Origin of the sequence: Pseudonocardia parietis (assembly GCF_017876315.1) — a bacterium.
Classification (GTDB): Bacteria; Actinomycetota; Actinomycetes; order Mycobacteriales; family Pseudonocardiaceae; genus Pseudonocardia; species Pseudonocardia parietis.
Window position 1 is genome coordinate 2,105,303 of the sequence record NZ_JAGINU010000001.1, and the last position, 56,773, is coordinate 2,162,075.

At 72.1% G+C, this 56,773-nt stretch carries 51 protein-coding genes and 3 tRNA genes (2 of these 54 cut by a window edge); 33 read left to right on the top strand and 21 right to left on the bottom strand.

Features of this window, described 5'->3' with window-relative positions; translation table 11 throughout:
- The 4 genes from ilvN to JOF36_RS09940 form a co-directional block, all read left to right on the top strand.
- A protein-coding gene (ilvN, locus tag JOF36_RS09925) for an acetolactate synthase small subunit (RefSeq protein WP_210026340.1) crosses the window boundary here: on the top strand, window positions 1-193 show its 3' end. It extends 317 nt beyond the left edge of the window; only the last 193 of its 510 coding nucleotides appear in the window; its start codon lies beyond the left edge, outside the window; the stop codon is at window positions 191-193.
- Window positions 194-246: 53 nt separating this feature from the next.
- Window positions 247-1,251, top strand: coding sequence for a ketol-acid reductoisomerase (gene ilvC / locus JOF36_RS09930; RefSeq protein WP_210026342.1), 1,005 nt, complete (start codon window positions 247-249; stop codon window positions 1,249-1,251).
- 306 nt (window positions 1,252-1,557) lie between these two features.
- Window positions 1,558-3,168 carry a phosphoglycerate dehydrogenase gene (gene serA / locus JOF36_RS09935; protein ID WP_210026343.1) on the top strand — a complete coding sequence of 537 codons (1,611 nt, stop codon included), beginning with the start codon at window positions 1,558-1,560 and terminating at the stop codon, window positions 3,166-3,168.
- Between the two features lie 153 nt (window positions 3,169-3,321).
- On the top strand, window positions 3,322-3,612 hold the full coding sequence (locus JOF36_RS09940) for a hypothetical protein (RefSeq protein WP_210026344.1): 291 nt from the start codon (window positions 3,322-3,324) through the stop codon (window positions 3,610-3,612).
- 4 nt (window positions 3,613-3,616) lie between these two features.
- Here JOF36_RS09940 and JOF36_RS09945 read toward each other — a convergent pair whose 3' ends face one another.
- Both JOF36_RS09945 and JOF36_RS40805 read right to left on the bottom strand, forming a co-directional pair.
- Window positions 3,617-4,225 carry a response regulator transcription factor gene (locus JOF36_RS09945; protein ID WP_210026345.1) on the bottom strand — a complete coding sequence of 203 codons (609 nt, stop codon included), beginning with the start codon at window positions 4,223-4,225 and terminating at the stop codon, window positions 3,617-3,619.
- The gene (locus tag JOF36_RS40805; protein WP_210026346.1) at window positions 4,222-5,436 is read right to left on the bottom strand and encodes a sensor histidine kinase; all 1,215 of its coding nucleotides are present in this window, start codon (window positions 5,434-5,436) and stop codon (window positions 4,222-4,224) included. Before JOF36_RS40805 ends, JOF36_RS09945 begins: the two co-directional genes overlap by 4 nt.
- 103 nt (window positions 5,437-5,539) lie before the next feature.
- Between JOF36_RS40805 and JOF36_RS09955 the strand changes: the two genes are divergently transcribed.
- Window positions 5,540-6,121 carry an ATP-binding cassette domain-containing protein gene (locus JOF36_RS09955; protein WP_210026347.1) on the top strand — a complete coding sequence of 194 codons (582 nt, stop codon included), beginning with the start codon at window positions 5,540-5,542 and terminating at the stop codon, window positions 6,119-6,121.
- A gap of 201 nt (window positions 6,122-6,322) precedes the next feature.
- Here JOF36_RS09955 and JOF36_RS09960 read toward each other — a convergent pair whose 3' ends face one another.
- Window positions 6,323-7,417 carry an IS110 family RNA-guided transposase gene (locus JOF36_RS09960; RefSeq protein ID WP_307862211.1) on the bottom strand — a complete coding sequence of 365 codons (1,095 nt, stop codon included), beginning with the start codon at window positions 7,415-7,417 and terminating at the stop codon, window positions 6,323-6,325.
- A 13-nt stretch (window positions 7,418-7,430) separates the two neighbouring features.
- Here JOF36_RS09960 and JOF36_RS09965 point away from each other — a divergent pair, with 13 nt between their 5' ends.
- The 3 genes from JOF36_RS09965 to JOF36_RS09975 all read left to right on the top strand — a co-directional run bounded on the left by JOF36_RS09965 (window position 7,431) and on the right by JOF36_RS09975 (window position 9,927).
- Window positions 7,431-7,988 carry an AAA family ATPase gene (locus JOF36_RS09965; RefSeq protein WP_307862747.1) on the top strand — a complete coding sequence of 186 codons (558 nt, stop codon included), beginning with the start codon at window positions 7,431-7,433 and terminating at the stop codon, window positions 7,986-7,988.
- The gene (locus JOF36_RS09970) at window positions 7,985-8,770 is read left to right on the top strand and encodes an ABC transporter permease (RefSeq protein ID WP_210026349.1); all 786 of its coding nucleotides are present in this window, start codon (window positions 7,985-7,987) and stop codon (window positions 8,768-8,770) included. The genes JOF36_RS09965 and JOF36_RS09970 overlap by 4 nt, the downstream gene beginning before the upstream one ends.
- A 116-nt stretch (window positions 8,771-8,886) precedes the next feature.
- The gene (locus tag JOF36_RS09975) at window positions 8,887-9,927 is read left to right on the top strand and encodes a 3-isopropylmalate dehydrogenase (RefSeq protein WP_210026350.1); all 1,041 of its coding nucleotides are present in this window, start codon (window positions 8,887-8,889) and stop codon (window positions 9,925-9,927) included.
- Between the two features lie 56 nt (window positions 9,928-9,983).
- Here JOF36_RS09975 and JOF36_RS09980 read toward each other — a convergent pair whose 3' ends face one another.
- Window positions 9,984-10,292 (bottom strand): EthD family reductase, encoded by a 309-nt coding sequence (locus tag JOF36_RS09980; RefSeq protein ID WP_210026351.1) that lies wholly within the window; start codon window positions 10,290-10,292, stop codon window positions 9,984-9,986.
- A gap of 117 nt (window positions 10,293-10,409) precedes the next feature.
- Here JOF36_RS09980 and gltX point away from each other — a divergent pair, with 117 nt between their 5' ends.
- From gltX to JOF36_RS10000, 4 genes are all read left to right on the top strand, one after another.
- Entirely contained in the window at window positions 10,410-11,894 is a 1,485-nt protein-coding gene (gene gltX / locus JOF36_RS09985; RefSeq protein WP_210026352.1) for a glutamate--tRNA ligase, read from the top strand.
- Between the two features lie 55 nt (window positions 11,895-11,949).
- Window positions 11,950-12,021, top strand: a tRNA-Gln gene (locus JOF36_RS09990).
- Window positions 12,022-12,088: 67 nt separating this feature from the next.
- Window positions 12,089-12,164, top strand: a tRNA-Glu gene (locus JOF36_RS09995).
- 68 nt (window positions 12,165-12,232) lie between these two features.
- A tRNA-Glu gene (locus JOF36_RS10000) sits at window positions 12,233-12,305 on the top strand.
- Window positions 12,306-13,259: 954 nt separating this feature from the next.
- Here JOF36_RS10000 and JOF36_RS10005 read toward each other — a convergent pair.
- Window positions 13,260-15,170, bottom strand: coding sequence for an Hsp70 family protein (locus JOF36_RS10005; protein ID WP_307862295.1), 1,911 nt, complete (start codon window positions 15,168-15,170; stop codon window positions 13,260-13,262).
- Between the two features lie 61 nt (window positions 15,171-15,231).
- Entirely contained in the window at window positions 15,232-15,936 is a 705-nt protein-coding gene (locus JOF36_RS10010; protein WP_210026353.1) for an IclR family transcriptional regulator, read from the bottom strand.
- A 73-nt stretch (window positions 15,937-16,009) separates the two neighbouring features.
- Between JOF36_RS10010 and leuC the strand changes: the two genes are divergently transcribed.
- The 3 genes from leuC (at window position 16,010) to JOF36_RS10025 (ending at window position 18,804) form a co-directional block, all read left to right on the top strand.
- Window positions 16,010-17,440 (top strand): 3-isopropylmalate dehydratase large subunit, encoded by a 1,431-nt coding sequence (gene leuC / locus JOF36_RS10015; RefSeq protein ID WP_210026354.1) that lies wholly within the window; start codon window positions 16,010-16,012, stop codon window positions 17,438-17,440.
- Complete coding sequence (leuD, locus tag JOF36_RS10020) at window positions 17,440-18,030, top strand: 3-isopropylmalate dehydratase small subunit (RefSeq protein WP_210026355.1); 591 nt, start codon at window positions 17,440-17,442, stop codon at window positions 18,028-18,030. Before leuC ends, leuD begins: the two co-directional genes overlap by 1 nt.
- A gap of 138 nt (window positions 18,031-18,168) precedes the next feature.
- Entirely contained in the window at window positions 18,169-18,804 is a 636-nt protein-coding gene (locus JOF36_RS10025; RefSeq protein WP_210026356.1) for an HU family DNA-binding protein, read from the top strand.
- A gap of 517 nt (window positions 18,805-19,321) precedes the next feature.
- Here the strand turns inward: JOF36_RS10025 and JOF36_RS10030 are convergent.
- The 4 genes from JOF36_RS10030 to cofC form a co-directional block, all read right to left on the bottom strand.
- Entirely contained in the window at window positions 19,322-20,302 is a 981-nt protein-coding gene (locus JOF36_RS10030) for a putative endonuclease domain-containing protein (RefSeq protein WP_210026358.1), read from the bottom strand.
- Between the two features lie 623 nt (window positions 20,303-20,925).
- Window positions 20,926-21,888 (bottom strand): NUDIX hydrolase, encoded by a 963-nt coding sequence (locus tag JOF36_RS10035; protein ID WP_210026359.1) that lies wholly within the window; start codon window positions 21,886-21,888, stop codon window positions 20,926-20,928.
- Window positions 21,889-21,898: 10 nt separating this feature from the next.
- Window positions 21,899-24,262 carry an RNA degradosome polyphosphate kinase gene (locus tag JOF36_RS10040; protein WP_210026360.1) on the bottom strand — a complete coding sequence of 788 codons (2,364 nt, stop codon included), beginning with the start codon at window positions 24,260-24,262 and terminating at the stop codon, window positions 21,899-21,901.
- 88 nt (window positions 24,263-24,350) lie between these two features.
- Entirely contained in the window at window positions 24,351-25,067 is a 717-nt protein-coding gene (gene cofC / locus JOF36_RS10045; RefSeq protein ID WP_307862296.1) for a 2-phospho-L-lactate guanylyltransferase, read from the bottom strand.
- Window positions 25,068-25,230: 163 nt separating this feature from the next.
- On the opposite strand from cofC, the gene JOF36_RS10050 reads away from it, so the two are divergent.
- The 5 genes from JOF36_RS10050 to JOF36_RS10070 all read left to right on the top strand — a co-directional run bounded on the left by JOF36_RS10050 (window position 25,231) and on the right by JOF36_RS10070 (window position 28,711).
- The gene (locus JOF36_RS10050; protein ID WP_210026362.1) at window positions 25,231-25,950 is read left to right on the top strand and encodes a lysophospholipid acyltransferase family protein; all 720 of its coding nucleotides are present in this window, start codon (window positions 25,231-25,233) and stop codon (window positions 25,948-25,950) included.
- Window positions 25,950-26,996, top strand: a complete 1,047-nt coding sequence (locus tag JOF36_RS10055) for an NAD(P)H-dependent glycerol-3-phosphate dehydrogenase (RefSeq protein ID WP_210026363.1) — start codon at window positions 25,950-25,952, stop codon at window positions 26,994-26,996. Before JOF36_RS10050 ends, JOF36_RS10055 begins: the two co-directional genes overlap by 1 nt.
- Before the next feature lie 10 nt (window positions 26,997-27,006).
- The gene (locus JOF36_RS10060) at window positions 27,007-28,143 is read left to right on the top strand and encodes a cystathionine gamma-lyase (protein WP_210026364.1); all 1,137 of its coding nucleotides are present in this window, start codon (window positions 27,007-27,009) and stop codon (window positions 28,141-28,143) included.
- A 78-nt stretch (window positions 28,144-28,221) separates the two neighbouring features.
- Entirely contained in the window at window positions 28,222-28,449 is a 228-nt protein-coding gene (locus JOF36_RS10065) for a hypothetical protein (protein WP_372447373.1), read from the top strand.
- Window positions 28,450-28,474: 25 nt separating this feature from the next.
- Entirely contained in the window at window positions 28,475-28,711 is a 237-nt protein-coding gene (locus tag JOF36_RS10070; RefSeq protein ID WP_210026367.1) for a metallothionein, read from the top strand.
- Between the two features lie 66 nt (window positions 28,712-28,777).
- Here the strand turns inward: JOF36_RS10070 and JOF36_RS10075 are convergent, their stop codons facing one another.
- Window positions 28,778-28,990 carry a hypothetical protein gene (locus JOF36_RS10075; protein ID WP_210026369.1) on the bottom strand — a complete coding sequence of 71 codons (213 nt, stop codon included), beginning with the start codon at window positions 28,988-28,990 and terminating at the stop codon, window positions 28,778-28,780.
- 238 nt (window positions 28,991-29,228) lie between these two features.
- Here JOF36_RS10075 and JOF36_RS10080 point away from each other — a divergent pair, with 238 nt between their 5' ends.
- Window positions 29,229-29,867, top strand: coding sequence for an HNH endonuclease (locus JOF36_RS10080; RefSeq protein ID WP_307862297.1), 639 nt, complete (start codon window positions 29,229-29,231; stop codon window positions 29,865-29,867).
- 88 nt (window positions 29,868-29,955) lie between these two features.
- On the opposite strand, the gene JOF36_RS10085 is transcribed toward JOF36_RS10080, so the two are convergent.
- Entirely contained in the window at window positions 29,956-30,252 is a 297-nt protein-coding gene (locus tag JOF36_RS10085; protein ID WP_210026371.1) for a hypothetical protein, read from the bottom strand.
- A gap of 329 nt (window positions 30,253-30,581) precedes the next feature.
- On the opposite strand from JOF36_RS10085, the gene JOF36_RS10090 reads away from it, so the two are divergent.
- Window positions 30,582-31,541 (top strand): LCP family protein, encoded by a 960-nt coding sequence (locus tag JOF36_RS10090; RefSeq protein WP_307862298.1) that lies wholly within the window; start codon window positions 30,582-30,584, stop codon window positions 31,539-31,541.
- Window positions 31,542-31,592: 51 nt separating this feature from the next.
- Window positions 31,593-32,351 carry a polysaccharide deacetylase family protein gene (locus JOF36_RS10095; RefSeq protein WP_210026373.1) on the top strand — a complete coding sequence of 253 codons (759 nt, stop codon included), beginning with the start codon at window positions 31,593-31,595 and terminating at the stop codon, window positions 32,349-32,351.
- Between the two features lie 4 nt (window positions 32,352-32,355).
- Here the strand turns inward: JOF36_RS10095 and JOF36_RS10100 are convergent, their stop codons facing one another.
- The gene (locus JOF36_RS10100; RefSeq protein ID WP_210026374.1) at window positions 32,356-33,912 is read right to left on the bottom strand and encodes an oligosaccharide flippase family protein; all 1,557 of its coding nucleotides are present in this window, start codon (window positions 33,910-33,912) and stop codon (window positions 32,356-32,358) included.
- Window positions 33,913-34,011: 99 nt separating this feature from the next.
- Between JOF36_RS10100 and JOF36_RS10105 the strand changes: the two genes are divergently transcribed.
- Entirely contained in the window at window positions 34,012-35,067 is a 1,056-nt protein-coding gene (locus JOF36_RS10105) for a GNAT family N-acetyltransferase (protein WP_210026375.1), read from the top strand.
- Here the strand turns inward: JOF36_RS10105 and JOF36_RS40810 are convergent.
- Window positions 35,036-36,361: a glycosyltransferase family 4 protein gene (locus tag JOF36_RS40810; protein ID WP_210026376.1), complete on the bottom strand. Its 1,326-nt coding sequence runs from the start codon at window positions 36,359-36,361 to the stop codon at window positions 35,036-35,038. The genes JOF36_RS10105 and JOF36_RS40810 overlap by 32 nt on opposite strands.
- A 334-nt stretch (window positions 36,362-36,695) precedes the next feature.
- Between JOF36_RS40810 and JOF36_RS10115 the strand changes: the two genes are divergently transcribed.
- The 3 genes from JOF36_RS10115 to JOF36_RS40815 are packed head-to-tail and all read left to right on the top strand — an operon-like array spanning window position 36,696 to window position 40,677.
- Entirely contained in the window at window positions 36,696-37,850 is a 1,155-nt protein-coding gene (locus JOF36_RS10115) for a glycosyltransferase family 4 protein (protein ID WP_210026377.1), read from the top strand.
- On the top strand, window positions 37,847-38,599 hold the full coding sequence (locus tag JOF36_RS10120) for a YveK family protein (RefSeq protein WP_210026378.1): 753 nt from the start codon (window positions 37,847-37,849) through the stop codon (window positions 38,597-38,599). Before JOF36_RS10115 ends, JOF36_RS10120 begins: the two co-directional genes overlap by 4 nt.
- Window positions 38,596-40,677, top strand: coding sequence for an O-antigen ligase family protein (locus JOF36_RS40815; RefSeq protein WP_210026380.1), 2,082 nt, complete (start codon window positions 38,596-38,598; stop codon window positions 40,675-40,677). Before JOF36_RS10120 ends, JOF36_RS40815 begins: the two co-directional genes overlap by 4 nt.
- Here the strand turns inward: JOF36_RS40815 and JOF36_RS10130 are convergent.
- Window positions 40,668-41,669 (bottom strand): polysaccharide deacetylase family protein, encoded by a 1,002-nt coding sequence (locus JOF36_RS10130; RefSeq protein ID WP_210026382.1) that lies wholly within the window; start codon window positions 41,667-41,669, stop codon window positions 40,668-40,670. The two genes, JOF36_RS40815 and JOF36_RS10130, sit on opposite strands and share 10 nt — an antisense overlap.
- A gap of 11 nt (window positions 41,670-41,680) precedes the next feature.
- Between JOF36_RS10130 and JOF36_RS10135 the strand changes: the two genes are divergently transcribed.
- Complete coding sequence (locus JOF36_RS10135; protein WP_210026384.1) at window positions 41,681-42,961, top strand: glycosyltransferase family 4 protein; 1,281 nt, start codon at window positions 41,681-41,683, stop codon at window positions 42,959-42,961.
- Here JOF36_RS10135 and JOF36_RS10140 read toward each other — a convergent pair.
- Window positions 42,943-44,088 carry a glycosyltransferase gene (locus tag JOF36_RS10140; protein ID WP_210026386.1) on the bottom strand — a complete coding sequence of 382 codons (1,146 nt, stop codon included), beginning with the start codon at window positions 44,086-44,088 and terminating at the stop codon, window positions 42,943-42,945. The genes JOF36_RS10135 and JOF36_RS10140 overlap by 19 nt on opposite strands.
- Window positions 44,089-44,591: 503 nt before the next feature.
- Between JOF36_RS10140 and JOF36_RS10145 the strand changes: the two genes are divergently transcribed.
- On the top strand, window positions 44,592-45,896 hold the full coding sequence (locus JOF36_RS10145) for a sugar transferase (protein WP_245350768.1): 1,305 nt from the start codon (window positions 44,592-44,594) through the stop codon (window positions 45,894-45,896).
- Between the two features lie 68 nt (window positions 45,897-45,964).
- Entirely contained in the window at window positions 45,965-46,882 is a 918-nt protein-coding gene (locus JOF36_RS10150; protein WP_210026388.1) for a hypothetical protein, read from the top strand.
- Window positions 46,883-46,960: 78 nt separating this feature from the next.
- Here JOF36_RS10150 and JOF36_RS10155 read toward each other — a convergent pair whose 3' ends face one another.
- Complete coding sequence (locus JOF36_RS10155) at window positions 46,961-47,758, bottom strand: glucose-1-phosphate cytidylyltransferase (protein WP_210026389.1); 798 nt, start codon at window positions 47,756-47,758, stop codon at window positions 46,961-46,963.
- Between the two features lie 480 nt (window positions 47,759-48,238).
- Between JOF36_RS10155 and rfbC the strand changes: the two genes are divergently transcribed.
- Both rfbC and JOF36_RS10165 read left to right on the top strand, forming a co-directional pair.
- A complete protein-coding gene (gene rfbC, locus JOF36_RS10160) occupies window positions 48,239-48,808 on the top strand; it encodes a dTDP-4-dehydrorhamnose 3,5-epimerase (protein WP_210026390.1) in 570 nt (189 codons plus the stop codon).
- Window positions 48,805-50,088, top strand: a complete 1,284-nt coding sequence (locus tag JOF36_RS10165) for an NAD(P)H-dependent oxidoreductase (RefSeq protein WP_210026391.1) — start codon at window positions 48,805-48,807, stop codon at window positions 50,086-50,088. The genes rfbC and JOF36_RS10165 overlap by 4 nt, the downstream gene beginning before the upstream one ends.
- A gap of 105 nt (window positions 50,089-50,193) precedes the next feature.
- On the opposite strand, the gene JOF36_RS10170 is transcribed toward JOF36_RS10165, so the two are convergent.
- The 4 genes from JOF36_RS10170 to JOF36_RS10185 all read right to left on the bottom strand — a co-directional run bounded on the left by JOF36_RS10170 (window position 50,194) and on the right by JOF36_RS10185 (window position 54,836).
- Entirely contained in the window at window positions 50,194-51,468 is a 1,275-nt protein-coding gene (locus JOF36_RS10170; protein ID WP_210026392.1) for a nucleotide sugar dehydrogenase, read from the bottom strand.
- Window positions 51,469-51,680: 212 nt separating this feature from the next.
- A complete protein-coding gene (locus tag JOF36_RS40820) occupies window positions 51,681-52,727 on the bottom strand; it encodes a GNAT family N-acetyltransferase (protein WP_210026393.1) in 1,047 nt (348 codons plus the stop codon).
- A complete protein-coding gene (locus JOF36_RS10180) occupies window positions 52,724-53,707 on the bottom strand; it encodes a glycosyltransferase (protein ID WP_245350769.1) in 984 nt (327 codons plus the stop codon). The genes JOF36_RS40820 and JOF36_RS10180 overlap by 4 nt, the downstream gene beginning before the upstream one ends.
- Before the next feature lie 61 nt (window positions 53,708-53,768).
- Window positions 53,769-54,836: a Gfo/Idh/MocA family protein gene (locus tag JOF36_RS10185; RefSeq protein WP_210026394.1), complete on the bottom strand. Its 1,068-nt coding sequence runs from the start codon at window positions 54,834-54,836 to the stop codon at window positions 53,769-53,771.
- Between the two features lie 1,242 nt (window positions 54,837-56,078).
- Between JOF36_RS10185 and JOF36_RS10190 the strand changes: the two genes are divergently transcribed.
- Window positions 56,079-56,773: the 5' portion of a DegT/DnrJ/EryC1/StrS family aminotransferase gene (locus JOF36_RS10190; RefSeq protein ID WP_210026396.1), read on the top strand. The gene runs 427 nt beyond the window's last position; only the first 695 of its 1,122 coding nucleotides appear in the window; the start codon lies at window positions 56,079-56,081; its stop codon lies beyond the right edge, outside the window.

A 56,773-nucleotide genomic window follows, 5' to 3' on the forward strand; every position in this document is an offset into this window, starting at 1 on the left:
CGTGCAGCTGTTCCGGGCCAAGGTCGTCGACGTCTCCCCGGAGGCCGTCACGGTCGAGGCGACCGGGACGGCCGACAAGCTGGGCGCGCTGCTGCGGATGCTCGAGCCGTACGGGATCCGCGAGATGGTGCAGTCCGGGATGGTCGCCGTCGGTCGTGGACCTCGCTCCATGACCGCCGCGACCGTTCGCTAGGCACTACCAGCCAGACCTCGATACGCAACCCCGAGAGGAACACCCCTTCCGTCATGAGTGTCAACATCTACTACGACGCCGACGCCGACCTGTCGATCATCCAGGGCCGGAAGGTCGCCGTGATCGGTTACGGCTCCCAGGGCCACGCGCACTCGCTGTCCCTGCGTGACTCCGGGGTCGAGGTGAAGATCGGTCTCCCGGAGGGCTCCAAGTCCCGGGCGAAGGCCGCCGACGAGGGCCTCGAGGTCGTCACCCCCGCCGAGGCCTCCGCCTGGGCGGACCTGATCATGGTCCTCGCGCCGGACACCAAGCAGCGCGCGATCTACGAGCAGGACATCGCGCCGAACCTCAAGGCCGGCGACGCCCTGTTCTTCGGGCACGGCTTCAACATCCGCTACGAGCTGATCAAGCCCCCGGCGGAGGTCGACGTCGCGATGGTCGCGCCGAAGGGCCCGGGCCACCTGGTCCGCCGCCAGTTCGTCGACGGCAAGGGCGTCCCCGCCCTGATCGCCGTGGAGCAGGACCCCACCGGCAACGCCAAGAACCTCGCGCTCTCCTACGCGGCCGGGATCGGCGGCGCCCGCGCGGGCGTCATCGAGACCACCTTCAAGGAGGAGACCGAGACCGACCTGTTCGGTGAGCAGGCCGTCCTCTGCGGCGGTGCCGCGGCGCTGGTGCAGACCGGCTTCGAGGTGCTGACCGAGGCGGGCTACGCCCCGGAGATCGCCTACTTCGAGTGCCTGCACGAGCTCAAGCTGATCGTCGACCTCATGTACGAGGGCGGCATCGCCAACGAGCGCTTCTCCATCTCCGACACCGCCGAGTACGGCGACCTCACCCGCGGCCCGCGGGTGATCACGCCCGAGGTGAAGAAGAACATGCAGGCGATCCTGAAGGAGGTCCAGGACGGGACCTTCGCCCGTGAGTGGGTCGCGGAGGACGAGAACGGCCGCCCGAACTTCACCAAGCTGCAGCAGCAGGGCCAGGAGCACCCGATCGAGCAGGTCGGCGAGAAGCTGCGCGGCCTGATGAGCTGGGTCGGCGAGAAGGCGAAGTGATCGACTGCCGGAGCGCTCCGGCAGCATGAGACTCGCGGGCCCGAGCCGGCCCGCGGACGCCCGCCTCCGGGCGCACCCACTCGGGGAGGGCGACGTGGAACCCCCGCACCGGCGACACCGGGCGGGGGTTTCGCGCGTCTCAGGGATTCACAGGAATGCCTGCGGCTCACGCGGGGCCGTCTCCGGGGCAGATATCTCACGGCCGTCGGGTTCCCGTGGGTCCCTCGGGAGTGCCCGGCGGCTCTAGGATGGTTCCAGCCCGACACCCTGTACGACCACCACCCGAGCCCGGAGCACCGTCATACCGTGAGCACCGCCGCCGCCCCCATCCGTCCCGTCGTCCTGCTCGCCGAGAAGCTCGCACCGTCCGCGGTCGAGCTGCTGGGCGACGACGTCGAGATCCGCCACGTCGACGGCACCGACCGCCCGGCACTGCTGAAGGAGATCGCCGACGCCGACGCGCTGCTGGTCCGCTCCGCGACCCAGGTCGACGCCGAGGCGCTCGGCGCGGCCACCCGGCTGAAGGTCGTCGCCCGCGCCGGCGTCGGCCTGGACAACGTCGACGTGCCGGCCGCGACGTCGCGTGGCGTGATGGTGGTCAACGCGCCGACGTCGAACATCGTCTCGGCCGCCGAGCACGCGATCGCCCTGCTGCTGGCCACCGCCCGGCACGTCCCGGCCGCGGACGCCTCGCTGCGCCAGGGGCAGTGGAAGCGGTCGTCGTACGGCGGGATCGAGCTCAACGGCAAGACCGCAGGCGTCGTCGGCCTCGGCAAGATCGGGCAGCTGGTCGCGCAGCGGCTGGCCGCGTTCGGCATGACGCTGATCGCCTACGACCCCTACATCGCGCCGTCCCGCGCCGCCCAGCTGGGCATCGAGCTGGTGGAGCTCGACGAGCTGCTCCGCACCGCCGACATGATCACCGTCCACCTCCCGAAGACCCCGGAGACCCTCGGCCTGATCGGCAAGGACCAGCTGGCGGTCACCAAGCCGGGCGTGCTGATCGTGAACGCCGCCCGCGGTGGCCTGATCGACGAGGACGCGCTCGCCGAGGCCGTCCGGTCCGGGCACGTCGGCGGGGCAGGGGTCGACGTCTACATCACCGAGCCGACCACCGCCAGCCCGCTGTTCGAGCTGGAGAACGTCGTCGTCACCCCGCACCTCGGAGCGTCCACCGCAGAGGCGCAGGACCGCGCGGGCACCGACGTCGCGCGCTCGGTGCAGCTCGCGCTGGCCGGTGAGTTCGTGCCCGACGCGGTCAACGTGCAGATCCACGGCGCCGTCGGCGAGGAGGTCCGCCCGTGGCTGCCGCTGGTGCAGAAGCTGGGGACCACGCTGCACGCCGTCGCCGGGCGGACGCCGACCTCGGTCACCGTCGACGTCGCCGGTGAGCTGGCGGGCGAGGACGTCTCGGTGCTCGCGCTGGCGGCGCTGCGCGGGGTGTTCACCCACGTCGTCGAGGACCAGGTCACGTTCGTCAACGTGCCCCAGCTGGCCGAGGACCGCGGGGTGTCGATCGACCTGACCACCACCCCCGAGAGCGCCAACCACCGCAGCGTCGTGCAGCTGCGCGGCGCCATGCCGGACGGCGAGTCGATCACCGTCTCCGGCACGCTCACCGGCCGCGCCGAGGTCCAGAAGCTGGTCGAGATCAACGGCCGGCACTTCGACCTGCGGTCCGAGGGCGAGGTCGTCCTGCTGGAGTACACCGACCGGCCCGGCGTGATGGGGCGGGTCGGTTCGCTGCTGGGGGAGGCAGCGGTGAACATCGAGGCCGCGCAGATCTCGCAGACCACCGACGGCACCGACGCGATCATGCTGCTGCGGGTGGACCGGCACATCGATCCGGCCGTGCTGGAGCCGATCGGCGCCTCCGTGGGCGCCCGGACCATCCGTCTGATCTCGTTCGACGACTAGGCCCGTCCCGGCGTGGCCCGGACCCCTGTCCGCCGGATTCGCTCACCGGGTGAGCGAGTCCGGCGGGGGTTCCCGTGTCGTGGGAAAGGCGTGCGCTCACGGCGCCGCCGTGCGATCGTGTCCGCCCGCGCACGGTGATCGGGGGGATGCGCGATGGGGTTGATCCGCTCGTTCGTGCTGTCGGGAGCCGGGATCGCGGTGGCGTGCCTGCTGCTGCTCGGCATCGCGTTCGTGACCGGCATCTCGATGACGGTGCCCGGTGTCGTCGCGATCGAGTCGACCGTGACCGGCCCGCCGTCGGCGAGCATGACCGCGGGACCGGGGCTGGTGCCGGTCGGGCTCGGGCTCGTCGCGCTGATCGAGATCCCCGGATGGTTACGCGCCCGGCGCGCCCTCGCCGGCCCGGACCGCGCACCCGAGTCCGCCGGGCCGAGCCGGTCGTAGCCGGTCAGATCCAGCCTTCCTCCCAGGCCCGCCGGGCAGCCTCGTGCCGGGTGCGGGCGTCGAGCGTCGTCATCGCCGCCGACAGGTAGTTGCGCACGGTGCCCTGCGCCAGGTGCAGCTCGCCGGCGATGTCGGCGACCGTGCCGCCGGACCGGGCGGCGCGCAGCACGTCCAGCTCCCGCGCCGTCAGCGGGCAGTCGGCCTCGGTCAGCGCCATCGCCGCGATGTCCGGGTCCACGAACCGCCTGCCCGCGTGCACCCGGCGGACGACGTCGGCGACCTGCTGCACCGGGGTCGACTTGGGCAGGAACCCGGCGGCGCCCGCGGTCAGCGCACGCCGCAGCACCCCGGGCCGGGCGTGCCGGGTGACGACGATCGTCCGGGTCGCCGTGCCCGCGAGCTTCTCGCAGACACCGACGCCGTCCAGCACCGGCATCTCCAGGTCGAGCAGCGCGACGTCCGGACGTTCCCGGCCGGCGGCGTCCACGGCGCTACCGCCGTCCGCGCACTCGGCGACGACCGTGAGATCGGCCTCCAGGCCCAGCAGGGCGACGAGCGCGGTGCGGGTCAGCTCCTCGTCGTCGGCCACGAGCAGCCGGATCGGCACGGTCACGCCTCCACCCCCACGTTGTCGTCGGCGCCGCTGAGCAGCACCACCCGCAAGCGGAACCCGCCGGCACCGTCCGGGCCCGCCTCGACGCTCCCGCCGCGCTTGCCGATCCGGTCCCGCACCCCGGCGAGCCCGGTGCCGCCGTGCGGGTCGGGAACTTCCGGCCCGTCCGGCACGCCGTCGTTGCAGACCTCGAGCTCGGTGCGGTCCCCGGCCCGGCGGACCGCGAACGTCACCCGGGACGGGTCGCTGTGGCGCAGCACGTTCGTCGCCGCCTCCCGCACCACCGGGCCGAGCAGGGCGGCGTGCACCGCCGGCACCCTGGACGGGTCACCGGACACCGACGCGTCGGCCCCGGCGGCACGCAGCAGCCCGGCGGCGTTGCGGACCTCACCGGCGAGGTCCGCGTCGCGGTAGCCGCGCACGAGCGCCCGGGTCTCGGCGAGTGCGTCCGCGGCGAGGGTGCGGACGGTGCGGGCGTGCCGCGCCGCCGCCTCCGGATCGGAGCCGACGAGCCGCTCGGTCAGCTCGGCGTGCATCGCGATGGCGTGCAACGAGTGCCCCTGGACGTCGTGCAGCTCGGCCGCGATCCGGACGCGTTCCCGCGTCGTCGCCAGCTCGTCGGCGTCCGACCGGGCCCGGTCGAGCCGGTCGAACACCCGCACCAGCCAGATCGACGCGATGTCGGCCGCCGGCGGCATGACGAGGAAGAACAACAGCAGCACATGGCCCCAGACCGTGCCCGGACGGGGAAAGCCGGCGACTGCGGCGAGCGCCGCCGCCCCGAGCACCGCGACCCCGGCCACGACGCAGTCGGTCCGGTGCCAGCCGCGGATCGTCAGCAGCGCCGAGAGTGCCAGCCCCGGGACCATGAAGAAGACGGCCCCCAGCTCCGCGGCGTACCACCCGACCGCCAGCGCACCCGCCGTCGCGACGACCAGCGTGGCCGCGCCCACCGCGGTCCACCGGGCGCCGGCCGGATCCGGCCGGGGACCGAACAGCGCCCGGAACACCGCGGTGTGCACGGCGACGACCACGGCGACGACGGCGAGCAGCAGCAGCGACCACGGATCCAGTACCGGGAACGGCCAACGGTCGTCGACGACGGTCAGCGCCGGGATGCCGCCGAACAGCAGCGCCATCAGCAGCGGGTTCGAGCGCAGGTAGGCGCGCGCGGGGCCGAAGCCGCTCACCGGCTCCATGACAGATGTCACGACCCACCCCCCGCCGAATCCATCCCGGTACGTGCGGATCCGACCCTACTGACCGGTCCCGGCAGGCAGGACGCTCGGAAGCGACGACGAAGAGGAGTACGCGATGAGCAGCGTGATCGAGGTGGCAGGCCTGGGATTCGCCTACGGCGACACGGTCGCCGTCGACGGTGTCGATCTCGACGTGCGGCCGGGGGAGGTGTTCGGCCTGCTCGGCACGAACGGCGCCGGGAAGACGACGACGCTCGAGCTCGTCCAGGGGTTTCGCCGCCCGCAGATGGGCACCGTCCGGCTGTTCGGGCAGGACCCGGTCGCGGCGGGCCCCGCCGTGCGGCGCCGGACTGGGGTCGTCCTGCAGCAGGCGGGCTTCCTGGCCGAGCTGACCGTCGCCGAGACCGTCCGGATGACCCGGGCGCTGTCCAGCCGCACCGACGACGTCGACGACTGCATCGCCCGCGTCGGCCTCGGGCATCGCCGCGACGCCGCCGTCGACACGCTGTCCGGCGGGGAGCGGCGCCGGCTGGACATCGCCACCGCGACCTGGGGCGGCCCCGACCTGATATGTAGGCCGGTTTGTCAAGTGGGCAGGGTGAGGCGGTGTCCGCGACCGTCGTCGTGGACACCGCCTCGGTTGCCGGACGGGTGTGGTGGTGGCGAGCGTGTCGGTGTCGACGCGTCGTCAGTCTGATATGCGCGGGTTGGTTACCGCAGGACGGTCTGTTCGGCTCGAGCGGTCCGCGGGTCTAGAGATCGAGCGTGGCCCCACCTCCGCTCCCCGGCGACGGGTTGGGGGAGTGGGCTGCTCATAGGTCAGTCGCGGGTCTGCTCGCAGGCGCTGCCGTCACCACCAGTGGGCTCATCCGGACATCTGTGGTCCTCGCCGGGGTGGTTACTCGTCGAGGACGGCCAGCGACCAGGACCAGCCGGCGAGCTCGCGGGCGATCGCGGTGTTGGCGACCACGGCGCGCTTTTGGCGGGTGTCGAAGCCGGCCCAGCGGGAGTGCAGGCGCCGGTTCGCCCGTTGGGCGCGATCCCGCGCGGCCGGGCTCGCCTGGTCCTGACGGCGACGCAGTCCGACCCCGGCCCGCAGCGGCTTACGGTGGTGCCAGGCGGCCTCGATCAGCAGGCGGCGGGCGTGTCCGTTGCCTGTCTTGGTGATCGCGCCCTGCGACCGCGACGCCCCGGAGGAGGACTCGGTGGGCACCAGGCCGAGGTAGGCGCCGATCGAACGCCCGGTCAGCCGGTGCCAGTCCCCGATCTCGACGGCGAGCCCGAACGCGGTCAACGTCGAGACCCCGCGCAGGCAGCCCAGCCGGGTTACCACCGGGGTGAACTCGCTACTCGCGGCCATCTCGGTGATCGCGGCGTCCAGGCGCTCGCGCCGCGTCAGCGTGGCCAGCAGGGTGTCGTAGGCGATGTCGAAGGCCAGCCCCAGACCCGGCGCGGTGAACACCTCATCCCGGCGGCGCTCGCGCAGCCACTGATCGTGGATCCCGGTCCAGGGCTTACCGCCGTAGTAGACGATCCCCTGGCGCAGCAACAACTTCGAGAGTCGGTGCCGGGCCGACATCAGGTCCCCGCGCACGTCCTCCCGCGCCCTCACCAGGTCCCGCGCAGCTTCCTGTTCCACGCTCGGCACGGCGACCGCGACGATCTCGTCGAGGTGCAGCAACCGGGCCAGATGCCGGGCATCACGCTGATCGGTCTTGACCCGGTCCCCGGACGGGCGTTGCAGCTTCGACGGCGCCGCGACCTGGCATTCGATCCCCGCCGCGGCCAGGGACCGGGCCAGCCCGAACCCGGTCGGCCCGGCCTCGTAGGTGACCGCCACCGGGCCTGGCAGCGACCGCACCCACGCGGCCACATCACCGTGATCCGGGGTCAACCGACGCTCGAACAGCTCCCCGGTCCGCCCGTCGAGCCCACACGCCACGACCGAGCGCGCGTGCACGTCCAACCCGACACTCGTACGATTCGCACTCACTGGGGCCTCCCACATCTGTGGCTCTACCGCCAGGACCCACTCCTGTCGGCAACCCACGTTCACATGCGGGAGGCCTCAGCCCAGGCCTCCATACCGTCTAGTGATCATGGACGAGCCCACCACGGGCCTCGATCCCGAGTCGCGACGGCTGCTGTGGGAGATGGTCCGCGAGCTGCGCGCCGCAGGCACCGCCGTCGTCCTCACCACGCACTACCTGGAGGAGGCCGAGGCGCTCGCCGACCGGCTGGCGATCATGCACGCCGGCCGGGTCGCCGTCGCCGGGACGCTGGCCGAGGTGCTGGCCAGCCGGCCGGCCGCCGTCACCGCCGAGGTCGACGACGGCGTCGTCCCGCCGGCCCTGCCCGGCCTCACCACCGCACCGGCCGCGCAGGGCCGCACCGCGCTGCGTCTGGAGGCCGCCGACCTGACCCGCGCGACGCACGCGCTGACCGGCTGGGCGCTCGACACCGGTGCCGAGCTGCACCGGCTGCGGGCCGCCGAGGCCGGCCTGGACGAGGTGTTCCACGCCGTGAGCGGCGGGGCGGGCACCGAGCTGGAGGGGATCCGATGAACACGCTCACCGCCGTGCCCGATGCGCCGACGACGCACCGGGGTGGCCGCTGGTGGCGCCTGGCGCCGATCGAGGCGCGGCTGCTGCTGCGCCGCCGGACCACGCTGCTCGGCGTGCTCTCCGGGCCGCTCGTGATGATCTTCTTCGCGGTCGTCCTGCGCCCCGCCGAGCCACAGGGGTGGGGCGCGCTCGCCGGACTCGGCGCCTACATCGGGATGCTGATCTCGGTGTACACGACGGCGGCGACCGTCTTCACGCTGCGCCGCGAGTCGGGCGCGCTGTCCCGGTTGCGCACGACCGAGCTGACCGGGCCGGGGATCGTCGTCGGGACGGGGACGCCGCTGGTCGTCGTCGGCGTGGTGCAGACGCTGCTGATCGGCGCGGTCTACGTCGCACTCGGTGCGCCGCTGCCGGAGAACCCGCTGCTGCTGCTCGCCGCGCTCGTGCTCGGCGGTGCGTTCTGCGTGGCCGCCGGCGCCCTGACCAGCACGTTCAGCCGGAGCGCCGAGAGTGTCCAGTTCACGGCCGCGCCACTGCTGCTCGTCGGTTCGGTCGCGGTGAACGTCCTGAGCACGGGTGTCGACGGGGTGTTGCGCGGGATACTGCTGCTGGTTCCCGGCACCCCGGTCGCCGATCTCGTCGGCATCGCCTGGACCGGCCCGGCGGTGGCCGAGGTCGCGGGTGTTCCGTCCTGGCTGCTCGGACTGGTCGTGACGGCCGTGTGGACCGCGGTCGCCGTCGTCGGTGCGGCGGCCCGCTGGCGCTGGACGGCGCGGGGCTGAGCGATACCCGGGCGGGTGAACCCGCCGCTCGTGCGTACCCCTCCGGGTGGCCAGACGATGACCCTGCGTCGGCAGGCGGTAGCGTGCGGCCAGCAGTACGACGAGAGGACGAGGTCATGCGCCTTGCGGTCATCCCCGGTGACGGCATCGGCCCGGAAGTGATCAACGAGGCACTCAAGGTCCTCGGCGAGGTCGTCCGTGACGTGGAGACGACGGAGTACGACCTCGGTGCCGCCCGCTGGCACTCCACGGGCGAGCTGCTTCCCGAGTCGGTGCTGACCGAGATCAAGCAGCACGACGCGATCCTGCTGGGCGCGGTCGGCGATCCGTCGGTCCCCAGCGGCATCCTGGAGCGCGGCCTGCTGCTGCGGCTGCGCTTCGAGCTGGACCACCACGTCAACCTCCGCCCGGCCCGGCTCTACCCGGGCGTGCGTGGCCCGCTGTCGGGCAACCAGGAGATCGACATGGTGGTCGTGCGCGAGGGCACCGAGGGGCCGTACGTCGGCACCGGTGGCCTGCTGCGCAAGGACACCCCGCACGAGATCGCCACCGAGGTCAGTCAGAACACCGCGTTCGGTGTCGAGCGGGTCGTGCGGGACGCGTTCACCCGCGCCCAGCGGCGGCCGCGCAAGCACCTGACCCTGGTGCACAAGACCAACGTGCTGACCTACGCCGGTGCGCTGTGGTCGCGGATCGTCGAGGAGGTGTCGCTGGAGCACCCCGAGGTGTCGGTGGCCTACCAGCACGTCGACTCGACCACGATCCACATGGTCACCGACCCGGGCCGCTACGACGTGATCGTCACCGACAACCTGTTCGGCGACATCCTCACCGACCTCGCGGCCGCGGTGACCGGCGGTATCGGCCTCGCGGCCAGCGGAAACCTGGACGCGAGCCGGGTCAACCCGTCGATGTTCGAGCCGGTGCACGGCTCCGCGCCGGACATCGCGGGCCAGGGCATCGCGGACCCGACGGCCGCGGTGCTGTCGGTGGCGCTGCTGCTCGACCACCTGGGGCACTCCGACTCGGCCCGCCGTATCCAGGCGGCCGTCGCGTTCGACCTCGCGACCCGGGACCACTCGGCGACCGGCAACACGTCCTCCATCGGGGACCGGCTGGCCGCGCTGGTGTCCTCCCGTGAGGTGGCGACCCCCTAACGCCTTGCCGTGCGCGGTGGACGGGGCCGGGTGCCCCGCCCACCGCGCACGCGTGCCTAGACCTGGTCGGACGGCCCGGTCAGCAGGGTGACGCCGGCGCCGGCGAAGTTCGCCAGGTCGGCGGACGTGGCCTGCCCTTCCGCGCTGCCCATGCCGGACTGGAACGCGGCCGCGTCGGCGAACTCCAGCACGGCGACGAGGTGGTACGGCGGCTGCGTTCCGTCCGGGCCGGGGGCCGGGCGGGAGACGGTCATCCGCTGCAGCCCGGGCAGCTTCTTCGCCAGCGGTGTGTGCACCTCGTCGTAGTACTTGTCGAACGCGGACGGGTCCTCGGGCTGGTTGTAGAGCACGGTCACTTGGAACACGTGGGTGCCTTTCCGTCATGCCTACCGCGGCGCCTCGATGCGCCACGCCGGAGTCCACCTTGGTGTATCGGGACCCGCACGTACAGGGCGCGGGGTGCCGATACCCTGGGGCTCACCATGAGTACTCCAGCCCAGGTCCGGGTGCGGTTCTCGCCGTCCCCGACCGGAATTCCGCACGTCGGACTCGTCCGCACCGCCCTGTTCAACTGGGCGCACGCCCGCCACCACGGTGGCCAACTCGTCTTCCGGATCGAGGACACCGACGCCCAGCGCGACTCCGCCGAGTCCTACGAGGCCCTGCTCGACGCCCTGGGCTGGCTGGGGCTGGACTGGGACGAGGGCGTGATCAAGGGTGGCCCGCACGGCCCGTACCGGCAGAGCGAGCGCGCCGAGATCTACGCCGACGCCCTGCGGCGGCTGATCGACGGCGGTGAGGTCTACGAGTCGTTCTCCTCCGGCGAGGAGATCGAGGCCCGGCACCGGGCCGCCGGCCGCGACCCGAAGCTCGGCTACGACAACGCCGACCGTGCCCTCACCGACGCCGACAAGCAGGCATTGCGCGACGAGGGCCGGGTTCCCGTCTACCGGCTCCGGATGCCCGACCGCGACATCACCTTCACCGACCTGGTCCGCGGTGAGATCACCTTCCGCGCCGGTCAGGTGCCCGACTTCGTGCTGGCCCGCGGCGACGGCACCCCGCTGTACCCGCTGACCAACCCGGTCGACGACGCCCTGATGGAGATCACCCACGTGCTGCGCGGTGAGGACCTGCTGTCCTCCACCCCGCGGCAGATCGCGCTGCTCGAAGCGCTGCAACGCGTCGGGATCGGCAACGGCCCCTTCGTCTACGCGCACCTGCCGCTGGTGACCGGCGAGGGCAACCGCAAGCTCTCCAAGCGGGACCCGCAGTCGAACCTGTTCCACTACCGCGACCGTGGCTTCGTGCCGGAGGGCCTGCTCAACTACCTGGCCCTGCTCGGCTGGTCGATCGCCGAGGACCGCGACGTGTTCTCGCTGCAGGAGATGGTGGAGTCGTTCGACGTCTCCCGGGTGTCCGGCAACGCCGCCCGCTTCGACATCAAGAAGGCCGAGGCGATCAACGCCGCGCATCTGCGGCTGCTGTCTCCGAGCGACTTCGCCGCCCGTGTGGTGCCCTATCTCCGGGCGGAGGGGATCACGGTCGGCCCCGCGCAGGAGGAGCTCCTCGCCGCCGCCGCGCCGCTGGTCCAGGAGCGCAGCCAGGTGCTGTCCGACGCGGCCCGGATGCTCGCCTTCCTGTTCCGCGACGAGGAGTCCTTCACCCCCGACGAGGACGCCGCCGCGAAGAACCTGAACGCCGACGCCGAGCCGGTCCTCGACGCCGCCGTCACCGGCCTGACCGGGCTCGACGAGTGGACGGCCGCCTCGATCGAGGAGTCCCTCAAGGCCTCGCTGGTGGACGGCCTGGGCCTCAAGCCGCGGAAGGCGTTCGCGCCCGTGCGCGTCGCGATCAGCGGCCGGACGGTGTCGCCGCCGCTGTACGAGAGCATGGAGCTCCTGGGCCGGGAGCGGTCGCTCGCCAGGCTGGGGGCCGGTGTCAGGCGGGCCCGGGGGATGGGTTAGAGTAGTGGCATCACGGAGATCGGGGCCCGGTCACGAACTGGGCCCCGACTTCCGATGGGGTATGGTGTAATTGGCAGCACGACTGATTCTGGTTCAGTTAGTCTAGGTTCGAGTCCTGGTACCCCAGCGGAAATCGACCCCGAATCATCCAGGTTCGCGGAATCCGGTTTCTGACATCCGAATCATCTCGTCTCGGCCCCGTCGTCTAGCGGCCTAGGACGCCGCCCTCTCAAGGCGGTAGCGCGGGTTCAAATCCCGTCGGGGCTACCACGCGAGATGTATGTCGCGTTCGGATCGCGGTCACGTGATCCGACTCAGAGATGAATATCGATGTCCTCGGTCCCGTCGTCTAGCGGCCTAGGACGCCGCCCTCTCAAGGCGGTAGCGCGGGTTCAAATCCCGTCGGGACTACAACACGAAGGCCCTCGCTCTCCGGAGCGGGGGCCTTCGTCGTGTTCGGGGTGCGGTTCCGCCCGGCGCCGGCTGAATGACCTGGTGAACGGATGATCACCACTCTGGTGTCGTCGCGTGAGCTCGGAGCCGGCGACGGCTCGGTCGAGCACTGCGCTCGACCGGGCAGGAAACGTTGCCGGGGCGCCCGTTGCGACGACCCCGGCACCTCGCACCCGGCGCGGGGAGCTCGCACGCTGCAGCCGATGCGAGGTCCCCGGCGGGTCCGCGACGTCCTGGGTGACGGGTGACGGGTGCGAGGCCCCGCCCCTCGACCAGTCGACTGTCCCTCCGCGGCTCCTCGCACCCCGAGTGAGGACCTCGCAGGGACTGCAGCGCGACTGCAGCGGGTGCGAGGTCTCCCGATGGTGTGCGACGTCCCAGCCCGAGGGTGCGTGGTCCTGAGTCCGGTACGGCGCGTCGGTCGGCGGCGTGGCCCGGCCGGAGCCGGTCACGCATCGGCGCGTCCGTCGGTTGTGGGACCGATCACCCCGGTGATCAGGGAGTGGTGATGGATCGGTGCCAGATTCGGCACCGATCCTCCACGACTCCTCGATCATGGCGGCGATCCTGGTTCGCCCCGGAACGACGACCGCCCGGGTCGAGCGGGATCCGTGTCCAGGGCTGGTTCGGGGACCGAACGGCGCGGCTTGGTCACGCCGACCTCCGCTGTAGCGGATCGCAGCAAGGCGATGGTCATCGACGCGTCGATCCTGTGCGCCTCCCCGTACCGCGCACGACCGCCGTCCGCCCAGGTGCAGCGTCGGTCGCCGGCGCGGCGAGGAGGTGTCCGCCGGCACGACAGGCTCCACCGCAGGTCGCGCACCGGGCGTCGTCCGGCCGACCCCGACCCGGCCGACGAGCGGTACGGCTGTTGCGCAAGGGCTGGACCGGGCCGAGGCGTGAACGAGGCGCCTACTCCACGGGTTGGATGGAGGGGTTAGACGGATCCGGCGGCGGCGTGGTGCTCGACGATGTCGGCGGCGGGTCGCTCGACGATGTCGGCGGCGGCTTGCTCGACGATGTCGGCGGTGGATCCTCCGGCGTCGTCACCGGCGGCGGTGGCGGCGGAGGTGGCAGAGGCACGTCCTCGGACGTCGTCCGCGGCGCGGTGGTCCGTTCCCGGGTCGGCTCCGGCTCCTGCCGGACGGGGGTCTCTTCCTCCGTCGTGATCGGCGCCGCCTCGGTGGTCGTCGGCATCGCCGGCAGCTCGGGTGTGGCGTTGCTGACGTTGCGGTCCTGGGGCCAGAAGAAGACGGCGCTCAGCACGGCCAGCGCCGCGACGACGCCACCGGCACCGATCAGCAACGCGGGCGACCGGCGGGGGCCGGACGGCTCGGGGGCGACGGTCGTCTCCCCGTCGTAGGTCTCGGCGTAGCCGCCGTACACCGCGGTACCCGGGTCCGCGCCCGGGTGCCCGCCGTAGGGGGGCGGGACGATCGGGATGCGGTCGGTCGGCGGATCGGCGTCCGCGCCGTCCAGGTAGGCCGTCTGCGGGCCGTGGAACGCCGTGGGCGGGGCATCGGCCGCCATCCGCTCGGTCATCGGCGGGCCGTTCTCCCACGGCAGCGGGCCGGGATCGGCGGCGAGCGCGGACGTGGCGGGCGCGGACGACCCGGTCGCACCGAGGACGGCCGCACCGGCCGCACCGGCCCCACCGGGCGGGAACCCGGCGCCGGCCGGCGCCGCCGTCACCGGGTCGACCGGGCCGAGCGCGAGCACGGCACCCTTGCCGATGGCGTTCTTCGGGTCGGCGTCCACCTGGATCGGGCGGCCGAGCTCGGAGGACACCAGCTGCGCCACCAGCGGCACCCGGGACGAGCCGCCGACCAGCAGCACCACCGACGGCCCGGACGCGGCCAGCCCTGCGGAGGCGATCGCCCGCTGCAGCGCCTCGACCGACTCCTCGAGCCGGGGCCGGATGCGGTCCTCGAGGTCGCTGCGGTGCAGCCGCACGGTCGTCCGCACCTCGCCCAGCCACACCGGGATGGAGACCTCGGTGTCGGCGGAGAGCGCCTCCTTGGCCTCCCGGCAGTCGCGCCGCAGCCGGGCCATCTGGGTGAGGACGTCCGGGTCGGCCTCGTCGAGCGCCTCGAACGCCTGTGGCACCGCGTCCCGCACGTGGTCGACGACCGCCTGGTCGAAGTCGGCGCCGCCGAGCTGCTCGAGGCCCTCGGGCCTGCCGAGCAGGGTGAACAGCGTCCCGCCCACGACCGTGCCGCCGGTGTCGGTGGTCCCGGCGGCCTCCTTGCGCACGACGGCCGCGTCGAACGTCCCGCCGCCCAGGTCGTAGACGGCGACGGTCGCGCCGGCCTCGACCCGTTCGTTCGTGGCGTAGTGCAGCGCCGCGGCCTGCGGCTCGGTGAGGAACGTGACCGACAGCGCGCGATCGGCGAGCGCGCCGGCGAACAGGTCGCGCTTGTGCGAGCCCCAGGACGCGGGGTGGCTGACCGCCACCCGCTCCGGCGGCCCGCCCTCGGTCCGCGAGACGACCTCCACGACGTGCTCGGTCAGCAGCGCAGACAGCTGCTCGGCGGTGAACGCGTGCTCGCCCAGCGGGATCGGGGTGGGGTCACCGATCCGGCGCTTGAACTCGCGTGCAACCCGGTCGGGTTCGGTCAGCGCACGGCGTTCGGCGGCCTCGCCGAACAGCAGCGAGCCGTCGGCGGCGACGTACACGACGGACGGGATGTCCACCGACCGGTCACCGAGAGTGATCATCTCGGGGCCGGGGGTGCCGGGGCGGATGACCGCGGCCGCCGTCCTGGTCGTGCCGACGTCGATGCCCAGCAGGTAGCCCATCGTCTCCCCGGAAATGCACTCCACGCCTGAAGAGTCCGGCCCGGTGCCGGACCCCCTCACGGTAGTGGAGATCCGATCGGCGACCTCAGGCGAGGCGGTGCTGCAGGGCGTCGGCGGCGGCGAGCAGGTCGGCGGCCCACCGCACCCCTGGTCGTCGGCCGATCCGGTCCACCGGCCCGGACACCGACACGGCGGCGACGACCTGTCCGCCGTTGTCGCGCACCGGCGCGGAGACCGACGCGACGCCGGCCTCCCGCTCGGCGACGCTCTGCGCCCAGCCGCGGCGCCGGACGTCGATCAGGACGCGCTCGGAGTACGTGGCCTCGGCGAGGATCAACCGCTGGGTCTGCACGTCGCACCAGGCGGCGAGCACCTTGGCGCCGGACCCGGCGGTCATCGGCAGCCGGGAGCCGACCGGCACGGTGTCCCGGAGCCCGGACGGCGGCTCGGCGTGTGCGATGCAGACCCGGTGCACGCCGTCGCGCCGGTACAGCTGGACGCTCTCGCCGGTGATGTCCCGCAGCCGGGGCAGGACGGCGGTCGCGGCGTCGAGCAACGGGTCCGAACGCCCGCCGGCCAGCTGGCTCAGCGTCGGCCCGGGGTGCCAGCGGCCGTCGGGCGTACGCAGGAGCATGCCGTGTGCCTCGAGCCCCACCGCGAGCCGGTGTGCCGTCGCGCGGGGCAGGCCCGTGCGCTCGCAGAGTTCGGCCAGCCCACAGGGGCCCTCGGCCGTCGCCCGGAGAACCCCCACCGCCTTGTCGAGCACGCCGATCCCGCTAGACTGTCCCACGTTCCGATACTAACTTTCCACGATCTGGGAAGTCCACCACCACGTCTGCGATCCGCGAGAAGGGGAGGCGAGCGTGAGCACCGGTACCGCGCACCCACGCACGCTGGCCGAGAAGGTCTGGGACCGGCACCTCGTCCGGAAGGGCGAGGGCGACGAGCCCGACCTGCTCTACATCGACCTGCACCTGGTGCACGAGGTCACCAGCCCGCAGGCGTTCGACGGGCTCCGGCTCGCCGGCCGCGAGGTCCGCCGCCCGGACCTGACCCTCGCCACCGAGGACCACAACGTCCCGACGCTCGACGTCCTCGCCCCGATCGCCGACGAGGTCTCCCGTACCCAGGTCGAGACGCTGCGGCGCAACTGCGAGGAGTTCGGCGTCCGGCTGTACCCGATGAACGACCCCGAGCAGGGGATCGTGCACGTCGTCGGGCCGCAGCTGGGACTGACCCAGCCGGGCACCACCGTCGTCTGCGGCGACTCGCACACATCCACGCACGGTGCGTTCGGCGCGATGGCCTTCGGCATCGGCACCTCCGAGGTCGAGCACGTGCTGGCCACGCAGACGCTGCCGCTCAAGCCGTTCAAAACCATGGCGATCAACGTGACGTCGAAGGACGGCACGCTCCGTCCGGGCGTCACCAGCAAGGACGTCATCCTCGCGGTGATCGCGAAGATCGGTACCGGCGGCGGGCAGGGCCACGTGCTGGAGTACCGGGGCAACGTCATCGAGAACCTCTCGATGGAGGCTCGGATGACGGTCTGCAACATGTCGATCGAGGCAGGCGCCCGGGCCGGGATGATCGCTCCCGACGCGACGACGTTCGCCTACCTCGAGGGGCGCGACCACGCGCCGTCCGGTGCGGACTGGGACGCCGCCGTCGAGGACTGGAAGAGCCTGCGCACCGACGAGGGCGCCGAGTTCGACCGGGTCGTCGACATCGACGCCGACGAGCTGACCCCCTTCGTCACCTGGGGCACCAACCCGGGTCAGGGCCTTCCGCTGAGCGAATCGGTCCCGGACCCCTCGGCCATCGCCGACGAGGCCGCGCGCGCCTCGGTCGAGAAGTCCCTGGCCTACATGGGCCTGACCGCCGGGACCCCGCTGCGTGACGTCGCGGTGGACGCCGTGTTCGTCGGTTCCTGCACCAACGGCCGGATCGAGGACCTGCGCTCGGTCGCGAAGGTGCTGGACGGCCGGACGATCGCCGACGGCGTCCGGATGCTGGTCGTGCCCGGTTCGATGCGGGTGCGGTTCCAGGCCGAGGACGAGGGTCTGGACAAGATCTTCAGCGGCGCCGGTGCGGAGTGGCGCTCGGCCGGGTGCTCGATGTGTCTGGGCATGAACCCCGACCAGCTCGCCCCGGGGGAACGCTGCGCGTCGACCTCGAACCGCAACTTCGAAGGACGGCAGGGCAAGGGCGGTCGCACCCACCTGGTGTCACCGCTGGTCGCCGCCGCCACCGCCGTCCGTGGCACCCTCTCGAGCCCGGAGGACCTGGACTGATGGACAAGTTCGAGACCCACACCGGGATCGGCGTGCCGCTGCGCTGGTCCAACGTGGACACCGACCAGATCATCCCCGCCGTCTACCTCAAGCGGGTCACCCGGACCGGCTTCGAGGACGGCCTGTTCTCGGCCTGGCGCCAGGACCCGTCGTTCGTGCTGAACAACGAGCCGTACGACCGCGGGTCGGTGCTGGTCGCCGGCCCGGACTTCGGCACCGGGTCGTCCCGCGAGCACGCCGTCTGGGCGCTGATGGACTACGGCTTCCGGGTCGTGATCTCGGCTCGGTTCGCCGACATCTTCCGCGGCAACTCGGCCAAGGCCGGCCTGGTGGCCGCGGAGGTCGAGCAGCCGGACGTCGAGCTGATCTGGAAGAAGCTCGAGAACGAGCCCGGCACCCGGGTGACCGTCGACCTCGCGGAGAAGACGATCCAGGTCGGTGACCTGACCGTGTCGTTCCAGATCGACGACTACGCCCGGTGGCGACTGCTGGAGGGGCTCGACGACATCGGGCTGACCCTGCGGCACGAGGGCGCGATCACCGCTTTCGAGGGAACCCGGCCGGGACGGATGCCGCGCACCCTCACCTGAGGTCGCGACGGGCGGTCGCACCCTCCCCGACGGGTGGGTGCGACCACCCGGATGGACCTGTCCGACCGGGCAGGATGCGATCTGGACTCGCGGCGGGATCTGGTGCGGGGCATGGCCACAGCCTTACCGTTCGTGACCATGAACAAGGCTCAGCTCGTCGATGCGCTGACCGCCCGACTCGGCGATCGCCGCTCCGCTGCCGCTGCCGTGGACGCGATGGTCGAGGTGATCGTGGACACCGTCGGCTCGGGTGGCTCGGTCACCCTGACCGGGTTCGGGGTGTTCGAGCCGCGCCAGCGCGCGCCGCGCACCGCCCGGAACCCGCGGACCGGGGAGACCGTGCCCGTCGGCGAGACGGTCGTGCCGTCGTTCCGGCCGGGGGCCGCGTTCAAGGAGCGGGTCGCCGCCAGCGAGGCCGCCGCGGCCGGGGCGACGAGTGCGCCTCGCCGGAGCCCGCGTGACTCCGCGGCCGACACCTCCTCGGACGGGTCGGCCGAGGCCGGCCGGGCGTCGGGGCGCACGGCCAAGCGTGCCGCTGGAAGCCGGACCGCCGGCGCTGCGAAGTCGGCGGGCGCGGGGAAAACCGCCGACGCCGGGAAGTCGGCGAGTGCCGGGAAGTCGGCGAGTGCTGGGAAATCGGCCGGCTCGAAGGACGGCCGTACGACGGCCACGAAGAAGGCCGTCCCGCCGGACACGAATGCCGCCGACGCTGCCGAGGCCCCGGCGAAGAAGAGATCCGCCCCGCGGAAGAAGGCGACCGCCGCCGAGAAGTAGCTCCGCGCTGCCCATACCCCCGCCCCGCCCCGCCCCGCCCCGTGCCACAGCCCCATGGCCCCGGGCCTCGGGGGCCACGCGTCTTCCGCCCGCCCCGCCCTCGGGTCTGCGAGGACTCGGGCCCGCGAGGGGCACAAGGGAGCAGTTCGATCATGCGGTGGTCGCGCTGAGGTGCCCCTCGTGAGCTCTGCATCTCCGGCCGGCGCCGCGAGGGGTACGTGTGCGTTGTTCGATCAAGTGCCGGATGCGCTGGTGTGCCCCTCGCGGGGGCCGCCGCTGCGCGGCATGTGTTCACGGCGGGCCCCGAGCTCCCGCCCCGGCTCGGGCCTGTGGATGCCACGGGTCTCCCGCCCGTCCCGCCGCGCCCTGGGTCCCGGTCCGCGCGGCCCCGCCTCGGTCCCTGGGTCCGTGAGGGGTACAGGGGAGTAGTTCGATCATGCGGTGGTCGCGCTGAGGTGCCCCTCGTGAGCTCTGCATCTCCGGCCGGCGCCGCGAGAGGTACGTGTGTGTCGTCCGATCATGTGCTGGGTGCGTTGGTGTGGCCCTCGCGGAGTCCGCCGCTGCGCAGCATGTGTTCACGGCGGGCCCGCAGGTCGCGGATCGTTCGTACGGTGTGGTCCGGGGTCCGGTAGAGGCCGGCGGCGTCGATGCGGAGCGTGTGCCAGCCGAGTGCGGACGTCCGCCTGTCCCGGGCGCGGTCCAGTGCGTCGTCGTGGTCCTCGCTGTCGTACTCGACGGCGAGCAACGCCTCGGGATAGGCGAGGTCGAAGCGGGCCCAGGGAAAGTCGCGCCCGTCGAACAGCGGGAACTGCACCTGCGGAACGGGTAGCCCGGCCAGCACGAGGAGTAACCGCAGCCGGGTCTCCGGCGGTGACTCCGCGCGCGGATCGGCGAGTTCGACGATCCGCTCCAACCTGCGCACGCCCCGCGCCCGTGGACACGCCTCCTTCCAGGCGAGCAGCTCGCCGGGGTCGAACCCGGGGCTGGGCGAGAGCCTCCGGGAGATCGCGGACACGTCGCGGCTCACGATCGTCCCCGGCGGGAGCGCCACGAACGTCGGGCGTTCGCGGTCCCGCGCCGCGAGCGCGTCCACCGCGACGACCGCCTCGACCAGGTCGAGCCGGCGGCCGAGGGCCCATGCCGTGCGCAGCGGGGACGTCGCCCGGACGCCGTCGACGATCCCGGTGTGCGCGAGCGGGCCCTTGTGCGCGACGAGGCCGGGATGTGCCCGGACCCGTCCGGGGGCGACGATCTCCGCCGGCGCGTACCGGTCCCCGCAGGAAGCCCCGAGCAGCTCGGCCGCCGAGAACCCCGCCGCCGCGCCGCGTCCCTCGACGAACAGTGCCGCGGCCCGGGCACGCACCGACGGCGTGATCGGGACGGTCGCGTCGATGTAGATGTCCGGGAACAGCCGCCGAAACCGCGGCCCACGCAGGTGCCCCTTGGTGAGCAGACCGCGAGCGACGGCCTCGGACCCCCGGAACGGTTCGACACCCATGAGAGAAGCGTGCGCGTGGTTCGCCTCCGTCACGTCCGCGCTGCGGCCGGTGTTCGCGATCGCGATCGTCCCGCCACCCGCACCGCACCCCGTCCCGTCCCGCGGCATGGCATGGCGTGGGGGGCCGCCGAGCTGTCACACGAGGGGTACACGAGAACAGCGAGCCCGAGATCGAACTGCGCTCCTGTGCCCCTGGGGGGCGCTCCGCGGCGTGCAGCGCACGAGGGGTACCTCAGCGCGGCCACCCCATGATCGAACTACTCTGCTGCGCCCCTCGCGGGTCACCCTGCGAGGCCCGGTATGCGAGGGGTACGTGAGCGCGGTCGACGCATGATCGAGCCGCTCTCATGTGCCCCTGGTGGAACGCTCCGCGGGGCGCGGCGCACGAGGGGTACCTCAGCGCGGCCGTCCCATGATCGAGCTGCCCTCATGTGCCCCTCGCGGGTCACCCGCCGCGGCGCGGCACACGAGGGGTACCTGAGCGCGGTCTACGCATGATCGAACTGCGCTCGTGTGCCCCTCGTGCGAACTCGCGGCCGTGAGCGGGCGGTGAGGGGGCGGCGCGAGGAGCGGATGCGGGTAGCGGGGAGCGAGCGCGGGGAGCGGGGAGTGGCGCGCCGAGGTCAGCTGGGCGGGCGGCGGTAGTAGTCGGCGAAGAGCAGGGTGCCGGAGTCGGCGAAGCCCAGGACCCAGGTGCTGGCTTTGTGGGAGGGTACGTCGTCGTAGGGCGTGCCGGCCTCCTCGAACAGGGCACCGAGGACGTCCGGGATCACCCCGCCCTGGCTGCAGGCCAGTGTCACGCCGGGCTGCGCCGCGAGCTCGCGGAACCGGGCGAGGCCGGCGTCCGGGTCGTTCCAGTAGTCGTCCTCCCCGAGCAGCGGCTCCACCGGGATCTCCTCCGGGGCCCCGGAGCCGAGGCCGCTCTTCCCGGCGAACGGGGCGAGGGTCTGCCCGCACCGCAGCGGCGGCGCCGTGCAGAGCCGGTCCGGCCCGAACCGGGGCAGGAACGACGCCAGCCGGTCGGCCTGGGTGTTCCCGGTCCCGGAGAGCGGGCGCAGATCGTCGTCGCACTCCCAGGCCTCACGGTTGCCGGCCTTCGCGTGCCGGACCAACACCACCGTCGACGTCGGCACCCCGACCGTGGCGAGCCGCGCGATCAGCTCGGCGTCGTGCGGGTAGTCGACCAGCGACGCGGCGTCGCCGGGGGAGAGCCAGCGCAGCTCGTCGGTCTCGTCGGTCGGGGTGAAGGGTTCCCCGCCGACGACCTCGGCCGCCCAGTGGTGCACGACCTTGCGGCCCTTGCCCGGCACCGTGTAGGTCGTGTGCCCGCACCGCCCGCCGAGCCGGCAGTCCAGCCCGGTCTCCTCGAGCGTCTCGCGCAGCGCGGTGCGGGTGAGCGGCTCGCCCGGATCCTGGTGTCCCTTGGGCAGGGACCAGTCGTCGTACCGGGGCCGGTGCACCACCGCTATCTCCAGCGACCCGTCGGTAGCGCGGCGGTAGGGCACGGTCCCGGCGGCGACGACGTCGGCGAGCCCCGCCGGGTCGACCTCCGCGCCGTCGGTACGCAGCGGGAAGAGCAGCGACATCAGGCTCGTCTCAATCCTCGGCCGGACCGCGCCGCGAGTTCATCATCTCGACCTGGTGGTCGCGCACCCGGACGTTGTCCGAACCCGGTGCCGGCGACGGCGACCAGGCCCCGTCCGGCCCGAGTGTCCAGCATCGGGTGGCGGGATCGAGGCAGGAGTCGAACATCGTGCCGAGCTGGTCGGCGAGCTTCGGGTCCGCGACTCGCAGCATGGCCTCGACGCGGCGGTCCAGGTTGCGGTGCATCATGTCCGCCGAGCCGAGCCAGTACTCGTCGGCGGCGCCGAAGTGCAGCACCCGGGAGTGCTCCAGGAACGGCCCCAGGATCGACCGCACGTGGATGTTCTCGCTCAGGCCCGGGCGGCCGGGGATCATCGCGCAGATCCCGCGGACGACGATGTCGACCGGCACCCCGGCCTGCGACGCCCGGTAGCAGGCGTCGATCACCGCCTCGTCGACCAACGAGTTGACCTTGATCCGGACCCGGGCGCCGGGCTCACCGGAGCGGAGCGCCTCGATCTCGTCGTCGATCCGGCGGATGATGCCGCGCCGGATCCCGTACGGCGCGACTAGCAGGCTCCGGTACGACGTCTGCCGCGAGTAGCCGGTCAGCGAGTTGAACAGGTCGGTGAGGTCGGCCCCGATCGTCGGGTCGGCGGTGAGCACACCGACGTCCTCGTAGAGCCGTGCCGTCTTCGGGTTGTAGTTGCCGGTGCCGACGTGGCAGTACCGGCGGATCTCCGATCCCTCCTGCCGGACGACCAGCGCCGTCTTGCAGTGCGTCTTGAGCCCCACCAGGCCGTAGACGACGTGCACACCGGCCTTCTCCAGCTGGCGCGCCCAGCGGATGTTGGCCTGCTCGTCGAAGCGGGCCTTGATCTCGACCAGCGCGACGACCTGCTTACCGGCCTCGGCGGCGTCGATCAGCGCGTTGACGATCGGGGAGTCGCCGGACGTCCGGTACAGCGTCTGCTTGATCGCGAGCACGTTCGGGTCCGCGGCGGCCTGCTCGATGAACCGCTGGACGCTGGTGGAGAACGAGTCGTACGGGTGGTGCACCAGCACGTCGCCCTCGCGCAGGGTCGCGAACACGCTGCGGGGTGTCTCCCGCTCGGCGAACGCGGGGTGCGTGGCCGGGCGGAACGGCTCGTCCTTGAGGTCCGGCCGGTTCAGCCCGTGCACCTGCCAGAGGCTGGTCAGGTCGAGCGGCCCGGGGACGGTGACGACGTCGTTCGGGTCGACGTCGAGCTCGCGCAGCAACAGCTCCAGCACGTGCTCGGACATCGAGTCGAGGACCTCGAGCCGCACCGGCGGGCCGAACCGGCGCCGGGCCAGCTCCCGCTCGAGGGCTTGGAGCAGGTCCTCGTCCCGGTCCTCCTCGACCTCCAGGTCGGCGTTGCGGGTGACGCGGAACGGGTGGACCTCGGTGACCTCCATGCCGGTGAACAGGTCCCCGAGGTGCGCGGCGATCAGGCCCTCGATCGGCAGGAACGTGATCTGACGGTTCCCGGCGCGGGCGTCGGTGCCCGGCGGGTCGACGGTCACCAGCCGCGGGACGTTGTTCGGCACCTTCACCCGCGCGAAGCGTTCGGTGCGGCCCTCCGGGTCGCGCACCGTCACCGCGAGATTGAGCGACAGCCCGGAGATGTAGGGGAACGGGTGCGCCGGATCCACCGCGAGCGGGGTGAGCACCGGGAACACGTGCTCGGAGAAGTAGTCGGACAGGCGCAGGCGCTCGGCGTCGGTGAGATCGTCCCAGGAACGGATGTGGACGCCGGCCGCGTCCAGCTCGGGGCGCAGTTCCTCGGTGAAGACCTCGGCGTGCGCCCGGGACAGCGCCCGCGACCGCTCGGCGATCCGGGCGAGCTGCTGGCGCGGCGTGAGCCCGTCCGCACTGCGCACCGACAGGCCGGTCTCGTCGCGCCGCTTCAGCCCGGCCACCCGGACCATGTAGAACTCGTCGAGGTTCGAGGCGAAGATCGCCAGGAACTTCGCGCGCTCCAGCAACGGCTGGCTGGAGTCCTCGGCGAGCGCCAGCACGCGGGCGTTGAAGTCCAGCCAGGAGAGCTCGCGGTTGAGATAGCGGTCATCGGGCAGGACGTCCGGCATCGACGACGCCGGCACGGTCGCCCCGGCGGGCGGAGCGATCGGCGCGGCCCCGAGGTTCGTCGGCGCCGCCGGTGGTGCGGGGGGCCCGGCCTGTGTCGGCTGGGCCGGGATGTCGGCGTTCGGGACCGCCTGCTCGGTGACGGTCCGGCCGGTCGTGTGGACCCGGCGCGAGGCCGGTCGTGGTGCGCGCCGCCCCGCGGGCCGGGCCCGCGGCCCCGAGGCCGCGGCGCCGCTCCGTCCGGTCGGGGTTGCCGAGTCGTCACTCACGTGGCGATTGTTTCGTACCGGGGGCGTGGCGGCCAAACAGGCACCGGCCGCGGAAGATGAATTCCCGGTGACCGGCGGCGGAGATCGGTCACACCTTCGGGCAGACGACCGGTCCGCCCGTCCCCGGGCCGGTCCCGGAGCGTGGCAGCCGGTCCCGGGCGTCGATCACGGCCCGGGTCCAGGCGCCGACGCCGAGCGCCAGAGCGGCCTCGAGATCGGCGGCGGTGTCGACGTCGCGGCGCAGGCCGGGCCGGTCACCGGGCAGCACGACCGCCCCCGACGACCGGTGCGCCGCCGCCGACGCCCCGCCGAAGTGCGGATCGAGGTCGAGCCCGGGTGCTGCCAGCAGCATCGTGGTCCCGGTGCCGGGCTCGTCGGGCTGGAACACGCGGTGCACACCGGTGGCGAACAGCGCGGCGGCGTGGACGACGGCGTCGTCGAGGTCGGCCGGGCGCAGCGCCGGGAGGTCGGCCTGCAGCGCGCCGATCGCGGTGCCGCCGTCGCGCGAGCGCAGCAGCGCGGCGCCGTGCCGCAGGGCCCCGTTGAGCCCGCGGCCGGGATCGGTGACGACCTCGGCGCCGAGCGGGCCGACCTCCATCGCCACCGCCGGGTCCGACGAGATCACCACGACGTTCCGGACGGCCTCGGCCGACAGCGCGGCGTGCACGGTGTCCCGGGCCAGGGCGAGCGCCAGCCGCAGGTGCGCGCCGAGATCGCCGACACCGCCGTCCGCGGCGCCGCGCAGCCGGGTCTTGGCCTTCGGCAGCGGCTTCACCGGCACGACCAGGTCCACCCGCAGGGTCACGCCCCCCATCGTCGCACCACCCGAGTCGATCTCGCCCGCTATTCGGCGGGGCGGGTTCCCAGCGGGCACGAGTTGTGGGGAGACTCCTCCGGGACGGCCGGATCATGCCGGATCCGCCGATCGACGACGATGCGCCCGCGAGACGGGTGGAAGGAGGCCGCCGGTGGCCCGCGAGAAGGGCGGATTCTGGGTCGGACTCGCCGCGAGCGTGTTCTACCCGCTGGGGCGGCTGACCGGGCGTCGGCGCTACCAGGGCCGCGAGCACCTGCCGGACACCGGCGGCGGTGCACTGCTGGTGGGCAACCACGTCTCCTACCTGGACCCGGTGCACACCGCGCTGTTCGTGCACACCGCGGGCCGGGTGCCGCGCTTCCTGGCCAAGGACAGCCTGTGGAAGGTGCCGGTACTCGGCCGGATCCTGCGCGGCAGCGGGCAGATCCCGGTGTACCGCGACACCGCCGACGCGCAGCAGAGCCTCGCCGCCGGCACCCGCGCGCTCGCCGACGGCAAGATCGTCATCATTTACCCGGAGGGCACCATCACCCGGGACCCCGACGGCTGGCCGATGCACTCGCGCACCGGTGTCGCCCGGATGGCGCTGGCCTCGGACGTGCCCGTCGTGCCGCTGATCCACTGGGGCACCCGCGAGGTCTACGACCACTACAGGAAGAGGTTCCGGCCGCTGCCGCGCACCGACATGGTGGTGCGGGCCGGTGATCCCGTGGACCTGTCGGCCTACCGTGGACGCCCGCTGGACTCCGGCCTGCTGCGCGAGGTGACGGACCTGATCATGAGCAGGGTGCGTGACCTCCTCGCCGAGGTGCGGGAGGAGGCCGCACCGACCGAGTTCTACCGGCGGAGCCCGGAGCGGGAGACCGGGTGATGGGACCGCCGTTCGCCCATCGCCCGGTCAACGAGCCGGTGCACGACATCGCACGGGTCGCCGTCCTGGGGGCGGGCAGCTGGGGCACCGCGTTCGCGAAGGTGCTCGGCGACGCCGGCCGCGAGGTCCGGCTGTGGGCCCGCCGTGCCGAGGTGGCCGAGGCGATCAACGCGACCCGGCACAATCCCGGCTACCTGCCCGACGTCGAGCTCCCGATCAAGCTGACCGCCACGCACGACCCGGCCGAGGCCCTGGACGGTGCCGACGCCGTGATCCTCGCGGTGCCGTCGCAGTCGTTGCGGGCCAACCTGACCCAATGGCGTGACCTGATCCCGGACGGGGTCACCGTCACCAGCCTGGCCAAGGGCGTCGAGCTGGGGACGCTGAAGCGGATGACCGAGGTGATCGACGACGTCACCGGGGTCGGCGCCGACCGGCTCGCCGTCGTCTCCGGGCCGAACCTGGCCGCGGAGATCGCGCAGGAGGAGCCGACCGCGACCGTCATCGCCTGCACCGACCACAGCCGTGCGGTGGCGCTGCAGACCGCGTGCGCGACCGGCTACTTCCGTGCCTACACCAACACCGACGTGATCGGCGCCGAGCTGGGTGGCGCCGGCAAGAACGTGATCGCGCTGGCCGTCGGCGTCGCCTCCGGAATGGGGCTGGGCGACAACTCACGGGCGTCGCTGATCACCCGCGGGCTGGCCGAGATGTCCCGGCTCGGGATGGCGCTGGGCGCCTCGCCGCTGACGTTCGCGGGACTGGCCGGGATGGGTGACCTGGTCGCGACGTGCTCGTCGCCGCTGTCGCGCAACCGGACCTTCGGTGAGCAGCTCGGCCGGGGCGCGAGCCTCGCCGAGGCGGAGCGGGCCAACCACGGCCAGGTCGCCGAGGGCGTCAAGTCCTGCCTGTCGATCTGCGAGCTGGGCGAGCGCCACGGCGTCGAGCTCCCGATCGCGGACGCGGTGCGCAGGCTGTGCCACGAAGGGATGACCGCGCGGCAGATGGCCAAGGAGCTGATCTCCCGCGCACCGAAGCCGGAGTAGCCTCGCGCCGATGAGCGGGGACGGCACGCAGCGGGTCGGAGACGGAACACGCTGCGTGCGCGGTGGTGAGCACCCGACGCAGGAGGTCGGCGCGCCCGTCCACCGCGGCCCGGTGCTGACCAGCACGTTCCACCTCGGCAGGCCGGAGGAGGCCGACGCGGGCGCGGACTTCTACGCCCGCGCCGACAACCCCACCTGGCGGGAGTTCGAGGCGGCGGTCGGTGCGCTGGACGGCGGACCGTGCACGGTGTTCCCGAGCGGTATGGCGGCGATCGCGACGGTGCTGCGCGGGTTCACGACGCCCGGGCGGGGCGCGCTGCTGCCGTCGGACGGCTACTACGTCGCCCGCGCGCTGGCCGACGAGGAGCTGGCGCCGCTGGGGATCGGCGTCGGGTACTGCGCGACGGCGGGGGACTGGCCCGCGGCGATCGCCGAGCACCGGCCCGGGCTGGTGCTGCTGGAGACGCCGTCCAACCCCGGCCTCGAGGTGTGCGACGTCGCCGCGGTCGCCGATGCCGCGCACCGGATCGGGGCGGTCGTCGCCGTCGACAACACCACGGCCACCCCGCTGGGCCAGCGGCCGCTGGAACTCGGGGCCGACCTCGTCGTCGCCGCCGACACGAAGGCGGTGAGCGGTCACGGCGACCTGCTGCTCGGGCACGTCAGCGCCGCGGACCCGGTGCACGCCGAGCGGATCCGGGCCATGCGGACCCGCGGTGGCGCGGTCGCCGGGCCGATGGAGACCTGGCTGGCGCTGCGCGGCCTGGGCACCCTGGACCTGCGGCTGGCGCGGCAGGCCGAGAACGCACGCGCCCTCGCGGTGGCGCTGCGCGAGACCCCCGGTGTGCACGACGTCCGCTGGCCCGGCCTGGCCGACGACCCGTCGCACGTGCTCGCCCGGAAGCAGATGCGGCGGTGGAACGGCATCCTGCGGTTCACCCTGCGTGACGTCCACGCGGTCTCGGACTTCCTGTCCCGCACCACCCTGGTCGACTCGGCAACGAGCTTCGGCGGCATCCGCACCTCCGCCGACCGGCGGGCCCGCTGGGGCGACGCGGTGCCGGAGGGGCTGGTCCGGCTCTCCTGCGGGATCGAGGACCCCGCCGACCTGGTCGCCGACGTGCTCGGAGCGCTCGGCCAGGTGTAGTGCGGCGGGAGCCGGGTAGGTCGGGGGCGCCAGAGCAGACGCCGCCGTGCCGCGGCGGCCGACATGTGTGGAGGACTCGTGGCGAATCAGGAAGCCGGCAACGTCAGCGGGACCAAGGACAAGAACTACAACCTCGTCTGGTTCCTCCAGGCGTGCCTGGAGAACTCGCTGCGGCTCGAGACCTACATCGACGACGCCGTCCGCGACGGCGACGACGAGGTCGCGGACCTCTTCCGCCGGGCCCAGTCCGACAGCAAGAAGGGCGCCGAGCAGGCGAAGCAGCTGCTGTCCGGCCGTCTGAGCTGACCGACGACGAGAGGAGGGCCGCACCATGGCCACCTGCGAGGTCTGCGGCAACGACTACGAGATGGCGTTCGAGGTACATGCCGGGGGACAAGCGCACACGTTCGACAGCTTCGAGTGCGCGATCCACCGGATGGCGCCGGTATGTGAGCACTGCGGCTGCCGGGTCATCGGCCACGGAGTGCAGTCCGGCGGGAAGTTCTTCTGCTGCGCACACTGTGCGACGGCGGTCGACTCCGGCGCGGCGGTCGCCGACCACGGCTGACCGTCACAAGGGCCGGGAGGACCAGCCGACCGGTCCGGGCCCGGCGCGCGGCCCCGGGCCCGCCGGTCAGCTCCCGTCGCGGACGATCTCGTCGAGCCAGCCCTGGGTCTCGGCGGGCTGCAGGTCGCAGTACGGGCAGGCGGCGACGTACGCGGGAGTGCCCGGACCGGACAGGCGCAGCGGTTCGCGCGCGCCCCGGCGACCGCAGCAGGTGCACCGCGACGCGTCCGGCGTGCCGGTACCCGTCCGCCCGGTGGGGTGCTCGGCGTTCTCGTCCATGACATTTGTATAACCGCCCGGGAGGTGCGGTGACACCCGCCTGTGGCGGACTCCACGTGTGGTGTCGGACGGGCATCACCGCTGGTGACGGCGATCTCGGACGGGGGCCAGGGCCGTCCGTGTGATCGACGGGGCACCTGCCGGACACGATGCGGCGGCTTCGTTATCAGACTCGCGAAACCTGGGTTCCGTATGGTCGACTACATCACGGACCTCGAGCGTTCGCGGAGGTGGTCGCGTGCCGTACCGACAACCCGTCCCCAGTGGTGCCGAGATCGTCGTCGCCCCCGACCTGAGACCGGTCGATCCGCTCCCCGACGACCATCTCCCGGCACCGGGAACCGAGCTGCCGACCGCGGCTCAGGTTCCGATGGGGTCTCGGGTCCTGCTCCTCAACGCCAGCTTCGAACCGCTGGCCGTCGTCACGTCGAAACGTGCGATCTGCCTGCTGCTCGCCGGCAAGGCCGAGTGTCTCCAGGAGGCGCTCGAGGGTGCTTCCTTCCGCTCGGAGAGTCTCTCGCTCCCCGCTCCGTCCGTGCTGCGCCTGTCCCGCTACGTCCGCGTCCCCTACCGGCGTGCGGTCCCGATGTCCCGGGCCGGTGTGCTGCGCCGGGACGGCCGGCGCTGCGCCTACTGCCCGAAGCGCGCCGACACCATCGACCACGTGGTCCCGCGCAGCCGCGGTGGTGCGCACAGCTGGGAGAACTGCGTGGCCGCGTGCCGGGCGTGCAACGCCCGCAAGGCCGACCGGCTGGTCGAGGAGCTCGGCTGGACGCTCCGGACGAAGCCCGGGCCGCCGACACGGAACGGTGCCGGGGTGCTGGTGCTGGCGGTGGAGCCGCTGCCGGCGTGGGAGCCGTGGTTGTCCGCGGCCTGACCGCGCACGTGTGACCGGCCCTGCCCCGTGGGAGAGGGCAGGGCCGTCGGCGTGCGACCCCGGGGTGGGCCGCACGGGTCCGGTGGCGTCAGGAGCGGCGGAACAGCCGCGAGGTCAGGCGGGCGCGGCGGCCCGCAGCCCGGCCCGCGGCGCGTCCGGTGCGGGCGTGGAACGCACGGCAGGCGGTGCCGCAGACACCGCAGTCGGTGCCGGGCCGGTAGTGCTCGTGGGCGTCCTTCTCGTGGCCGCAGCGACAGATGTCGACGGCGGCCGGGGTGGGGGGCGGGGCGACCGTGGGGATGTCGTCGGGGGCGACGCGCGGCGCCGGGATCGCGGAGGCGAGGACAGTGACGGTGACGGACGGGGTCTCGGGGGTGACGCTCATTCGACGCTCCTTCGGTCCGCAGCGGTGGGGCCGGCCGCTTCTGTCAGATCATTCGCCTGGTCCGGGTGCCTATTAGCGCTACTGCCGTCGGTTCAACTGAACTGATGACCGCGGCGCCGTCGTCGTTCACGGTGGGTGGACGCCTTACGTTCAGCAGCAACGTTGGGTGACCAGAGGTCCGAGCGCGATGAACCTCGCGGTAACGCCGGACGTCCTTCACCGACGAGAGGATCGGACCTCCTCCGAGCGGTCCCGGAAGGAACCCCATGCGCAACGCGGCAGGCCGGCCTCGCCCGAAGAGACGTGTCCTCAGGACCTTCCTCGGCCTCGTGCTCGTCCTCCTGCTCGTCGTCGCCGGCGGGCTCGCCTACCTGGTGTCGAGCATCGGCAGCGACGTCCCACGTATCCCGGACGCGTTCCGGGGGCTCGAGACGACCGAACGTCCGGCGGCCTCCGGCGGCACGACGTTCCTGCTCGTCGGCACCGACTCGCGTGCGAGGGAGCCGACGACCGGGTCCGGGGCGAACCCGGACGCCGTCCCCGGGTCGCAGCGCTCGGACGCGATCATGCTCGGCACGCTCGCCCCGGACGGACACAGCGCGAGCGTCGTGTCGATCCCACGCGACTCCTGGGTGGAGGTCCCCGGCCGCGGCATGAACAAGATCAACGCCGCGTACGCGTTCGGCGGGGCGCCACTGCTGATCGGGACCGTCGAGCAGCTGACCGGGGTGCGGGTGGACCACTTCGGCGTCGTCGACTTCGCCGGGTTCACCTCGCTGGTCGACTCGGTCGGCGGGATCGACGTGACCGTCGCGCGGGCCACCGGCAACGACGGCGTCGACTTCGTGCAGGGCGAGAACCACCTCGACGGAGCGCAGGCGCTGGCCTACGTCCGGCAGCGCTACGACCTGCCGGGAGGCGATCTGGACCGGGCGGCGCGTCAGCAGAACGCGATGAAGGCGCTGCTCGAGAAGGTGCAGGAGAAGGCGACCACCGATCCGGGGGCGCTGTACGCGTTCGCCACGAGCGTCGGTGACGCGGTCAGCATCGACGACTCGCTGTCCAACACCGGGCTGGTGCAGCTGGCGGTCGGCAACCGGAACCTGCGCGGCTCGGACGTCACGTTCGTGACCGCGCCGGTGGCCGGGCTGGGGCGCGAGGGTGCGCAGTCGGTCGTGTACGTGGACGAGCGGCACGGGGAGGAGCTGTGGGACGCGGTGCGCAACGGCAGCGTCCGGCAGTTCGCGGACCTGAACCCGGCACTGACGCTCGGCGACGTGCCGTCCTGACGGCGGATCGGCGGGCGTGAGCTCCGTGATCGCCTGTGGAACGATGCCGCGATGCCGATCCTCTGCTATCACTCCGTGGCTCGCGGCTGGGACGACCCCGTGTCCATCGAGCCGGAGGATTTCGAGCGGCACTGTGCCCTGTTGGCGAGGACCGGCGACACCGTGCCGCTCTCGGCCGTCGAGGACCGGCTCGGAGCCGGCGCGCCACCGCCGCGGCACGCGATGGTCCTGACCTTCGACGACGGCTTCGCGGACTATCTCGAGCACGCGGTACCCATCATGGAACGGCACCGGCTGACGGCGACCATGTACGTCGTCGCCCGGTCGATGGAGGATCCCGACCTGCCGGTCGACTGGATCACCGGTCTCGATCCGGCGGATGCACCACCGTTGATGAGCCGGGATCAGGTGCGCATGCTCCACGACGCCGGGTGGGACATCGGCAGCCACAGCATGCGGCACCTCGACCTGCGCACGCTCACCGAGGACGAGTGCCGCCGTGACCTCGGGGAGAGCCGGGAGATCCTGTCGGACCTGCTCGGACGGCACGTCACGACGCTGGCCTACCCGTTCGGCTTCCACGCCGACCACGTCCGGCGCGCCGCAGCACGCGCGGGGTACACCTGCGCTCTGGCGCTGCCGTCGGGGCCGGAGGAGCCGGGGCCGTACGCCGTGCCCCGGGTGGGGCTCTACCGGGGCAACGGCGCGACCACGTTCCGCGTCAAGACCCGGCCCGGGTATCTCGGCCTGCGCTACTCGGCGGGAGCGGATCGGACCCGCCGCACGGTCGCCAGGGTCACCGGCCGGTAGACCCTCAACTCCGGCCGGAGTCCTCGCCGTCCACCGGGTCCGGATCGCGCCGGCCGGGCCGCATCATGGTGCGGAGCACGTCCCGGAGGCCGCGGTGGACGACCAGCGACACGACGAGGAAGACCGATCCCAGAGCCACCGCCTCGACGACGACACCGCCGATTCCGTCGCCGAGTTGCGGCCACATCCGGCTCGGCGACAGCACGGTCTGCACCGCGACCAGCGCGACCGTTCCGGCCAGGACCGGCGGCACGAGTGCGCCGAGCAGGTCGCCGAGCGAGCAGCCGGTGACTCCGCGGGCGAACCCGACGAGCACCAGGCCGATGGCGATCTCGGTGACCGACACCGCGATGCCGACTCCGACGAGCCCGTACGGGATCAGCAGCAGGATCAGGCCGATCCCGAGCAGGAGCTCCAGCGCCGAGGTCCAGTGGAACAGCGACGAGCGTCCCCGGGCCTTGATCACCTCGGTGGCCACCGACTGGAGCGCGAGTCCCACCCCGTATCCGGCCATGGCGACGAGGAAGACGCCCGCGCCGCGCCACGGCTCACCCAGCAGCACGACGACCACCGGTTCGCCGATCGCGATCACGAGGGCGGCGACGGGTACGGCGGCGAACCAGATCCAGGTCAGTGATCTCAGGAACGCGGCCCTGAGCCGCTCCGGCTGGTCGGCCATCCGGGAGAACGCCGGGAAGAGCACGTAGGACGCGATCTCCACGACGGCGAACCCGGGAAGCATTCCGAGCCGGTTCCCGTAGCGGTAGTGCCCGAGCGCGGTCGCGCCGAGCCTGCGACCGGTCACGGCGGTCTGGACCATGTCACGGATGTAGAGGACGACGTCCTGGAGGAGCAGGGGGTAGGCGAACCGCGCCATCGAGCGCCACAGCCGCACCGACGGCCTGCCCCGGCCGGGGCGCCACCGGGCGAGCAGCCAGGTCCCCACCAGCCACACCACGACTGCCGCGTACTGGCCGATGACCATCGACCACACCCCGAAGCCCGCGGCGGCGAGCGGCAGCGCCACCACGGGGAACGCGACGGCGCGGGTGGGGTCGATGATCAGGCGGCGCTTGAAGTTGAAACGCCGCTGCATCAGCCCGTCCGGCACGTTGGTGAGCGACTCGAGCAGCAGCAGACCCGCTGTCGCCGCCGCTACCGCGGTGACGACGTCGCTCTCGAAGAACCAGCCGAGCAGCGGTGCGGCCGCGAGTGCCAGCAGCGACATGAGCAGACCGCCTGCGGCAGTCGCCCAGAAGACGGTGTCGGCGGCGTCGTCGACGTCTCCCTGCCATTGGACGAGTGCTGCCCGCAGGCTGCCCTCGGCGGCCGAGACGAGAAAGGTGCAGAGGACCGTGCCGGCGGCGAACAGCCCGACCTCGGCGGGTGTGAGCAGGCGTGCGAGCCACAGCGTGGACACCAGCGAGACGAGCTGGACGACGACGAGTGTCGCGGTGGAGATGACGGCGCCCCGGCGTACGACCGAGGCGAGATCGCCCGAGGTCTCTCCGGTGGTGCCCGTTCGGGCGTCGACGCCCGCGCGATCGTGTTCTGCAACCATGTCAGGGGTGTTTTCGGTTGGGTGACGCGGAACGTTTCGCGAGCCGGAGCGATGTTCTCCCGGGGCAGCCGATGGAACGCACCGACGTGGGGAGACGACGTGGACCTGGTGGTGGGTGCGGCACCCGGGAACCCGCAGGCCTGGGACGCGCTGGTCGACGAAAGCCCGTTGCCGTCGCCGTCCCTGCGCTCCTGGTGGCTCGAGGCGTGGGCGGAGCGGGACGCCGTGCGGGTGGTGGAGGTGACCGACGGCGGAGTGCTGGTCGGGGGCCTCGCGGTGCAGGTCCGGCGCAGGCACGGGCTGGACCGGGTCGAGCTGGTCGGGCATCCGCTCGCCCCCGACCACTGCGATGTTCTCGCTCTGCCGGGGCACGAAGCCGCGGTGACCGCGGCGGTCGCGGCCTGGCTCGGCCGTGGGCAGAGCAGGATCCGGCTCGACGGGCTCCGTGCCGGGGCGTTGCTGGCGGGCGGCGCGGTGCCGAACACGGTCACGTCGGTACTGGACGAGGCCCCGTTCGAACCGTTGACCGGTGACTTCGCCGACTACCTGGCGGCCCGGTCGCGGAACTTCCGCAAGAACGTCTCCCGGTTCCGCCGGCGTTTCGACGACGACGGGGTCGAGCACGTCACCGCGGGCCCGGCCGACATCGATCACCACCTGCTGGAGCTACGGCGTCTGCACGGCGCTGCGAGGGGCGCGGACTCGAGCTTCCTGCCGTACTTCGACGTGTTCGCGGCGGCGGCGCGGCGGGGAGTGCAGCGGGGCGAGGTGCTGTTGCACGCAGCCGTCGACCGCTCCGGCCGGGTGCTCGCGATCGAGGCCGTGTTCGAGGTGGCGGGCCGGTTGAGCACCTACCAGAGTGGACGCGACGTCTCGGTCGAGCGCGGTCTGGACCTCAGCACGGTGCTGCTGAGCAGAGCGATCGAGGCTGCGGTCGGGCGCGGTTGCCGGGAGCTCGACATGCTGCGCGGTGCACAGACCTACAAGACGTCCTGGGCCGGACGGACCCGCCCGGTGCTCACACTGCACGCGTCGAGCGGCGCTGCGGGGTCCGCGGTGGAGCGTGGGGTGCGCTCGCTGCGCACGACGAAACGTGCGCTGACCCGGGCTGCCGGCGCGGTGGTCAGCCGACCCGGCCCAGCAGCTCAGGGGTGAGGATCGCGGTGTCGTAGGCCCGGAAGCCGGCGGTACGGCTGTACACGCGGGCGAAGTGCGCGGCCGCCGCCCGGGACGTCTCCTCGTTGGTGGCCGGGTCCACGAGCTGGACCATCCACCGGACGAACTCCTCGGTGGAGTCACCGACCAGTAGCCCTTCGCCGAGCCCGGCGGCGATGCCGTCGGCGCCGACCGGTGTGGACACGATCGGCACCCCGCGCCCGAGTGCCTCGATCACCTTGATCTTCACTCCGGAGCCGAAGCGCAGCGGGTTGACCAGCGCCGTCGCGGTGGACAGTGCACTGTCCAGGTCCTCCACGTAGCCCTCCAGGACGACCGAAGCGCGATAGCGCTCGATGACCTCCGACAGGCCGGGCCGCGGCTCACGGCCGATCACGCGCAGCTGCGCGTCCGGCAACTGTCGAAGCAGCTCCGGCCAGCAGTCGCGCAGGAAGCAGCGCAGGCCGTCGTCGTTGTGCGGCAGCGAGAGCAGTCCGAGGAAGACGAATACCGGACGGGCAGAGGGCGCGCGCCGCGGTGGTGCTCCTGCGGTGCAGAGCAACGGCGGAATCGCCGTGACCCGGTCCGCCCCGGCCCGGTCCGCGAGTGCAGCTGCCTCACCGGGGTTCACCAGCAGGCTCCGGGCGAACCGGCGCACCTGCCGGTCCTCACTGCGTCGCACGAGCCTTCGCTCGAGTCGCAGCAGAACCCGCTGTACCGAGGGACGGGAGGCGAGGGGACGCAGGCGGGTCGGCACGTGCGCCCGGAAGTTGCCCAGCGCGTCGACCTCGATCTCTGGATGTCGCCGCATCGCGCGGAGCATCGTCGAGTAGCGCTCGGAGAACAGGTCGTCCACGTAGAGGACGCGGTGCGCGGCAGCCCCGTGCTCGACGTACTGGCCGAGCCGCACGGTGTCGTAGATCTCGACGTCCGGCGCGAGGTCGCGCAGCAGCCGATCCAGGTCGGCCCCGACCCGGGACGAGCGCAGCAGCGCCTCTTGCAGACTCGAGCGGCCGGTGGTGACGGACGAGGCCAACGCCCACAGGACGTCCCGGCGGCTCGGTCCCGCGATGCGGTGCAGGACGGCCGGGAACCGGGTCACGTCGGCGGAGCGGTCTCCGACCAGCACGTAGTGCACGTTCTCCGGGCCGAACCGGTCGGCCAGATAGTCGAGCAGCCCGGCGAGAACGACCTTCTTCCCGGCGTCCACCGGGTACGGCGCGACGGCGCTGACGACGCACACCCGTGGGTGTGCACCGTCCCCCGCCGGAGGAACCACCTGTTCCACGGACACGCCGGGACCGCCTTCCGGTATCGGCCGGCGGGCGGTAGGACGCACGGTCGGCCGGCACCGCACGACCCGACCCCTCGCGCGGATCGTCGAGTGAATCTAGAGCATGGTCTCCGCGGGGCACCCGGGGCGCTCGGACACCGTGACCGGTCGTGGGCCGTCGGTGGACCGGACAGTGTGAAACGGAACCGGCGCAGCGGACGAGAAGCAGCACAGGAGCCCGCACGCAGCGGCACCGCGGCGCCCGTATCCCGTGCACGTCCGTCCGTCCCGGATCGAGGATCTGTTCCATGCCCCACCGCACGGACCGTGTAGCCCGCCCGGTGGGACCGTCCAGGTGAAGGTCCTGCACGTCATCGACGGCTTGAACGACGGTGGTGCCGAGCGGCTGCTCGCGTGTCTCGCCCGCTCCGGTGCCGGTGTGGAGACCCTGGTCGCGTCACTGTCGGCGCCGACGGACGCGACGGCGTCGCAGGCCCGCATCCTCCAGGAGGCCGGACTGGTCCCCTCCTACATCGGGGTCGGCCGGCTGCTCGAACGGCGAGCGACGGCGGCGGTCGCCGCGGCCGTCATGCGGTCCGGCTGCGACGTCGTCCACGCACACCTGGAGTACTCGACGGTGCTCGCCGCCCGTGCGGCGCGGCGCACCGGGCACCCGTTCGTCTCGACGCTGCACCACACCGTGGCGCGGGACTCCCCGTTGCGGGAGCGGTTGAAGGAACGGTGGGCGCTCCGTGCGGCGGGCCGGGCGGGCACGTCGCTGTTCGTCTCGCAGGCCTCGCTGCAGGCAGCCGAGCGGCTCTACGGCCGGCGCGGCGCCGACTGGCGGGTGATCCACAACGGCGTCGACATGGACGGCTTCACCCCGCCGCGGCACGGGCGGCGCGCTGCGTTGCCGCCGGAGCTGGGGGTGCCGGCGGGTGCCCCGGTGGTGGCGATGGTGGCCGCCCTGCGCGAGCCCAAGGGGCACCGGATCGCGTTCCAGGCCTGGCCCGCCGTACGGGCCGCGGTGCCCGGCGCGGTGTTGCTGGTGGTGGGCGAGGGCACGGAGCAGGAGCAGCTTCGCGCCGCGGCACCCGAAGGTGTCGTCCTGGCCGGGCGCCGATCGGACGTGGCCGCCATCCTGCGTGGTGCGGTGGTGGCACTGCAGACCTCGTACACCGAGGCACTGCCGACGGCGCTGATCGAGGCCGCGGCCTGCGGCGCGGCCGTGGTCGCCACCGATGTCGGTGGCACCCGCGAGGTCGTGCAGGACCGGATCACCGGGCTGCTGACTCCGCCGCGGGACGCCCGGGCGACGGCGGCCGCCGTGGTCGAACTGCTCACCGACGACCCACTCCGGTCCGCACTCGGGGCCGCCGGCCGGGATCGGGTCGTCGACCTCTTCGACCATCGCTCGTGGGGCCGGCGCCTCGCGGGCCTCTACCACGAACGCGCAGGCGGGGAACGGCACGTGAACGAGAACGACGAACTGGCGGACGGTGTGCGATGAACAACCGGTCACGGCGGACGGTGGCGCTGGCAGGTCTCGTCGGACTCCTGGCCGGGTTGCTCGCGGCGCTCGGGATCGTGGCGATCCCCGACACCTACGAGGCGCAGACCCGGCTGGCGATCGTCCCGGCCGAGTCCGTGCCGTCGTCGGAGATCCCCGGCTACTGGGAGGTCCTCAGCCGGGGGCAGGCGAACCGCACGGCTGCCGAGGTGCTCGCCCAGCCGCGCTGGACGGAGGCGGCCTCGGCGGAGGTGGGGACGGCGGCCGCGGACGTCGCGGTCAGCGCCGGGGCGATCCCGGAGACGACGCTGGTCGACCTGGTGGTCCAGGGACCGGACCCGCAGGGGACCGTGCGGGTCGCCGACGCGGTGGTCCGGCTCGGCACGCCGGTCGCGCAGGAGGTGACCGGTCCGTTCGAGATCCGCACGGTGCAGGAGGCGGCCGGGACGGTGCGCAACCTCGCCGCACCGCCGGTGCAGGTGTTCGTCGCGCTGGCGGCGGCGGGTCTGCTGTTCGGCCTGGGGGCCGGGCTGCTGATCGATCGGCTGTACCGGGGCCGGCGGGGGAGCCGCCGTGGGAACCCGGGCTTCCCCGACCACCCCTCTGCGCAGCCGGGCCCGTACCGGCAGGCGCCCGGGGCGGCTCGGCCCAGGCCGGGCCCGGGCCGTGAACCGATCGATTCACCGACCGCCACGATGCGCAACGGCTCCACATCGGTCGGGGGGAATCCGGCTCGGAGCGACCAGTGATCCCGGCCCCGCGGGCCGGTGAGGCCCGTGGGACGACCTTCTCCGGAGGTGAGTACCTCCTGCTCGCCGTGATCGCCCTGGTCGCGCTCGCGGTCGTCGGGACGGTGGCGGGCTGGCAGTGGGCGCTCCTGCTGCCGATCGCGTTCGCGGGAAGCGTCCTGGTGGTCCTCGCCGTGCTGCGGCCGGTCGTCGCGGCCGCGGGTCTGGTGCTCGTCGAGGTCACGAACCTGTCCGGAGTGGTCGGCGACGTGGGCCCGGTCAGCATCTTCCAGGCCGCACTGCTGGTCGGACTGCTGTCGCTCGCCTACAGCCTCCGGCGCCGGTCGGCCCGGCGCGGCATGGCCGCCGTGCCGATGGCCTGCGCGGGGTTACTGGTCGTGTACGTGCTCGGGCAGATACCCGGTCATCTCGACTCCCTCGACCCGGCGAGCTCCGCCGAGGGGATGACGCGGCTCGTCCTCGACACGGTCTACCTCGTGGTCCTGTTGCTGCTGGCCCGTGCCTCGGGCAGGCCGTGGTTGACAGCGGCGGTCGTCGTGGCGGCACTCTCCGCGCTGAGCGGGCTGACCCTGATCAACCAGGTGCTGCTCGACAACGCCTCGGATCTCGGCGGTTTCGCCACGGTGACCACGGCCGACGGCGTGATGACGACGACCGCCCGGCACGCCGGGCCGCTGACCGACTCCAACTTCTGGGGCCGGCACCTGGTGATGGCACTGCCGTTCGCGCTGGCGCTGGTGCACCGTGCCTGGACGGCGAACCGGGCGACGAGCCTGCTCGCCTGGACGGCGGCCACCGGGATGATCGGGATCGGGATGTACCTCACCCAGTCCCGCGGGACGCTGCTCACCGCCGGCATCGCGTTCGTGGTCTGGGTCGTGGCGGCGGGCCCCCAGGTCCGCCGTGGAGCCGTGCTCGCTCTGCCGATGGTCGCGCCGCTGGTGTTGCTGCCGGGGATCGGGGACCGGGTCGTCGACATGTTGCGCGACCTCACGGCCGTCGAGCGGTTCGGTGTGGACCCTTCGATCCTGGGGCGGCAGTCCGCGCAGGAGGTCGCCTGGGCGATCTTCGGTGATCACCGGCTGTTCGGGGTGGGGATCGACGTGTACCCCTCGCTGGTCGACCGGTACGCGGGCCGGGTCGGTACGGCGGTGCTGACCCCGACCGACGGTGCGCACAACCTGTACGCACAGCTGGCGGCCGAGTCGGGCCTGGTCGGGCTCGTGGCCTGGCTGGTCATGGTCGGCGGGTTCGCGGTGCTGGCGGTCGCCTCGACGATCCGGCTGGCCGGGACGGCGTCCCGCGGTGTCGGAGGTACGCCCACCCGGAGCCTCGCCGCCGCCGGGCTGGCGGGTCTCGTCGGCTGGTCCGCGGCGAGCGTGTTCCTCCACCTGTCGTACTACCGCACCGTCGGTCTCGTTCTCGTCATGATCGGCCTGGTCGCGAGCATGGTGCTGGACGGCCGAGGCGGGCGGGTGGACGTGCCACAGGCAGTGCCGGCGGCGATCCGCGGGCTGCGCCGGGGCCTGGCGTACGGCGGCCTGTGCGGTGCGGCCGGCGTCGTCGCCGCGCTGCTCGTCGTGGTCGCCGGGTCCCCCGCGACCTACGTGGCACGGCAGGACTTCACCCTGCAGCCCTCTGCAGCGGTGGAGCAGGCGTACCTCGGCAGTTACGCCCGCGACGTACGCAGCCGGGACGCGGTGATGCCGACGTACGCCCTGATCCTGCAGGGCGGGCGCCCGGACGTCAGTACCGAGGCGGACGCGGTTCGCGGGACGATCGCGGTGCTGGCCACCGGGGAGAATCCCACCGGGGCGTTCCTGGCGCTGGAGGAGGCGGTGGCCGAGGGCCGGCAACGGCTGGCCGCGACCGGTGCCGACCGGTCCTTCGACGCCGTGCTGATGTCCGAACCGACGTTGTCCGCGGAACGGCGGACCGGCACGGGACTGGTGCTGGTCGCGGTGCTGATCGGGTCGGCGATGGCCGTGCTGATCCTCGTGGTGCTACGCCGGGCTCGGTTCCTCGGCTGGGGCCCGGCTCGGCGGGACGAACCCGGCCGGATCCCGGTTCACGCGTAGTGACGGGGCGAGGCGAAGACGGCGGGCAGCGCCGCGGTCGCACGGATCGTCGCGGTCGAGTCGGTGCGGAACACCCCGGCGCGCAGCACGTCGAACGGGTCGTGCCGGCCACCGCGGCGGTTGTGCCCGCCACAGAAGCTGAACGCCCTGCTCACGCCGTGCCGGCGCAGCGCGGCCCGGGTCCGGTGGTCGAAGCTGGTCCGTGCACCGACGGGGTAGGCGAACGTCGTGACCGGCCCGCCGACCTCGTCGCGCAGGCGCCGCAGCGAGTCGCCGATCTCGGCCTCCTGCCGGTCGGCGGGCAGCGTGGCGAGGATCGGGTGGGTCACCGTGTGCCCGCCGAGTTCCATCCCGGCCGCACGGAGCTCGCGGAGCAGCGGCCAGGTGAGCCAGAGGTCGGCACCCTCCTCCGGCGCAGGCCGCGGGCGATCGGCCGCGGCGGCGAGCCACGCCAGGAACTCCGTGCCCCGCGACCCCGCGTGGCTCTTGTAGACGGCGCCGACGGCGCGGCGCGCGCCGTCCGGGTCGAGCCCGCGGAGCGCGAGCCCGCCGGGCGTCCACGGCGAGTCGGGCAGGTCCCCGGTGATGCCGGGAACCAGCCTGGCGATCTCGTCCCACCAGGGCAGGACCGGCTCGTCGACGAACCCGGTGGTGACGAAGAACGAGCCCACGACCCCGTGCGTCGCGAGTACCCGCGCGGCGGCGAAGTGCTCGCGGTAGCCGTCGTCGAAGGTCAGGGCGATCCGACGGCCCCGTTCCCCGCCCGTCAGGTCGCACGTCCCGGCCGGAACGATCTCGAACCGCTCGGTGAGCGCGCCGACGTACGCGTCGAGCTCGTCGAGCGTGCAGCTGTACAGGTCGGGGTCCTCATCCCCGGCCGGTGTCCCGATCCGATGGAAGTTGAGCACCAACGTCCCGCGCCAGCTGAACCGCGCGAGGGCGTCCAGCCCGGAACCGCAGAGCAGCCGTGCGACGCGTTCCCTGCGACTCACGAGGACCTCCCATGTCGTTCAGATCGCTGTTCACCACGAGATCGCGCGCCGCGGCCGGGGCCGGAACGGACCGACCGGACGGGTCGGCAGACGTCGTCCTGGTCGAGTTCTCCCCGTCGGGCGGGTTGTTCCAGTTCGCCTACCAGCTCGGCGACGCGCTGGCCGAGCACGGCGACCGGGTCGTCCTTCTGACCGGGCCGTCCCCGGAGTTCCGGTCGCGACGCCCCGGCTTCGAGATCCGTCCGGTGCTGCCGACGTGGCACCCCACCGAGGACGCCGAGACCGACCGGATCCGTCGCCTCGGCCGCAGGGCGGTCCGGGCCGGTCGGCTGGCGACGGCCTGGCTGGTGGTGGCCCGTGAGCTGCGGCGCCGGCAGCCGGATCTCGTCCTGTGGTCGTACTGGCGGTTCGTCCTCGACGCCGCGGCCGTCGTGCTGATCCGCAGGCTCCTGCCCGCCTCGCGGCTCGGGATCGTCGCGCACGAGCCGTTGCCCAAGTCCGACTACCGCGATACCAGCACCCCGAAGTCCGGCCCGGTGCTGACGAGGGCGTTCGACGCCGCATGGCGGGGGATGGACGTGGTCTACGTCCTGGGCGAGAGCACCGGTGCGATCGTGCGCGCCCACTGGCGCCCGCGTGGCCCCGTGGTGGTGATCCCGCACGGCGACGAGGACCTGCTCCTGGCCGGCGCCGCGGTCCGCCCGGCCGAGGAGACGGGGCCGTGCGCGCTGTTCTTCGGCACCTGGACCACGTACAAGGGCATCGACGTGCTGCTGGACGCGTTCGCCCTGGTCCGGGAACGCGTTCCGCAGGCGACGCTGGTCGTGGCAGGCGCGGTCGGCGGGGATGTCGACGCCGACGCGCTCCGGACCCGCGCAGCCGGGATCGGCCGCGTCCGGCTGGTACCCGGATACCTTCCGGCCGCCGAGGTCCCGGCGCTGTTCGACGAGGCGCGCCTGGTCGTGCTGCCGTACGTGCGCGCGACCCAGAGCGGCGTCGCGCACCTCGCGTACTCCTGCTCGCGGCCCGTGGTGGCCACCGACGTCGGTGACGTCGGCCGGACCGTGCTCGACGGCAGGACCGGCCGGGTCGTGCCACCCGGTGACCCGGCGGGGCTGGCCGACGCCATGGTCGAGCTGCTGTCCGATCCCGGCCTGGCGGGCCGGTTCGGCGCCGCGGGCCGCCGGCGCGCGGACGACGAGCACTCGTGGGTCACGGTGGCGGATCGAGTCCGGGAGGGTGCGGGATTCGTCGGCGGGGCCGGAGACCGTGGTCACACGACCTCGTCGTAGACGCTGCGCAGGCGCGACATCCAGACCTCGGCGTCGTAGTGCTCCCGGAACCGCCTGCGTGCCGCCGCGCCCTGCTCGCGGCGCATCTGCGGGTCCGTGACGGCCCGGCGGATCGCCGCGGCGAGTGCGTCCGGATCGCGGGGGACCAGGGATCCGGTGTCCGGGGAGACGATGTCGGGGATCCCGCCCACCTCGGTGGCGACGATCGGGCGGCCCGCGCCGAGCGCCAGGATCAGCGTCGTCGGGAGGGCGTCCTCGAGGCTCGGGTGGACGACGAGGTCGGCCGCGTGGAGCAGTGCCGCGACGTCGTCGCGGTAGCCGAGCAGACGGACCCGGTCGCGCAGCCGCGGATCGGCCCGGACCCGGGCACCGAGCTCCTCGGACAGCGGGCCGTCCCCGGCCAGCGCGACGACGAGACCGAGGTCGCCGGGCAGTCGTTCGAGGGCGTCGAGCAGCAGGTGGTGGCCCTTCTCGGGCCGCATGAGCGAGGCGGTGACGGCCAGGGCCGCGCCGTCGGGGACCGCGAGCTCCCGGCGCAGCGCGGCCGGGTCGCGGTCGGTGGTCTGCGGGTCGGAAGCCCCGTTCGGCAGCACGATCAGCGACGGTGCCCGCCCTCCGGAGAACGACTCGTACCACTCGCGCTGGGCACCGGACAGCGCGATCGTCCGCTCGGCGACGGCGCGGCGGACCCGGAGGCCGAGACGGCGTTTGAGGCGTGCGACGGCGCCCTCCGCGATGAGCTCGATGACGTGCAACGTGGACACCGTGGGAACGCGGGCGAGGACGGCCGCGAGGCCACCGACGACGTCGGCATGTTTGAGGTGCGTGTGCACGACGTCGACCCGGGCCCGGCGTAGCAGCCGGGCCAGCCGCGGCACCGCGCGCGGGTCCCAGCGGCCCAGACCGAGCTCGACGACCTGGGCGCCGGCCGCCCGCAGCTCCGCGACGTGGCCGGAGGTCCGGTCCGCGGGCGACAGCGCCATCACGGTCATCGTGATCCCGGCGGCCGCAGCGTGCCGCGAGAACGTGACGAGCACGTCCTCGGCACCGCCCGGGCCCAGTGAGTGGATCACGTGGACGACGTGGAGCACGGATCGATCGGTCCGCCGATCCTCGACCGTTCTCACCAGGCTCTTTCCTTACGTTGCGTGACTCATCGATGGTGCGTCGACTCTCTCCTCTTCTCGTGTTCCGGGACGGAGTCGTTTCACCCGGGGTGATTCCGGAAGGTCTCGATCGATGTAACACCGGTTGCTCTGAGTCGATTACCTCGGTGACAACACCGTTCGAGCGGTATTCGGCAGAGCAACGGTGCTCCATTCGGAGTCTTGCCATGGACAGATGGCGAGGCTTGCCACGAGATTGGTCGAGGGCTCGAGTGACAACAGAGCGTGACAGTCGTACGTTCGCCGGCCTCCGCGCCGGGGAGCACACCGCGCCGCGGTCGGTGCCGATGCCGCGGGATGACGACACCGTCGTGCCGTTCCGTCCCGTGGACGCCGCGGACCTGCCGCCGATCGCTCCCGGGCCCTTCCCTGCGCGAGATCGCCGGGAGGCGTCGGCGCCCGGGGTCGCTCGGCCGACCACCGGTCGCGGGGACGAACCGCGGGCCGGCCGGTTCCGTGCGTGGATGCTCGTCCCACCGGTCGACCTGCTCCTCCTGTTGACACCGGTGCTGTGGAATCCCGAGCAGTGGAAGGCCGTCGTGAGTGGCGCGCTGCTCGCGGTGCTCCTGCTCACCGGTGGTGGCCGCTATCGGGCGCGGTTGCACCTGAGCGTGCTCGACGAGCTGCCCTACATCCTGGGCCGGATCCTGGCCGCCTCCGCGGTCGTCGGGACGATCATCGCGTTCCGGCACGACCTCGACGACGTGACCGTGTACCTGGTCAACGCGGCGGTCTCGTGGGCGCTGGTCGTAGCCGGCCGGTTCGTCACGACCGCGGTGATCCGAGCGGCGCGGAAGCGGGCGGCGGTGGCGCACCGGACCATCGTCGTCGGTGGGGGGCCGGTGGCTCAGGAACTGGTCGGGATCCTGGACCGCTATCCGGCGTACGGCCTCGCGGTGCTCGGGTTCGTCGACGACTCGGAGCGACCGCCCGCGGGCTCGCTGGTGTCGCACCTGGGCCGGGTCGACGACCTGGAGTTCGTCGTCCGCACCACCGAGGCCGACGTGCTGCTGGTGGCGGACGGCGCACTGGACGAGACGACGTTGCTCGACCGCGTCCGTCGGGACGCGTGCGTGGAGTGCGATCTGCTCGTCGTGCCGAGGCTGCACCACTTCCACAACCAGACCGGACTGACCGACCACATCGGTTCCATCCCGATCGTGCGCATCCGGAACCCCTCTCTGCGAGGGCCCGCGCGCCTGGCCAAGCGGGTGTTCGACGTCGTCGTCAGCGGGGGGTTCCTGATCCTGCTGACGCCGTTGCTCGCGGTCAGCGCACTCGCGGTCCGACTCGAGGGCGGTCCCGGCGTGATCTTCCGGCAGGAGCGCGTCGGTGAGGACGGCAAGATCTTCCAGTGCCTGAAGCTCCGCAGCATGCGGCCCGCGACACCGGGCGAGTCCGCCTCGCGCTGGAACGTCGCGAACGATCCCCGGGTCGGCCCGGTCGGTCGATTCCTCCGCCGTACGTCCATCGACGAGATCCCTCAACTGTGGAACATCGTCCGCGGTGACATGACCCTGGTCGGTCCCCGGCCGGAGCGTCCGCACTTCGTGGACCAGTTCTCCGCAGAGTTCCCCCGTTACCGGGAGCGGCACCGCGTACGCTCCGGTCTCACCGGGTTGGCCCAGGTGAGCGGCCTCCGCGGTGACACCTCGATCGCGGACCGGGCCCGATTCGACAACTACTACATCGAGAACTGGTCCCTGTGGCTCGACACCAAGATCCTTATCAGAACGATCACCGAGGTGGTACTCGCACGCGGTCGGTGAGATCGCGCGGGCCGTGGCGGCGGCGGGTGCTGATACCCGTCATCGGCTCCGTCCTGATCATTGTTGCGATGAGCGTCGCCGCCGGGGCCGTGATGTACGACTCGACGGGGGCGACCGCGATGGCGGGGACGACGGCGGATCGCCCGTTCTCGACGTCCAGCCCGTTCCGCACCCCCGTGGCCCCGGACGACGCGGTCGACCAGCGATCCGACGAGGTGGTCGGGCCGCTGGTGGAGAGCGGTGAGGTCGTCGCAGGCCTGTACGAGTACGGCATCCCGGTGTGGCGCGCGACCCCGGGCACGGCGCGGGTCCCGGTGCGGTGCGACCCACCGGGCGACTGGGGTGAGTGCCCCCTGGAGGGGGACGGCGTCCCCGTACCCGCCGAGGCGACCCCGCACTCGGGGTCGGACGGCGCGATGGTCGTCGTCGACGAGGCGGACGGCCTGGTCTACGAGTTCTGGCAGGCCGACCGCACCGACGACGGCTGGGTGACCAGCTGGGGTGCGGTGAACGAGCTGAACGGCTCGGGCTGGGGTGGCGCGAGCACCGGGGCCGGCGCGTCCCGGCTGGCGGGAGTCGTCCGGGTGGACGAGATCCGTGACGGCCGGATCGACCACGCCCTGGTGATGCAGGCGAACGAGGTGTGCCGGGAGGTCTTCCGCGCTCCGGCCCTCAAGACCGACGGTGTCTCGGACGACCCGAACTGCGTGCCGGAGGGCGCGCGGCTGCGGCTGGATCCGTCGATCGACCTCGACGCCGTGGAGATGACCCCCGGCGAGCGGACGGTGGCACGGGCACTGCAGACGTACGGCGCCTACGTCATCGACCGGACCGCCGTTCCGCTCAGCATCAGCTTCGAGCTGGCTCCGGACGCCACCGCCCACGACCCGGGGGAGGTGTACCGGTCAGCCGGGTTCGCCTGGGACTACTTCGGGATGCCGGGCATTCCGTGGGAGGGGCTGCAGCTGATGGAGGAGCCCCGCTGAGGGATTCGTTCCCAGTAGCCCGAAACGGCCGGCCCGCGGTGTGCGGACCGGCCGTCGGAGAGTTGCCGGCACGGGTCGTCAGGCCCAGGTCTTCCAGGGCGCCTCGCCCTTGGACCACAGGCCGTTGAGGAACTCGTAGTCCTTGAAGGTGTCCATCGCGCACCAGAAGTCCTCGTGCGGGTGGACGTTCAGCTGCCCGTCGCGGGCGAGGCGCTGCAGCGGCTGGTGCTCGAGCCAGACGTCGTCGTCACCGTCCTCGCCGAGGTAGTTGTCGAGGAACTCGCGCTTGAACGCGAAGAAGCCGCCCGAGACGAACCCGGACACCTGGGTGGGCTTCTCGTTGAACTCGACGACCCGGTTGCCGTCGACGTGCATCTCACCGAACTTCGACGTCGGGTGGACGCCGGTGACGGTGCCGATCTTGCCGGACTCCGCGTGCTCCTTGGCGAGCGCGGCGATGTCGACGGTCGCGACGCCGTCGCCGTAGGTCAGGAAGAAGTCCTCGGTGTCGACGTACGGCGCGATCTTGCGGATCCGCGAGCCGGTGGCGGCATCGAGACCGGTCTCGGCGAAGGTGATCTCCCAGTCCTCGTCGACGCCGTTCTGGAAGTCAATGCGGTGCCGGTCGTCCATCGAGAGGGTGAAGTCCGCCGAGCGGGCCCGGTAGTCGAGGAAGTACTCCTTGATCGCCCAGCTCTTGTAGCCCAGGCACAGGATGAAGCGACGGAACCCGTGCTGGCGGTAGATCTTCATGATGTGCCAGACGATCGGCCGTCCGCCGATCTCGACCATCGCCTTGGGGAGGCTCTCGCTGGCCTCCCGGATCCGGGTTCCCTTGCCTCCGCAGAGGATGACGACGGGGGTCTCGGGATTCATGCGGTCCTCTCAGCAGTGCACGGGGAGCGTGGCGGGGCAGCTACGTCACTAGTCGTTCAACCGCTCACCAATACCGGATCGTTAACCGTATCGGGGCGAGAATCGAGTCACACCGAAGCCTAGGGGACGCTCGTCGCACAAGATCGACCACAGTGGGTTACGCAGGTCGTGGCGAGGGTGCGAACCGATCGGAGCCTCTCGTCTCGACCGGAAGGTTCCGATCCGGAAGCGACGACCGCGGGCGCGGGCCCCGGGCGAGCTGCCCTGCCGTCGGGGAGCTGAGATGCGTCGCCCGGCGTCCGACTGCGGTGCCAAGCGACTCCCCGACTCGGAAGGGCACTCCCCGTACCGGCATGAGCGTGCCGGGGTCTGATGACATTCCGTGTCCGGTGGTCACCCCTTGCATCCAGCCTGCGTTGCGCCGGTCACGATGTGGAGGGTGGATGCAACCTTCCCTGCCTAATGGACGACGCTGAAGGTATGGACATCCACGCGACCCCGCTCCCCGGATCGGCGCTGATCGATCTCAAGCGCCTCGAGGACGACCGCGGGTTCTTCGCCCGCGCGTTCTGCGAGCAGGAGTTCACCGACGCCGGGCTCGACCCGACGATCACCCAGTGCAACCTCTCGTACAACCACGAGGCGGGCACCCTGCGCGGCTTCCACTACCAGCTGGAGCCCAACGCGGAGGTCAAGGTCATCCGCTGCGTCCGCGGCGCGATCTTCGACGTGATCGTCGACCTGCGGCCCGACTCGGACACCTACCTGCAGTGGTTCGGGGCCGAGCTGTCCCAGGACAACTACCAGGCCATGTACGTGCCGCGGAACTTCGCGCACGCCTACCTGACCCTCACCCCGGACGCGACGACGATCTACCAGGTCTCGACGCCGTACACCCCGGGGGCCGAGCGCGGCCTGCGCTGGAACGACCCGACCATCGGCGTCGAGTGGCCCGTCGAGATCGCGAAGATCTCCGACAAGGACGCCAACTGGCCGCTGCTGGCCGACAACCCGGACTTCGCCGACACCCTCACCGGAGCCCGCTCATGATCATTCTGGACACCGCGCTCGCCAAGCGAGCCGCCGAGAACCGCCCGATCCGCGTCGGCCTGGTCGGGGCCGGCTTCATGGGCCGGGGGCTGGTCAACCAGATCGTCAACTCGACGCCCGGGATGGACGTCGTCGCGATCGCCAACCGGACCGTGTCGACCGCGGTACGGGCCTACACCGAGGCCGGGCTCGAGCCGGCCGAGGTCTCGACGACGGCCGAGGTCGAGGCCGCGATCGCCAAGGGCACCCCGGCGGTGCTGGGCGACGCGTTCGCGCTGCTCGCCGCCGAGAACATCGACGTGCTCGTCGATGTCACCGGAGCGGTCGAGTTCGGCGCGCACGTCACCGTCGCCGCGATCGAGCGGGGCCTGCCGGTCGTCACCATGAACGCCGAGCTGGACGGCACCGTCGGTCCGCTGCTCGCGCACCGCGCGCGGGCCGCCGGCGTCGTACTCACCGGGGCCGACGGCGACCAGCCGGGTGTCCAGGGGAACCTGCTGCGGTTCGTGAAGGGCCTCGGCATCACGCCGCTGGTCGCGGGCAACATCAAGGGACTGCAGGACGAGTACCGCACCCCGACCACGCAGCAGGCGTTCGCCGAGAAGTGGGGGCAGGACCCCTACATGGTCACCAGCTTCGCCGACGGCACCAAGGTGTCGTTCGAGCAGGCGATCGTGGCCAACGCGCACGGCTTCACCGTCGGTGAGCGCGGCATGTACGGCCGCGACCACGCCGGCCACGTCGACGAGCTGACCAAGGTCTACGACGTCGACGAGCTGCGCTCGCTGGGCGGCGTGGTCGACTACGTCGTCGGTGCGAAGCCGGGCCCGGGCGTCTACGTGCTGGGTACGCACGACGACCCGAAGCAGCAGCACTACCTCAACCTGTACAAGCTGGGCGAGGGCCCGCTGTACAGCTTCTACACGCCCTACCACCTGTGCCACTTCGAGGTCCCGAACACCATCGTGCGGGCCGTCGACTTCGCCGACGCCGCGCTCGCCCCGACCGGCGGGCAGCGGGTCGACGTCGTCGCCACGGCCAAGCAGGACCTGAAGGCCGGGCACACGCTGGACGGCCTCGGTGGTTACGACACCTACGGGGTCGCGGAGGCGAGCCCGGTGACGCGGTCGGAGAAGCTGCTGCCGATGGGCGTGGCCGAGGGTGGCGTGCTGACCCGGGACGTCGCCAAGGACGAGGTGCTCACCTACGACGACGTGACGCTGCCGCCCGGGCGGCTGATCGACTCGTTGCGGGAGGAGCAGGAGAAGCTGTTCGGGTAGACGACTGCGACACGCACTCGTCCTGATACGTGGGAGCATGATCGGGCCCTGAAGGAGGCTGCCCGTTGCGGTGCTCCCCGTACCTGCACCCGAGGGGTGGCGGCTTCACAGCCGCTCCGCTCCGCAGTTCCCGAGCCGGTTGCGAGTGTCGAACACCCGCGACGCGAACCCGCCGATCAGTTCCCAGTCCAGGGCGTCGTGATCGGTGAGAACGACGACGAGGTCGGCGGCGGCGAGCTCATCGGGCGTGGTGTCCACGAGCGTGACCCCGGGGGGGACCTGCTGCGGCTCGATGAACGGGTCCACCGCCCGCAGCACCGCACCCTGGTCGGCAAGGTGGCGGGCGACCGAGATCGCCGGGGACTGTCGGGCATCGCCCGAGTTCGGCTTGTAGGCCAGCCCGAGCAGCAGGATCCGGCTTCCGTTCACCGCCTTGCGCTCACGGTTCAGCCGGGCGGCGATCCGGTGGACGACGTGGTCGGGCATGTGGTCGTTGACATCGTTCGCGATCTCGACGAATCGGAACGGTCGGCCGAGGGCCCGGCGCACCTGCCAGGACAGGTAGGACGGATCGATCGGGAGGCAGTGCCCGCCCACGCCCGGCCCCGGCCGGAACGGCATGAAGCCGAACGGCTTGGTCGCCGCAGCCTCGATCACCGACCACACATCGACTCCGAGCTCGTGCCCGTGCACCGCGAGCTCGTTCACCAGCGCGATGTTGACGTGCCGGAAGGTGTTCTCCAGCAGCTTGGCGAGCTCGGCCTCCCGAGGTCCTGGAACCTCCACGACCCGGTCCACGAGAGTCCGGTAGAACGCGGCGACGGCGTCGAGCGACGGTGGATCAATCCCACTGACGACCTTCGGGGTGGTACGGAACGTCCAGCGGCGGTTGCCGGGGTCGATGCGTTCCGGGCTGTAGCCGACGTGGAAGTCGCGGCCCGCGGCCCAGGGGCCGGCCGACTCCAGCAGCGGGACGAACTCGTCCTCCGTGGTGCCCGGGTAGGTCGTCGACTCCAGCACGACAGTGCATCCGGGCCGGACGTGCCGGGCGAGTGTGAGTGCCGCGTCCCGGACGCAGCCGAGATCGGGTGCGCCGTCCCGCAGCGGCGTCGGCACCGACACCACCGCGACGTCGAAACCCTCGAGCGCGGACTCGTCGTCGGTCGGGTGGAAGCGGGCAGTGTCCAGCGCGGTCCTGAGGTCCTGGTCGGACACGTCGTCGACGAAGCTGGTGGCTCGTGTCAGCCGGTCGATCCGGGACTTGTCCACGTCGAACCCCACGACGTCGTACCCGGCCTCGACCGCTCGGATCGTCACGGGCAAGCCGACATAGCCCTGACCGAGGACGGCGAGTCTGCGAGGTGGCGCGATCACGTCCATGTGCGTGCTCCTGGTACTCGGACGGCGGTGCCCGGCCGGGCGACTGTCGTGGGCCGTGCCCAGCAGGTGGTACGGGCTGGGGCGATGGGAGGAGTGGTGGAGCCGGCACCGAGGCACAGGCGTGGCCCGCGGACATCGGCGCGGCCCTGAGCCTGCTGGCTCGCTCGAGCCCGTGGGGCGAGACGTGCGACAGCGGTCATCGTGATCAGCCCTCAGCAGAAGTACCGGTAGAGCAGCGCGCCGGCCTGGTCGGTGACGCAGTCGGGTACCTCCGGTCCGGTGAGCAGCCGCGTCAGGTCGCCGAGGAGCCCGTCGACCGGGCCATGCGGCGGGACGGTGCCGTGCGGGCGCAGCGTTCGGATGTGCTGCTCCCGCGTCGCCCACCCGCGCTTGAACCGAACGAGGCCAGGCTGGTCGAGGTCGGACAGTCCCCAGTCCATGGCGGATAGTCCCTGGTCGGCAGCCCAGCGCAGGCAGGCCCAGTGCAGAGCCTCGTTCGGCCGTAAAGGCAGGTGCTCGGAGGCGGAGGCTCCGAACTTGTAGTAGACGGTGTCCTGCCACACCAGGTAGATCGCCCCGGCGATCGGAGGACCGCCGATGTCCACGAGACCGACCCGGATCCCGCCGTGTGGCGCGAAGGCCTTCCACACCTGCTCGAAGAACTCCAGCGGCTGAGCCAGCAACCGGTACTTCGTCTTGCGCAGGCGCAGGTGCAGGCGGTGATACTCGGCCACCGCAGACAGGTCGTCGCGGAGCACGACACGCAGCCCGTTCCGCTGGGCGGTGGCCAGGTTGCGCCGCACCTGCGGACGTAGCAGCCGGTGCAGGTCCTCGGGCGGCGCCAGCGGCGTGACGTGCCAGGCCGCCTCGCCCACCACTGCGAACCGCTCGTCGCGGGCAGCGATCGAAGTGTCCAGGCAACGCAGCGTGAACGGGGGGCCGGAACCGCCGCACACCCCTGCCGACACCGCTGCCCACGCGTCGTCGGCGTCCGGGCCGGGGCGGATCACCGGATCGCCCCGGTCGCTGAACGGCAGGCCGAGCCGCCGACGCCCACGCACATCGTCGACGTCGACCCAGGCAAGCCCGGCCGCCGGGGCCCCATGCCGGTCACGGGCAAGCCGCGCCTCCGGGGCGAACCCGTAGTGGTCGCACACCGCGGACAGCCATGGCGGCGCGGTGAACAGGTCACCGTGCGCGGCCAGCTCCTGCCAACCCGGGTCCGTACGGGGATCGACCTGTTCCACGCGCACGGTCACGACGCCAGCTCGAAAGCCGGTGGGATGCCCGGACGATGTACACCGCGGTCCAGGGTGGCCATCAGCTGGGCGGCGGTGATCTCCTCGGGCTCGAGGACGGTCGCAACACCGCGCTGTGCGAGCTCGGCGGCCAGCTGGGTCTGGTGGTCGTCCCCGGCCTCGCCGTCACGGGACCGACGCACCGCCAGGATGGGATGCCGACCCGCGGCGAGCGCGCCCAGCACAGAGCCTGCCCCCGCGTGAGTGATCACAAGATGCGCCGACCGCAGCGCTGTGGCCAGCTCCAGGGCGGGCAGGAACGGCACGGAGGCGATCGCCGGATCGTCCACGGGAGTGCAGCCGGTCTGCCACAGGACCTGCACCGTGCGCCCGGTATGCCGGGCCAGCTCCCCGCCGGGCGACAGGATCGGGACCAGCGCACGGACGAGCCGGGTGAACGGGAACTCGGCCGCGGTGCCGACGCTGACCACAACCCGTAGCACCGGGCCGGTCGGCCGGTCCGCGTGGGAGGGCGTGACCGCGCGATAGCTGTCGAAGACACTGCCCGCGAACCGCCAGCGCGGATCGCACCACTGGGTGTGCTGGGTATACCGGTGGATCATCGGAACGTGGCTCAGGATCCGCCCGGTGAGTGAGGGCCCGGCAACCCGGGCGACGCTCTCCACGTAGTGGCACTCGACACCGCGGGAGGCCAGGTAGGGCAGGTACCCCAGCGCGATGCCAGACCCGGTGGACACCGCCCGGGTCACGCCGTACCGGCGCCATATGCGGTGCGCCGTAGGGACGCACCTGAGGACGTCAGGCGCATTGCGGACGCGGACATAGGGCACGAACTCGACCTCCCGGTCCGCCAGCAGCGAACGGCTCTGCTCGTTCGCGTGGGTGACCCACAGCCGGCGGCCGGTCTCGGGGATCCGCGCGGCGAGGTCGTCCAGCTGCTCGAGGTGTCCTCCGGTGGTGGCCAGGAACAAGGTGGTCATCGCGCGCCATCCCCGTGGAGCACGGGCGGGACGACCTCGCTCCCGCCCGGGGCGAGGACGGTCATGACGCCGCCATCGATACGCGCGTCGCACCGTCGAGAGCGGGGGTGACCTCGGCGGGGAGCCCGGTGGTCATCGATCGGTCTGCGGCCGTGAGGACACGGACGACGTCGAGGCCGCGCCGTCCGGGGGTACGGCACTCGGCATCCCCGCGGATGCAGTCGACGAAATGCTCGTCCTGGACGAGCAGGGGTTCTTCGAACGGCACGTAGGGTGAGGTGATGTCCCCGGTTCGGTAGGTCATCGGCAACCCGTGCGCGCCGCTCCCGTCATCGACCGTAGCCGGGTCGACCCCGATGTCGTAGATCCGGATTCGTTCGTTGTCGGAGATGTCGTCGTACACAGCCATCCGGCGCTCACCGATGACCGTCACGGTCCGGACCTTCCGCGGGCTCAACCAGCTGACGTGCACGAACGCGTGCGTTCGCGATCGCGGGAAATCCAGCCTCAGGTGGGCGACGTCGCTGTGCCGGATCCCGACGTTGCGCTTCGCCCAGACCGACGTCGTCGCCGGCATCTCGTCGAGCAGAAACGACACGATCGAGATGTCGTGCGGGGCGAGATCCCAGACCACGTCCACATCGACCTGATAACGCCCCAGGCTCAGCCGCTGGGCGTCGATGTAGAGGATGCGTCCCAACGCTCCGGACCGGACGATCTCGCGGAGCTTCCAGACGGCCGGGTTGTACTCGAACGTATGCCCGGTCATCAGCTGGACGCCCGACCTGTCCGCGAGATCGACCAGCGCCTCGGCGTCGACCACCGTGGTGGTGAGAGGCTTTTCGACCAGCACGTGCCGGCCGGCGAGCAGCGCCGCCGATGCGACCGCGACGTGGCTGCCGGCGGGGGTGGCTACGACCACCCCATCGACGTCGTCGATCGCCTCGTCGAGAGACCTGCAGAGGCGGGCTGCCGGGTAGTGGGCTCCGGCCTCCGAAAGCCTCTTCTCGTCCGCCTCGACGACCGTGACGTCGACGTCGCGTAGCGAGCTGAGGACTCGAACATGTTTCGAACCCCAATACCCGTAGCCGACTACAGCGATACGGGAACAGGCACGTGTGACAGTCATGTGGTCTCCTCCGCGAGCGGTGCCGACGAACGGAAGCCCAGTGCGGCGAATGGGGCGTCAGGGGGTTGCGGAGTGACCCTCGATATCAGCGCGACTCGCGTTACGTGACCACAGCACCGCCGCCGGGGCGATCACAGGGAGTGTCGGCGGGAACGCGTTCTGAATGTGAAACCGACGTACCTTATCTCTATTCCCATAGTTCAGGCGTAGGCCATTTCGTCCAACCTGTTACGCCGCCCGGGTCTGCGGACGGGCGGTTCTGGAGGCGTCCGAAGAGCTGAACCGCACCCCACGCCCAGCGCTTTGTCGATACGTCCACCCACTGCACCCAGCCCGCCGGCTGATCGTCTCTGGCTCGGATCAGTTCTGCATCGTCTGCGACAGCTGACCTCATGAAGGACCCTGACCTCGGTCTCCAGCTCGAAGATTCGGACCCGGGTCGCGAGGAGCAGGACCTCAGGACGAGGACGACTGGATCTTGAGTCGATTGACGCCGGACGCCGTTGTGAGCCCCTGTTCGACAGGCACAGATGTGAGGAGACGCAGGATCCGACGATCTTGTAGAGAAGATTGCATGTCGTGCCGAAACCCTATGCCGGGCGCCGGGCTCCATCTGCACCCCTGGAAAGGGTGACGGGCTTGCTCGACCGGCCGTCGAGTCCCGGGCTCCGGAGCTGGTCGACTCGGCGGCGTTCACGAGACGCAGTGCGTTTCGGTTGTATCGGCTCAGGTTCCGCTCCTCTTCGCTCGGAACACGGTTGGTCCGAATGCCGGAGGAGGTGTAACGACCGAGTTCCCCTCGAGCGAATGCTCCTGCACAGCTGGTACGAGCGTTTGACAAGGGGTTGCGATGTCCATCCACGCCGACTGTGTCCGGGTGGCGGTGATCGGGTACGGCTATGGGGGATCACGAAACGTCCGCGTGCCGGACAGGCTGTCCCACGTGACGGTGACGGGCGCTGACGGAGCTGCCGACGAGCTCGTCCGGGCTGTGCGCGAGCCGGCAGGCGGGGCAGGAATTCGGAGACTGCGGGAGATCGTCCACTCAGGAACGCAGGGTCGCATCCTCCACATTGATGCCCGGTGGCCGCGTCCCGGTGTCCGCATGACGCCGGGTGAGCGAGGTCGAGATGCGATGCGGGTCCGCACCGCGAGCGACACGGCCTGCCCGACCGGAACTCCGGCGTCGGTCCAGTTCGCTGTCAGGCACCCGGTGCTGCTGCTCGAACGGCAGGTGGCCGCGTGACGACCCTCGATGTCGACCAGAGTCCGATCCCGCTACTGGACCTCGCTGAGATCAACCGGACTGTGTCTGCCGAGCTCGACCTCGCGTGGCGCGGAGTCCGTGGGCATGGTCACTTCGTCGGCGGCGCCGAGGTCGAGCGGTTCGAGAGCGCGTTCGCCGAGTTCTGTGAGGTTGCGGGTGCTGTCGGTGTCGCGAACGGAACCGATGCGCTCGAACTCGTCCTGGCCGGGCTCGACATCGGGCCAGGAGACGAGGTCGTGCTCCCGGGCAACACGTTCATCGCAACAGCCGAGGCGGTGTGCGCGGTTGGAGCTGTCCCGGTCTTCGTCGATGTCCTGGAGGACACCCTGCTCATCGATCCGGATGCGGTGGCAGCCGCGGTGACCTCTCGGACCGCAGCCGTGATAGCAGTCCACCTCTACGGCCAGATGGCCGACATGGACCGGCTACTCGCCGTTGCCGGACGATACGGCCTCGCCCTGGTCGAGGATGCGGCGCAGGCACACGGTGCCCGGTGGAGCGGACGTCGCGCCGGAAGCTCGGGGCACGGAGCGGGGTTCAGTTTCTATCCGGGGAAGAACCTGGGAGCGCTCGGCGACGGTGGGGCCGTGACGTCGAACGACCGTGAGCTGCTGGGGCGGATCCGCCGCATCGCCGACCACGGCCGATCGTCGACCGACCGGCACCGGCA

What these genes read in the sequence shown, in the direction of transcription:
- ilvC (WP_210026342.1), top strand. Translation starts at nt 247, where the DNA reads ATGAGTGTCAACATCTACTACGACGCCGACGCCGACCTGTCGATCATC.
- JOF36_RS09940 (WP_210026344.1), top strand. Translation starts at nt 3,322, where the DNA reads ATGGGGTTGATCCGCTCGTTCGTGCTGTCGGGAGCCGGGATCGCGGTG.
- JOF36_RS09955 (WP_210026347.1), top strand. Translation starts at nt 5,540, where the DNA reads ATGAGCAGCGTGATCGAGGTGGCAGGCCTGGGATTCGCCTACGGCGAC.
- JOF36_RS09970 (WP_210026349.1), top strand. Translation starts at nt 7,985, where the DNA reads ATGAACACGCTCACCGCCGTGCCCGATGCGCCGACGACGCACCGGGGT.
- JOF36_RS09975 (WP_210026350.1), top strand. Translation starts at nt 8,887, where the DNA reads ATGCGCCTTGCGGTCATCCCCGGTGACGGCATCGGCCCGGAAGTGATC.
- gltX (WP_210026352.1), top strand. Translation starts at nt 10,410, where the DNA reads ATGAGTACTCCAGCCCAGGTCCGGGTGCGGTTCTCGCCGTCCCCGACC.
- leuD (WP_210026355.1), top strand. Translation starts at nt 17,440, where the DNA reads ATGGACAAGTTCGAGACCCACACCGGGATCGGCGTGCCGCTGCGCTGG.
- JOF36_RS10025 (WP_210026356.1), top strand. Translation starts at nt 18,169, where the DNA reads ATGAACAAGGCTCAGCTCGTCGATGCGCTGACCGCCCGACTCGGCGAT.
- JOF36_RS10030 (WP_210026358.1), bottom strand. Translation starts at nt 20,302, where the DNA reads ATGGGTGTCGAACCGTTCCGGGGGTCCGAGGCCGTCGCTCGCGGTCTG.
- JOF36_RS10035 (WP_210026359.1), bottom strand. Translation starts at nt 21,888, where the DNA reads ATGTCGCTGCTCTTCCCGCTGCGTACCGACGGCGCGGAGGTCGACCCG.
- JOF36_RS10055 (WP_210026363.1), top strand. Translation starts at nt 25,950, where the DNA reads ATGGGACCGCCGTTCGCCCATCGCCCGGTCAACGAGCCGGTGCACGAC.
- JOF36_RS10060 (WP_210026364.1), top strand. Translation starts at nt 27,007, where the DNA reads ATGAGCGGGGACGGCACGCAGCGGGTCGGAGACGGAACACGCTGCGTG.
- JOF36_RS10070 (WP_210026367.1), top strand. Translation starts at nt 28,475, where the DNA reads ATGGCCACCTGCGAGGTCTGCGGCAACGACTACGAGATGGCGTTCGAG.
- JOF36_RS10075 (WP_210026369.1), bottom strand. Translation starts at nt 28,990, where the DNA reads ATGGACGAGAACGCCGAGCACCCCACCGGGCGGACGGGTACCGGCACG.
- JOF36_RS10085 (WP_210026371.1), bottom strand. Translation starts at nt 30,252, where the DNA reads ATGAGCGTCACCCCCGAGACCCCGTCCGTCACCGTCACTGTCCTCGCC.
- JOF36_RS10095 (WP_210026373.1), top strand. Translation starts at nt 31,593, where the DNA reads ATGCCGATCCTCTGCTATCACTCCGTGGCTCGCGGCTGGGACGACCCC.
- JOF36_RS10100 (WP_210026374.1), bottom strand. Translation starts at nt 33,912, where the DNA reads ATGGTTGCAGAACACGATCGCGCGGGCGTCGACGCCCGAACGGGCACC.
- JOF36_RS10120 (WP_210026378.1), top strand. Translation starts at nt 37,847, where the DNA reads ATGAACAACCGGTCACGGCGGACGGTGGCGCTGGCAGGTCTCGTCGGA.
- JOF36_RS10135 (WP_210026384.1), top strand. Translation starts at nt 41,681, where the DNA reads ATGTCGTTCAGATCGCTGTTCACCACGAGATCGCGCGCCGCGGCCGGG.
- JOF36_RS10145 (WP_245350768.1), top strand. Translation starts at nt 44,592, where the DNA reads ATGCTCGTCCCACCGGTCGACCTGCTCCTCCTGTTGACACCGGTGCTG.
- JOF36_RS10150 (WP_210026388.1), top strand. Translation starts at nt 45,965, where the DNA reads ATGAGCGTCGCCGCCGGGGCCGTGATGTACGACTCGACGGGGGCGACC.
- JOF36_RS10155 (WP_210026389.1), bottom strand. Translation starts at nt 47,758, where the DNA reads ATGAATCCCGAGACCCCCGTCGTCATCCTCTGCGGAGGCAAGGGAACC.
- rfbC (WP_210026390.1), top strand. Translation starts at nt 48,239, where the DNA reads ATGGACATCCACGCGACCCCGCTCCCCGGATCGGCGCTGATCGATCTC.
- JOF36_RS10165 (WP_210026391.1), top strand. Translation starts at nt 48,805, where the DNA reads ATGATCATTCTGGACACCGCGCTCGCCAAGCGAGCCGCCGAGAACCGC.
- JOF36_RS10170 (WP_210026392.1), bottom strand. Translation starts at nt 51,468, where the DNA reads ATGGACGTGATCGCGCCACCTCGCAGACTCGCCGTCCTCGGTCAGGGC.
- JOF36_RS10180 (WP_245350769.1), bottom strand. Translation starts at nt 53,707, where the DNA reads ATGACCACCTTGTTCCTGGCCACCACCGGAGGACACCTCGAGCAGCTG.
- JOF36_RS10185 (WP_210026394.1), bottom strand. Translation starts at nt 54,836, where the DNA reads ATGACTGTCACACGTGCCTGTTCCCGTATCGCTGTAGTCGGCTACGGG.